55 protein-coding genes and 3 pseudogenes (2 of these 58 cut by a window edge) are annotated in these 57,671 nt (G+C 53.2%); 20 read left to right on the top strand and 38 right to left on the bottom strand.

Annotated elements, in window-relative coordinates:
• Together GS646_RS20720 and GS646_RS20715 are read left to right on the top strand one after the other, a co-directional pair.
• Positions 1 to 578: the 3' portion of a PAS-domain containing protein gene (locus GS646_RS20720; protein WP_171648125.1), read on the top strand. It extends 1,318 nt beyond the left edge of the window; the window shows 578 of its 1,896 coding nt (coding positions 1,319–1,896); its start codon lies beyond the left edge, outside the window; it ends in the stop codon at positions 576 to 578.
• The gene (locus tag GS646_RS20715; RefSeq protein ID WP_171648127.1) at positions 578 to 1,279 is read left to right on the top strand and encodes a response regulator transcription factor; all 702 of its coding nucleotides are present in this window, start codon (positions 578 to 580) and stop codon (positions 1,277 to 1,279) included. Before GS646_RS20720 ends, GS646_RS20715 begins: the two co-directional genes overlap by 1 nt.
• A gap of 96 nt (positions 1,280 to 1,375) precedes the next feature.
• Here the strand turns inward: GS646_RS20715 and GS646_RS20710 are convergent, their stop codons facing one another.
• The gene (locus tag GS646_RS20710) at positions 1,376 to 2,605 is read right to left on the bottom strand and encodes an HlyD family type I secretion periplasmic adaptor subunit (RefSeq protein ID WP_371732119.1); all 1,230 of its coding nucleotides are present in this window, start codon (positions 2,603 to 2,605) and stop codon (positions 1,376 to 1,378) included.
• An 11-nt stretch (positions 2,606 to 2,616) separates the two neighbouring features.
• Here GS646_RS20710 and GS646_RS20705 point away from each other — a divergent pair, with 11 nt between their 5' ends.
• From GS646_RS20705 to GS646_RS20690, 4 genes are all read left to right on the top strand, one after another.
• On the top strand, positions 2,617 to 2,946 hold the full coding sequence (locus GS646_RS20705) for a hypothetical protein (protein ID WP_171187844.1): 330 nt from the start codon (positions 2,617 to 2,619) through the stop codon (positions 2,944 to 2,946).
• Positions 2,947 to 3,105: 159 nt separating this feature from the next.
• Positions 3,106 to 3,324 (top strand): hypothetical protein, encoded by a 219-nt coding sequence (locus GS646_RS20700; protein WP_217352363.1) that lies wholly within the window; start codon positions 3,106 to 3,108, stop codon positions 3,322 to 3,324.
• 418 nt (positions 3,325 to 3,742) lie between these two features.
• Positions 3,743 to 4,033: a dockerin type I domain-containing protein gene (locus GS646_RS20695; protein ID WP_171648131.1), complete on the top strand. Its 291-nt coding sequence runs from the start codon at positions 3,743 to 3,745 to the stop codon at positions 4,031 to 4,033.
• Positions 4,034 to 4,522: 489 nt separating this feature from the next.
• On the top strand, positions 4,523 to 5,278 hold the full coding sequence (locus GS646_RS20690; protein WP_171648133.1) for a TylF/MycF/NovP-related O-methyltransferase: 756 nt from the start codon (positions 4,523 to 4,525) through the stop codon (positions 5,276 to 5,278).
• 54 nt (positions 5,279 to 5,332) lie between these two features.
• Here GS646_RS20690 and GS646_RS20685 read toward each other — a convergent pair whose 3' ends face one another.
• The 3 genes from GS646_RS20685 to GS646_RS20675 all read right to left on the bottom strand — a co-directional run bounded on the left by GS646_RS20685 (position 5,333) and on the right by GS646_RS20675 (position 8,912).
• Entirely contained in the window at positions 5,333 to 6,385 is a 1,053-nt protein-coding gene (locus tag GS646_RS20685; protein WP_216600482.1) for a glycoside hydrolase family 99-like domain-containing protein, read from the bottom strand.
• 353 nt (positions 6,386 to 6,738) lie between these two features.
• A complete protein-coding gene (locus GS646_RS20680; RefSeq protein ID WP_171648135.1) occupies positions 6,739 to 8,004 on the bottom strand; it encodes a glycoside hydrolase family 99-like domain-containing protein in 1,266 nt (421 codons plus the stop codon).
• Positions 8,004 to 8,912: a class I SAM-dependent methyltransferase gene (locus tag GS646_RS20675; protein ID WP_171187854.1), complete on the bottom strand. Its 909-nt coding sequence runs from the start codon at positions 8,910 to 8,912 to the stop codon at positions 8,004 to 8,006. Before GS646_RS20675 ends, GS646_RS20680 begins: the two co-directional genes overlap by 1 nt.
• Before the next feature lie 563 nt (positions 8,913 to 9,475).
• On the opposite strand from GS646_RS20675, the gene GS646_RS20670 reads away from it, so the two are divergent.
• Positions 9,476 to 10,339, top strand: a complete 864-nt coding sequence (locus tag GS646_RS20670) for a glycosyltransferase family 2 protein (RefSeq protein ID WP_174839936.1) — start codon at positions 9,476 to 9,478, stop codon at positions 10,337 to 10,339.
• A gap of 142 nt (positions 10,340 to 10,481) precedes the next feature.
• Here the strand turns inward: GS646_RS20670 and rfbA are convergent, their stop codons facing one another.
• The 5 genes from rfbA to GS646_RS20645 all read right to left on the bottom strand — a co-directional run bounded on the left by rfbA (position 10,482) and on the right by GS646_RS20645 (position 17,201).
• Positions 10,482 to 11,348, bottom strand: coding sequence for a glucose-1-phosphate thymidylyltransferase RfbA (gene rfbA, locus GS646_RS20665; protein ID WP_171187856.1), 867 nt, complete (start codon positions 11,346 to 11,348; stop codon positions 10,482 to 10,484).
• A gap of 18 nt (positions 11,349 to 11,366) precedes the next feature.
• Positions 11,367 to 12,230: a dTDP-4-dehydrorhamnose reductase gene (rfbD, locus tag GS646_RS20660; RefSeq protein ID WP_171187858.1), complete on the bottom strand. Its 864-nt coding sequence runs from the start codon at positions 12,228 to 12,230 to the stop codon at positions 11,367 to 11,369.
• A complete protein-coding gene (rfbB, locus tag GS646_RS20655; protein ID WP_171187860.1) occupies positions 12,227 to 13,267 on the bottom strand; it encodes a dTDP-glucose 4,6-dehydratase in 1,041 nt (346 codons plus the stop codon). The genes rfbD and rfbB overlap by 4 nt, the downstream gene beginning before the upstream one ends.
• Positions 13,264 to 13,833, bottom strand: coding sequence for a dTDP-4-dehydrorhamnose 3,5-epimerase (rfbC, locus tag GS646_RS20650; RefSeq protein WP_171187862.1), 570 nt, complete (start codon positions 13,831 to 13,833; stop codon positions 13,264 to 13,266). Before rfbC ends, rfbB begins: the two co-directional genes overlap by 4 nt.
• 419 nt (positions 13,834 to 14,252) lie before the next feature.
• A complete protein-coding gene (locus tag GS646_RS20645) occupies positions 14,253 to 17,201 on the bottom strand; it encodes a M10 family metallopeptidase C-terminal domain-containing protein (protein WP_171678535.1) in 2,949 nt (982 codons plus the stop codon).
• A gap of 316 nt (positions 17,202 to 17,517) precedes the next feature.
• Here GS646_RS20645 and GS646_RS20640 point away from each other — a divergent pair, with 316 nt between their 5' ends.
• A complete protein-coding gene (locus GS646_RS20640; RefSeq protein ID WP_171185268.1) occupies positions 17,518 to 17,871 on the top strand; it encodes an NAD(P)-dependent oxidoreductase in 354 nt (117 codons plus the stop codon).
• Between the two features lie 691 nt (positions 17,872 to 18,562).
• Here GS646_RS20640 and GS646_RS20635 read toward each other — a convergent pair.
• The 7 genes from GS646_RS20635 to GS646_RS20605 form a co-directional block, all read right to left on the bottom strand.
• Entirely contained in the window at positions 18,563 to 19,435 is an 873-nt protein-coding gene (locus GS646_RS20635; RefSeq protein WP_171185270.1) for an NAD(P)-dependent oxidoreductase, read from the bottom strand.
• A gap of 14 nt (positions 19,436 to 19,449) precedes the next feature.
• On the bottom strand, positions 19,450 to 20,412 hold the full coding sequence (locus GS646_RS20630; RefSeq protein WP_171185272.1) for a D-glycerate dehydrogenase: 963 nt from the start codon (positions 20,410 to 20,412) through the stop codon (positions 19,450 to 19,452).
• Positions 20,413 to 20,416: 4 nt separating this feature from the next.
• Positions 20,417 to 20,611: a hypothetical protein gene (locus tag GS646_RS20625; protein WP_171185274.1), complete on the bottom strand. Its 195-nt coding sequence runs from the start codon at positions 20,609 to 20,611 to the stop codon at positions 20,417 to 20,419.
• Between the two features lie 4 nt (positions 20,612 to 20,615).
• Positions 20,616 to 21,971, bottom strand: coding sequence for an amidase (locus tag GS646_RS20620; protein WP_171185276.1), 1,356 nt, complete (start codon positions 21,969 to 21,971; stop codon positions 20,616 to 20,618).
• Entirely contained in the window at positions 21,968 to 23,332 is a 1,365-nt protein-coding gene (locus GS646_RS20615; protein ID WP_171185278.1) for a TRAP transporter large permease subunit, read from the bottom strand. The genes GS646_RS20620 and GS646_RS20615 overlap by 4 nt, the downstream gene beginning before the upstream one ends.
• On the bottom strand, positions 23,325 to 23,933 hold the full coding sequence (locus GS646_RS20610) for a TRAP transporter small permease subunit (protein WP_171185280.1): 609 nt from the start codon (positions 23,931 to 23,933) through the stop codon (positions 23,325 to 23,327). The genes GS646_RS20615 and GS646_RS20610 overlap by 8 nt, the downstream gene beginning before the upstream one ends.
• An 81-nt stretch (positions 23,934 to 24,014) precedes the next feature.
• Positions 24,015 to 25,109, bottom strand: a complete 1,095-nt coding sequence (locus tag GS646_RS20605; RefSeq protein ID WP_171185282.1) for a TRAP transporter substrate-binding protein — start codon at positions 25,107 to 25,109, stop codon at positions 24,015 to 24,017.
• 231 nt (positions 25,110 to 25,340) lie between these two features.
• On the opposite strand from GS646_RS20605, the gene GS646_RS20600 reads away from it, so the two are divergent.
• Positions 25,341 to 26,174: an IclR family transcriptional regulator gene (locus tag GS646_RS20600; RefSeq protein WP_171185284.1), complete on the top strand. Its 834-nt coding sequence runs from the start codon at positions 25,341 to 25,343 to the stop codon at positions 26,172 to 26,174.
• A gap of 405 nt (positions 26,175 to 26,579) precedes the next feature.
• On the opposite strand, the gene GS646_RS20595 is transcribed toward GS646_RS20600, so the two are convergent.
• On the bottom strand, positions 26,580 to 27,425 hold the full coding sequence (locus GS646_RS20595) for a LysR family transcriptional regulator (RefSeq protein WP_171185286.1): 846 nt from the start codon (positions 27,423 to 27,425) through the stop codon (positions 26,580 to 26,582).
• Positions 27,426 to 27,511: 86 nt separating this feature from the next.
• Here GS646_RS20595 and GS646_RS20590 point away from each other — a divergent pair, with 86 nt between their 5' ends.
• The 4 genes from GS646_RS20590 to GS646_RS22850 all read left to right on the top strand — a co-directional run bounded on the left by GS646_RS20590 (position 27,512) and on the right by GS646_RS22850 (position 30,931).
• Entirely contained in the window at positions 27,512 to 27,979 is a 468-nt protein-coding gene (locus tag GS646_RS20590) for a cytochrome c (protein WP_171185288.1), read from the top strand.
• A gap of 94 nt (positions 27,980 to 28,073) precedes the next feature.
• Entirely contained in the window at positions 28,074 to 28,901 is an 828-nt protein-coding gene (locus GS646_RS20585; RefSeq protein WP_171185290.1) for a cytochrome c, read from the top strand.
• A gap of 165 nt (positions 28,902 to 29,066) precedes the next feature.
• Positions 29,067 to 29,948: a cation diffusion facilitator family transporter gene (locus GS646_RS20580; RefSeq protein WP_171185292.1), complete on the top strand. Its 882-nt coding sequence runs from the start codon at positions 29,067 to 29,069 to the stop codon at positions 29,946 to 29,948.
• A 146-nt stretch (positions 29,949 to 30,094) separates the two neighbouring features.
• Positions 30,095 to 30,931, top strand: coding sequence for a hypothetical protein (locus GS646_RS22850; protein WP_216600409.1), 837 nt, complete (start codon positions 30,095 to 30,097; stop codon positions 30,929 to 30,931).
• Between the two features lie 74 nt (positions 30,932 to 31,005).
• On the opposite strand, the gene GS646_RS20570 is transcribed toward GS646_RS22850, so the two are convergent.
• From GS646_RS20570 to rsgA, 3 genes are all read right to left on the bottom strand, one after another.
• The gene (locus tag GS646_RS20570) at positions 31,006 to 31,653 is read right to left on the bottom strand and encodes a response regulator transcription factor (RefSeq protein ID WP_171185294.1); all 648 of its coding nucleotides are present in this window, start codon (positions 31,651 to 31,653) and stop codon (positions 31,006 to 31,008) included.
• A complete protein-coding gene (locus GS646_RS20565; RefSeq protein WP_171679263.1) occupies positions 31,650 to 33,053 on the bottom strand; it encodes a sensor histidine kinase in 1,404 nt (467 codons plus the stop codon). The genes GS646_RS20570 and GS646_RS20565 overlap by 4 nt, the downstream gene beginning before the upstream one ends.
• A 212-nt stretch (positions 33,054 to 33,265) precedes the next feature.
• Positions 33,266 to 34,417 (bottom strand): ribosome small subunit-dependent GTPase A, encoded by a 1,152-nt coding sequence (gene rsgA / locus GS646_RS20560; protein ID WP_171185298.1) that lies wholly within the window; start codon positions 34,415 to 34,417, stop codon positions 33,266 to 33,268.
• 548 nt (positions 34,418 to 34,965) lie between these two features.
• Between rsgA and GS646_RS20555 the strand changes: the two genes are divergently transcribed.
• The 4 genes from GS646_RS20555 to GS646_RS20540 all read left to right on the top strand — a co-directional run bounded on the left by GS646_RS20555 (position 34,966) and on the right by GS646_RS20540 (position 40,735).
• Complete coding sequence (locus GS646_RS20555; RefSeq protein WP_171185300.1) at positions 34,966 to 35,709, top strand: Hint domain-containing protein; 744 nt, start codon at positions 34,966 to 34,968, stop codon at positions 35,707 to 35,709.
• Between the two features lie 1,023 nt (positions 35,710 to 36,732).
• On the top strand, positions 36,733 to 38,055 hold the full coding sequence (locus tag GS646_RS20550) for a mechanosensitive ion channel family protein (RefSeq protein ID WP_171185302.1): 1,323 nt from the start codon (positions 36,733 to 36,735) through the stop codon (positions 38,053 to 38,055).
• A complete protein-coding gene (locus tag GS646_RS20545) occupies positions 38,052 to 39,665 on the top strand; it encodes a mechanosensitive ion channel family protein (protein WP_171647072.1) in 1,614 nt (537 codons plus the stop codon). The genes GS646_RS20550 and GS646_RS20545 overlap by 4 nt, the downstream gene beginning before the upstream one ends.
• A 305-nt stretch (positions 39,666 to 39,970) precedes the next feature.
• Entirely contained in the window at positions 39,971 to 40,735 is a 765-nt protein-coding gene (locus GS646_RS20540) for a hypothetical protein (protein WP_174839883.1), read from the top strand.
• Between the two features lie 199 nt (positions 40,736 to 40,934).
• Here the strand turns inward: GS646_RS20540 and GS646_RS23265 are convergent, their stop codons facing one another.
• Entirely contained in the window at positions 40,935 to 43,586 is a 2,652-nt protein-coding gene (locus GS646_RS23265) for an AsmA family protein (protein WP_171647074.1), read from the bottom strand.
• A 98-nt stretch (positions 43,587 to 43,684) separates the two neighbouring features.
• Between GS646_RS23265 and GS646_RS20530 the strand changes: the two genes are divergently transcribed.
• On the top strand, positions 43,685 to 44,011 hold the full coding sequence (locus tag GS646_RS20530) for a pyrroline-5-carboxylate reductase (RefSeq protein WP_171647076.1): 327 nt from the start codon (positions 43,685 to 43,687) through the stop codon (positions 44,009 to 44,011).
• Positions 43,959 to 44,078 (top strand): annotated as a pseudogene (locus tag GS646_RS23260) (hypothetical protein); the annotation flags it as partial. The gene GS646_RS20530 and the pseudogene GS646_RS23260, both read left to right, overlap by 53 nt.
• 90 nt (positions 44,079 to 44,168) lie before the next feature.
• Here the strand turns inward: GS646_RS23260 and GS646_RS23030 are convergent.
• The 10 genes from GS646_RS23030 to GS646_RS20480 are packed head-to-tail and all read right to left on the bottom strand — an operon-like array spanning position 44,169 to position 51,051.
• Positions 44,169 to 44,702 (bottom strand): hypothetical protein, encoded by a 534-nt coding sequence (locus GS646_RS23030; protein ID WP_253746453.1) that lies wholly within the window; start codon positions 44,700 to 44,702, stop codon positions 44,169 to 44,171.
• Positions 44,692 to 45,690 carry a hypothetical protein gene (locus GS646_RS20520; RefSeq protein WP_171647080.1) on the bottom strand — a complete coding sequence of 333 codons (999 nt, stop codon included), beginning with the start codon at positions 45,688 to 45,690 and terminating at the stop codon, positions 44,692 to 44,694. The genes GS646_RS23030 and GS646_RS20520 overlap by 11 nt, the downstream gene beginning before the upstream one ends.
• Positions 45,687 to 46,250, bottom strand: a complete 564-nt coding sequence (locus GS646_RS20515) for a hypothetical protein (RefSeq protein WP_171647082.1) — start codon at positions 46,248 to 46,250, stop codon at positions 45,687 to 45,689. Before GS646_RS20515 ends, GS646_RS20520 begins: the two co-directional genes overlap by 4 nt.
• A 12-nt stretch (positions 46,251 to 46,262) precedes the next feature.
• The gene (locus GS646_RS20510) at positions 46,263 to 46,850 is read right to left on the bottom strand and encodes a hypothetical protein (protein ID WP_171647084.1); all 588 of its coding nucleotides are present in this window, start codon (positions 46,848 to 46,850) and stop codon (positions 46,263 to 46,265) included.
• Between the two features lie 11 nt (positions 46,851 to 46,861).
• A complete protein-coding gene (locus GS646_RS20505) occupies positions 46,862 to 47,929 on the bottom strand; it encodes a polyprenyl synthetase family protein (RefSeq protein WP_171647086.1) in 1,068 nt (355 codons plus the stop codon).
• Complete coding sequence (locus GS646_RS20500) at positions 47,926 to 48,765, bottom strand: class I SAM-dependent methyltransferase (RefSeq protein WP_171647088.1); 840 nt, start codon at positions 48,763 to 48,765, stop codon at positions 47,926 to 47,928. The genes GS646_RS20505 and GS646_RS20500 overlap by 4 nt, the downstream gene beginning before the upstream one ends.
• Positions 48,762 to 49,250, bottom strand: a complete 489-nt coding sequence (locus GS646_RS20495; RefSeq protein WP_171647090.1) for a hypothetical protein — start codon at positions 49,248 to 49,250, stop codon at positions 48,762 to 48,764. Before GS646_RS20495 ends, GS646_RS20500 begins: the two co-directional genes overlap by 4 nt.
• Before the next feature lie 18 nt (positions 49,251 to 49,268).
• Entirely contained in the window at positions 49,269 to 49,898 is a 630-nt protein-coding gene (locus GS646_RS20490; RefSeq protein WP_171647092.1) for a hypothetical protein, read from the bottom strand.
• Between the two features lie 15 nt (positions 49,899 to 49,913).
• Positions 49,914 to 50,624 (bottom strand): hypothetical protein, encoded by a 711-nt coding sequence (locus GS646_RS20485; RefSeq protein WP_171647094.1) that lies wholly within the window; start codon positions 50,622 to 50,624, stop codon positions 49,914 to 49,916.
• Entirely contained in the window at positions 50,617 to 51,051 is a 435-nt protein-coding gene (locus GS646_RS20480) for a hypothetical protein (protein ID WP_171647096.1), read from the bottom strand. Before GS646_RS20480 ends, GS646_RS20485 begins: the two co-directional genes overlap by 8 nt.
• 239 nt (positions 51,052 to 51,290) lie before the next feature.
• Here GS646_RS20480 and GS646_RS20475 point away from each other — a divergent pair.
• Positions 51,291 to 52,019 (top strand): annotated as a pseudogene (locus GS646_RS20475) (IS6 family transposase).
• A gap of 51 nt (positions 52,020 to 52,070) precedes the next feature.
• Here the strand turns inward: GS646_RS20475 and GS646_RS20470 are convergent.
• The 7 genes and pseudogenes from GS646_RS20470 to GS646_RS20445 form a co-directional block, all read right to left on the bottom strand.
• Positions 52,071 to 53,057: a type II secretion system F family protein gene (locus tag GS646_RS20470; RefSeq protein ID WP_171647098.1), complete on the bottom strand. Its 987-nt coding sequence runs from the start codon at positions 53,055 to 53,057 to the stop codon at positions 52,071 to 52,073.
• 16 nt (positions 53,058 to 53,073) lie between these two features.
• The gene (locus GS646_RS20465) at positions 53,074 to 54,042 is read right to left on the bottom strand and encodes a type II secretion system F family protein (protein WP_171647100.1); all 969 of its coding nucleotides are present in this window, start codon (positions 54,040 to 54,042) and stop codon (positions 53,074 to 53,076) included.
• Positions 54,039 to 55,427 (bottom strand): CpaF family protein, encoded by a 1,389-nt coding sequence (locus GS646_RS20460; protein WP_371732118.1) that lies wholly within the window; start codon positions 55,425 to 55,427, stop codon positions 54,039 to 54,041. The genes GS646_RS20465 and GS646_RS20460 overlap by 4 nt, the downstream gene beginning before the upstream one ends.
• Positions 55,428 to 55,439: 12 nt before the next feature.
• A complete protein-coding gene (locus tag GS646_RS20455) occupies positions 55,440 to 56,480 on the bottom strand; it encodes an AAA family ATPase (protein ID WP_171647102.1) in 1,041 nt (346 codons plus the stop codon).
• 185 nt (positions 56,481 to 56,665) lie between these two features.
• Positions 56,666 to 56,992, bottom strand: coding sequence for a hypothetical protein (locus GS646_RS23025; protein ID WP_253746456.1), 327 nt, complete (start codon positions 56,990 to 56,992; stop codon positions 56,666 to 56,668).
• Between the two features lie 135 nt (positions 56,993 to 57,127).
• Positions 57,128 to 57,313: pseudogene (locus tag GS646_RS23255) on the bottom strand (TadE/TadG family type IV pilus assembly protein); the annotation flags it as partial.
• Positions 57,310 to 57,671: the 3' portion of a TadE/TadG family type IV pilus assembly protein gene (locus GS646_RS20445; RefSeq protein WP_171647106.1), read on the bottom strand. The gene runs 136 nt beyond the window's last position; only the last 362 of its 498 coding nucleotides appear in the window; its start codon lies beyond the right edge, outside the window; the stop codon is at positions 57,310 to 57,312. The pseudogene GS646_RS23255 and the gene GS646_RS20445, both read right to left, overlap by 4 nt.

Raw genomic sequence — 57,671 nt, 5'->3', positions numbered from 1 at the left:
GGGTCGAGATTACCGTGTCTGACACCGGCCCTGGATTTTCAGCGGAGGCGTTGGAGAAAGCGCTAAATCCTTTCTTTACAACCAAGGGCAGTGATGGGTCCGGGCTGGGCCTGCCTATGGTTTATGACACCGTAAAACTGACAGGGGGCGATCTGAACCTAAAGAATACCCCGTCCGGAGCATCCGTCGTCCTGCGGTTACCCTACCGACCGGCTCCACCGGCCCGAGGCGGCCTTGTACTGTTGGTGGAAGATAGTGATGAATTGCGCGGTCAGTTTCGCGACATGTTGGTGGAATTGGGTTTGTCCGTAATTGAAGCCAACTCTGTCGATGAAGCGGTGGCGCTGCTTTCCAGCGTCGAAGACATCTCGATGGTCTTGTCCGATATCCGCCTCGAAGGAGGGGCAACGGGGCTGGAGCTAATGGAAAAGATTAAGCCAGGGTTTCCGTGCATCCTAATGACGTCCCTACCCAATTCAGATCTATTGCACCAACAGGCACTCGCTTTAGCACCGGTGTTGCAAAAACCGTTTTCACAGGCGCAATTGTCTGCGCTTATCCAAACCGAGGCAGCCTGATGACGCAACCGCTGGTGACTATTCTCGATGATGAGCCCGAGATACGCCGCATCCTGACGGATGCTTTGGAAGACGCAGGGTTCCGAACGCAAAGTTTCTCTCGCGCGCGGGAATTTGAGGCGGCGCTGAACCGCGTGACGCCAGATGTTTGTCTGGTCGATCTTTCCTTGCCGGACACAGATGGGTTGGCTCTGGTTCACCGCCTTGCATTGGAACAGGGCGCGGCGGTGATTATCATATCCGGTCGTGCACAAGTGCAAGATCGTGTGACGGGGTTAGAGCTTGGTGCTGATGACTACATAACGAAACCGTTTGATCCGGCAGAAGTTGTGGCTCGGATAAGGGCCAGGTTGCGTACCCCGCGCGGCCCAATGTCAAACTCGGATACGGCTGTGTTCAATGGGTGGACAGCGCATTTTGACCGCTATGTACTTGAGGACGGGGCGGGTACAGAAACCCCGTTCAGCCATGCTGAAGGCGAAGTTCTGAGGTTGTTTCTGGAGAGCCCCAAGCGCCTGATCAGTCGGGGGCAAATGCAGGAATCGCTGGGCGGTGCAGCAGGTGACAGCTTTGACCGGGCCATGGATGTTCGGATTTCCAGGCTGCGAACCAAACTTGGTGAAGACCCCAAGAACCCGCGCCTTATCAAAACGATTTATGGTGCTGGATACATCTTTCTGGGCGATGTTGATTGGAAGTAACAGCAGTATTGATCAACTGAGGTTGAGGCTCTCAGCCCCTACGCCGGTCATACTTTCATGCCAAAATCAGGCATATAGCCGCCTTGCTTGATCGGTTTACTCTCTTAGCGCCTGATCCTTGATCTTCACGACAGGCTGCAGAATGTAGTCCAGAACAGATTTGCGACCGGACAGAATGTCCACTTCTGCGATCATGCCTGGAATAATCTCGACCGCAATGCCATTCCCGTCCAACATGGTGTTATTCGTTCGGATTTCTACGACGAATACTTCTTCTTCATTGCGTTCCGATCGCGTGATTGTATCGGCACCAAAGCGTATGATTTCACCATCTAAGGCGCCATATCGGGCAAAGTCATAGGCTGTGATCTTGACTTTCACAGGCTGCCCGGCGCGCATAAATGCGATGTCCTCGGGTTTCACGTATGCCTCAACAAGCAACGTGTCGTCCAGAGGCACGATTTCGACAAGCTCTTCGCCACTTCTTGTATGCCCTCCGATGGTTGTCTGGTGAATGCGGTTAACGATGCCCCGCACCGGAGAGCGGACTTGCGCTCGCATAGCCCTGTCGCGCAAAGCAGGCAGTGCCGGCTGCAAGGCCGCCAATTCAGCCGTGGCAATCGCAAGGTCGGTCAGCGCGGCACTTCGAAACCGGCTACGGGCCGCCTGGATGCGATGATCGATTTCTTCCAGGCCCGTCTTTAGCCTGTTGGTCACTGCTTCGGCTCGCACCTTGCGCCCCTGCCACTCTGCCTCGCTTCGGCGCAAGGCCAGTAAGGTTGTCGCCGGCTCCATCTGGCTTTCGACCAAGGGGGCTATAATCGCACGTTCTTCCTCAAGAACCGTTAGCGTCTCAACGGCTGTGACTTGATCAACCAAGCCTTCTTCGTACTCACGGTGTTTCTGTTGCCGCTGACGTTCCAAAATTGCAATTTCTGCCGCCAACTCGGCTTGCCGGCCCTGATACAGCGCTGTTTCCGAGCGTACGACGCTTGGTGCTCCAGAAATCAGTTTCGCGTCGAAATTCAGCTGTGTTCCGTCTATCTCCGCCTGAAGCCGCCTCGCGCGTGCCATCAACCCGAATGCGCGTTGTTGTTCCTGACTGAGCTTGCTATCGATTTGCGTGGCATCAAGCTCCATAAGCATTGTGTTTTTGTCCACCAGTTGACCTTCGCGCACATGGAGCGCGCGCAGAATTCCGGGTTCGCTTGCATCGATTACTTGGATATCACCGGACGGGACAATTCGACCGTCTACGCGCGTTACATCGTCAAGCTCGGTCAGATGTGCCCAAACCGCGGCAGAGATTAGGCAAGACAGGATCACACAGTGACACCTTGGAAACGCTTGGAATTTCGACGCCAAACGCTGTTGAATCGATAGAGGCTTATGGAAAATCCTGGGTGGTAGTCGCAGGTGCAGGTAGCAACTCTGTTAGCGTGTTGCAATTGGACCAGGACGGGGGCCTGACTGCCACGAACCATGTGCTGGATACGCTCGATACTCGTTTTGCAGCGGTTCAGGACCTGGCGGTGGTGGAAGTCAACGGACGCGTATTTGTTGTTGCTGGAGGGGGTGATGACGGGGTGAGCCTCTTTACGCTGACAACTCACGGCCAGTTGGTTCACCTCGACAGTTTTGAGGACACATTGGCAAGCGGTCTGTAGAACGTCGAATCACTCAGCGCTGCGCATTTTGGGAATGAGCTGCAAATTCTGGTCTCATCGCAACAAGAAGCCGGCGTCACGGTTCATACAGTTCCAAAAGACGATCTGGGCTCAGTGAAGACAGATTTTGCTACCGTGTCCGGGACGGCATCAGGCGGCATGCTCAGCGATAGTATTCTGGATACAACTCTGATTGGAGGGCAAGGGGACGACATTTTGATCGCTGGGGCAGGTGCAACAACAATGTCAGGAGGTGCAGGTTCCGACATTTTTGTGATACAGTCGGGAAGTGGGCTGACCACGATCTCAGATTTCAACCAGGTGTGGATCGGTTGGACATGTTCGACTATCTGCTTTTACGGTCACCTCAACAATTGACTGTAACTAGCACCGCGCAAGGTGCTCGGATCGAATACCGTGATGAAGTGGTTGACGTCCACTCGGCCACTGGTGGGCCGCTGTCGGCTAGCGATGTTTTTGGCACTGGGTTTGAAGGGCCCGATCACATTCCAGTCGATTTCGGGAATTTCGGTGGTTTGACACCTGATAGCTCCGATGGTTTAGCTGGGCCCGTTTCTGTAAACAGCGAAACAGCTAATTCAGGTCTTTCAGATGCAGAGATCAGGTTTACGCCTGACGGTGGTGGTACAGTCTCTCCCACGGCTGATGAGCAAGGTATGTTCCATGTGGACCTCCCAGACGGAACATACCCTGGTAGGTTGGACGTCATCAATATTACTCCACGGCCAGCAACGAAACCGATGCTCTGGACGCATAGAAGGTCCTGCGCATTTCCGTGGGTCTGGACCCAACATGGGGTTCAGCAACGACTGAAAACCTGATTGCCGCCGACGTTAACCAGGACGGGTCCGTCAACGCATTAGATGCGCTTGCGATCCTTCAGGTTGTAGTCGGAGAACCCTCGGCACCCGATCTGCAATGGGTTTTCCTGGATGAAAATTCAGACTTGTCGGGGGTCAGTACAGACAATGTCGACTATGAGGCGGGTGCTCACGTGGTTGCTGTAAATGGGGTAATTGATGCGGATATGACATCTATTTTGCTGGGCTATTTGGAAGCCGCATGAACTGTGCAACGGTCGTTGATAACGTCTTGATCCTGGCATCTCCTGGCTTTGTCCCATGCTCAAGCCTGCTGCGCTGGTGTCAGACAAGCAGGCTTTGGCAACAGCAACCGGTTTCAGGTGCGCAAGTTACCGCGTCATGAAACACCCCCAGAAGATAAGTTCTAATACTCTTGATGGGAGGCTGGTATTGCAAGTACGTCGTCGGACGATCACTGTTGCAACAAAGCAAAAGGGTAGAATTGTCTGGCGTTATTGTCCGCACTTTGCCGGTTGTAATTCCGCGCCTTGATCAAGAAAAGCCGAGTTGGTATCTGTGATTCGTATCGACTGGCTATGTTTTGAACAATTCGGCAAAGTCGAAACCAACTACGAGCAGGAGGTGTAGCGTTCGAAAGAACGTCAAGCGTGGTTCAGCGCTGGAAATATTCATAGTACCCTCAGAAAAACAAGCTCGGGCCCCAGGGCCATCAAATCAAGGTAGTCCCTAAAATGTTCCACGATCTCCGCGAAAAATACTTGACCACGGTCGCTCGTACTCTGGACGGTACGATCTACGAGGACCCGCCAATTTTGATTGGTGATACCAAACCGGACTACAACCCGGTGAACCGTGAACATGGATGGGATTGGCCATCTGTGGCGTTCACAATGGTTGGCAGCAAGCGTCTGGCTAACGTACGCACTTTGGTCGAGTCGGTTATTGGAAACAAAGTTCCGGGAGATTTTGTGGAAACCGGGGTTTGGCGCGGCGGTGCGAGCATTTTTGCCAAAGCTGTACTCTTCGCATACGGCATAAATGATCGTCGCGTAGTTTTGTGCGACTCCTTCCAGGGTCTTCCTGAGCCGAATGAAGATTTGTATCCCCACGACAAGGGGTCGGATTTTCACAAATACGATGCTTTGGCAGTTTCTGCAGATGCGGTCCGTTCCAATTTTGGAAAATTTGATCTTCTGGACGATCAAGTTGTTTTCATCGAAGGCTTTTTCAAAGACACGATGCCTTTGGTCCCAAGCAAGCAAATCGCGGTTCTTAGACTTGATGGTGACATGTATGAATCGACGATAGATCCCTTAAAGCACCTTTTTGGAAAAATCTCGAAAGGTGGTTGGATCATTGTGGATGATTATCACGTCGTTCCCGCCGCCAAGGCGGCCGTGCATGACTATTTCGACGAAATCGGATACACACCCCCAGCAATTCATGAAATCGACGGCGTTGGCGTGTTTTTCCAAAAAACTCGATAGTACAAAAACAAAATGTGATGGGTTCTTTGGTAAAACGCAAAGAACCCAACGAACTTACTGTTTCTTGGGTAACGCATCGTAGGTTGCCTGAAGATAGGCAAACCCATACCGTTGATCCGGTTCAAGATGTGTTCCTTCTGCCCATTCATTCCATGCGTTGATGAAGACGATTTTTTCGTCAGCGCTGTATTTTTCCTGCGTTAGGACCTGATTGCCCAAATGAGCTGTCCAGCGTTTGTAAGCTTCAATCGAAAACCTGCCCATAATGCGCGGCGCATCCTGATTGCGGGCTGTATTGTCCCAGGAAAGCGTTGATGACCGGAACAGCTTATAATCCGGTTCACTCTTGCCAAGTTCTGCGTCAACCACGGCGTCATAGTCCAAAATAGCCCCGGTGAACTCGGGGTTGTAAACGCCCATCTCATCGGTGATGTCGGTGCGCTTCACCTGATGGGGCGGAAACTCCATCGCGGCATCAAAGCCAAGTTCCTGAGGGTCCCCGATGTCAAAGGTCTGGGCTGCTACGAGATAAAGATCAGTCTCGCCCCAGCGTTGCGCCTCTTGACGCCAAGCCTTTGTTGTCTCCTGAATGTCAGGAATAATATTCGCTCGATAAACGATGAACACAGGTCTACCGTCTATCCGGATGTATCGCGGGTCGTCAAAATACTTACGGATGTGACGCAGAAGGTTTAATGAATCTTCTATTGAGTGGTTCTGCGAAATCAGTACATCGTGCTCGCGCCCGTCCCAGCGGCGTGTCCAGTTTTCGTTTGCCCAAGTCAGGCAGAAGGGTATGTCAACATCAGGGGTGTTCAGCATTTTCTCTAACGGATCCTCCATCAGAGTTTTTCCAGCAAACCAGTAATAGTAATAGGAAAAGCCGCCGATCCCGTATGCTTTTGCTATCCGGGCTTGTTCGACCATGATTTCAGGCACTCGCAAGTCGTAATAGCCCAAGTGGATAGGGCAATGCGGTTGGTAGTGGCCCGGAAAGTTCGGGATCGCCTTGCCAACATTGGTCCATTCCGTGAAACCCTTGCCCCACCATTCATCATTTTCCTTGAACGGGTGAAACTGCGGCAAGTAATGTGCAATTGCCCGCACCGCTGGTTCAGCTTTTGGTTGCGGATCGAATGGGACAAACTCATCACCTCGAACGGCACTCTCAAAGCCTTGCCGACCCAGATGCTGATTGTGTGTGGTTGCTCGTCTGGGGTCTCTTTTTTTGGCAGAGTTTCGAAACCTCCGAGCGGTACGTGATGAAAGAGGGGGGCTGAGTTTCGAAGCTGCCGAAAGCACATAGAAAAGCAGGGTATCTTTGATAGGCATAGATATTCTCATACTCAAGCGCTTCGGTGCTTCCGGTCAACAGATGTCTTTCTAAGCTTTGGACTAAACCAACTTAAGCTCACTTAGATGCATCAACACTTAACATGCAAACGACCCACTCTCTGTATTTATTTTGTGTGAGACTTTGCCAGCCATTCTTTAAGCAGCCGACCGCTGACCGTATCACGTAAAAGTCGAAATGCTCGTTTGGGCAGCGACTTGTTCGCACCATACGGTACTGGTTTTGCAGCACCTTTGGTGCTGTCACTCCGCTGCGATTCTTTTGGAACACCAACATGTGTCCAACCCGTCAGCTTGGACCCCAGAAGAGCGGATTGAGTCGCGTCCAAGAACGCGTGCCCAAACTCTCGATCAGGCTCCAGATGGCATCCTTCTGCCCACTCGTTCCAGGCGTTTACGAAGACCAATCTCTCTTGACCCGGAAAGTCCTGAGCTGTTTGCCGCAATGCGCTCGACAACCAGTATTCGTAATTTTCAGGGGTTCCGTTCAACACAACCATCGCGTTTTCCTTGCGCCGGGCTGTATTATCCCATGACGGAAAAACCGAGCGGTAAACGTTGTTTTCCGGCCCATACTTGTGGCCAAGATACTGTTCCGCGATCGTTGAGAAGTCGACGCACAACCCTTCGAATTCTCCGTGCAGGTCCACCTCTGCTGATAAATTCGGCACGTTGATCCCATGCGGTGGGAACTCAACACCGGAATCAAACCCGAACGAGGCGTAATCCCAGTTTCGATGTGTCAGCGCACAGGTGAGGTGAATTTTTGGAATCCCGACAGACGCGCAATAGTCACGCCAAACTTGCACGGACTTGAGAGCATTTTTCAGATGCTGAGGGCGGTACACGATCAGAATGGGCGCACCGTCTATGGTGATGTAGCGTGGGTCGCGAAAGAACGGTTCGATCGATTTGATGAACTCCAGATCATCCTCGGGCGCATACTTTTGTGCGATCAATATCTCATGTTCAGCAGCATCCCAGCGGCGCGTCCAGTTTTCGTTTGCCCAGCACAGGCAAAAGGGCATGTCGCTGTCTGGGTCCGCAAGCATTTCATCGACTGGGCGTTCAAGCAGGCGTTTGCCTGAAAACCAATAGTAATGGTAGCAGAACCCATCAATACCGCTTGCCTTGGCCATTTCGATTTGTTCAAGCCGGGTTTCTCGAACCCGCAGATCATAATAGCCAAGATCGCTCGGGAAGTGCGGCTGGTAATGTCCGGTAAAAAGCGGCTTTGCCTTGGTTACATTTGTCCACTCGGTAAAGCCTTTACCCCACCATTCGTCGTTCTCCGGAATTGGATGAAACTGAGGTAGGTAGTAAGCAATCGTACGGATATTTTCGAATTCACGATTGGCATTTTTAGAGGCCATTACTTCTTCAACCCCAAACGCCGTGCAAGTGACTTCTTTTTCTTTTTGGCCAAAGGGCCGGGTTTGATGATCTCGTTAGAGTTTGCTGCACCGATTGTAGACTGAAGGTCTGAGTCTTCAGACACAGGCAGACCCGCCATCATGTTCGTCCACAAGTCTACTGTCTCTTGATCGGGTCGCTCAACGGGGAGATTCATCAAGTAGAGGTCGTTCTCGGCGCGCTCTTTCGGAACGGATCGGCTGATCACCTGAAAAACGTGGGAAAAGCGGTTCCGCTGCAAGGCGCTTTGCACGTCATTTGGCAGACGGCTCCAACGGTGGCAAAACTCCGTCATTTCCGGGCTTCGCACAACAAACTCGGCCTGTTCGATGCTCATTCCTTGCGAAGCAAGCAGTTGCTGTACGTTTTTTATGCCGAAGAACCGAATATGCGTTCGGTCCAGCAGGCCCCAATCGCGGTACTCAAAGTCTTCGTCAACTAAACATCCAGCGACAGCGGCGTGGCCAACATGCGGCAAAGAAAGGATTACAGATCCGCTGTCGTTCAACAGAGATTTCATGCCTGACAGGACAGACCAGGGATCGTAAACGTGCTCCAAGACATCTGCCGCTATAACATAATCAAACAACCCGTCTTTTTCACGCACCACGTCGCTCCATGCGGCATCGTTTAAGTCCATCGGGTACACTGAACGCGCAAAAGGCTTCAGTTTTTCGATTGCAGTGGGATCGATTTCAAGCGCTACAACGTCACAGTCCAATGTTCCGGAAAGATGCCGTGTGATCGAGCCCGGTCCAGCGCCAATCTCGAGAACCTTTGATCCTGGTTTCACCATTCGTAGCACACGAGCCGGCGCCACATCACTGTTCATGTCAATGTCGTATTCGTAGGTGTGTTTTTCGCTCACAATATTACTTCCGTGACGCTGATATCGATTTACAATATGGCTGCTATATCGTTTGGGTTTATTCGGCAATCCCAGACTCTACAAGTAAGTGTCAGTCTCGATGTGGCACCTCCAGATTGTCTTTGTAGAACCTCCGACACCTTCGCACAGATATTCAGGAACGACAATGTCTGCGCTACAGCATTCCAATGCCACGGGGGTGATCTGCGCGCATTTTTGCCAACAATTACCTCAAGATGGTATGACACACGCAACCTTTCCGCAACGGTAGCAGCAGTCGTAGTGCTCAACATTGCTCAAACCGGGTTCGGCGCACATTTTTGATGCCATTTACCGCTTCACACTGGCGCTCGCGTTTAGCTTATGGATGCGTCCTTTTTCGCCACTAAAACCAAATTGGAACGACGCTTTAGTACAATTTGTATAAGGCGTTATTGTATCAACACGGTTATTTTGTGTTCAGAATAGCGCGTACAAAAAAGTGAAGTTTCAGAAATGGGGTTGACCCGACTGGTGTTTAAGATCACGTACCGCACAGTTTTGATAATAGTTAGCAGGCGCATTTGTCACAGATCACCATCATAAGTGTTTGCTTTAACAGCAGCAGTGTTTTGCATGACATGCTGGGTTCCATCCCGGACGGCGTGAGCACGATATTGGTAGACAACGCCTCAGACGATGTCGAAGCAGTACAGGAGCTGGCCGATGCGCACGGGGCTACATTGCTTAGAAACAAAGAAAACAAGGGGTTTGGTATTGCCTGCAACCTAGGTGCTGAACGTGCGCAATCTGATCTGATTCTGTTTTTGAACCCTGATTCCATACTCTTGGCAGGGGCATTGGACGCCATGCAGGCAGGTGCGGATCGTTACCCCACCGCATCTGCGTTTAATCCGAGGATCCTAAACAAATCCGGAAAACCGAGTTTTCGTCGTTCCAGTGTTATTACGCCACGCAGTGAAGCGCTGCGCACTAAAAAGGTTGACGGTGATCTGGAACTCCCGGTTCTTCTCGGTGCGGCTCTGTTGGTTCGTCGTTCCGCTTTTGAAACTGTTGGGGGGTTTGATCCGGAAATCTTTTTGTACCACGAAGACGATGACATAAGCCTTAGGCTCAAGGCCGTTTGTGGTCCGTTGTACTATCTTCATGATGCGCAAGTTACGCATGTTCAAGGCACTTCTTCGCCCAGCAACGCCGCAGTTGCCGGATTGAAGGGGTTCTTTATGGGGCAATCGCGAGTGTACGTGGCTCGGAAACACAACGTTCCATTTGCTTTCCCCCGAGCGCTTGCAACCGCACTTTTGCAGATGCTGTCGCCGGTCGTGTTGTTTTCAGCCCGAAAGCGTTCAAAACAACGTTCATTTTTGCGCGGAGTCTGGCAGAGCCGAAGCGTTCGCCCGGTTCCTTTCAAGTCCCACTCAGCGTGAAACCGGGCACCAATAACGCATTCGTCTGTTGAAGATAATTCAAGAAGCCCAAAAGAATGCTGTGGACCGCAAACGCAGTCCGACTGGCGAATGCCGAGGCTTTCTGCGTTAACACTCCGATGTCACGTCGGGGATTTCGCTTCTAGTCCATCAATTGTTTCAGATAGACACCATAAGTGGACTTGGCAAACAGTCGCGCGCGTTCTTCAAGCGCTTCATTGTCAATCCAGCCGTTTGCCCATGCGATCTCGTCCAGGCTTCCGGTCTGCATACCTTGACGCGCTTCGATGGTCCGTACGAAATTGCCCGCGTCCAACAATGAGCCATGCGTGCCGGTATCCAGCCACGCAAATCCACGCCCCATGGTCTGTACGTCCAGCAAACCTTCTTGCAAATACATCTCTAGAAGCGATGTAATTTCCAATTCTCCGCGCTCTGAAGGTTGCACTTCATGTGCTCGCGCCGGAGCGTCTCCGTCCAAGAAATAAAGACCAGTTACTGCATAGTTCGATGGCGGAACTTCGGGTTTCTCGATGATCGCACGTGCTTTCGAACCTTCGAAATCCACGACCCCATAACGTTCGGGATCGGCCACGCGATAGGCAAAGACAGTCCCCCCGCGTTTCAATTGGTCCGCTTCCAGAAGAAGGTCGGACAGTCCGTGCCCAAAGAAAATATTGTCGCCCAAAATCAGAGCGGATGGAGCGCCAGCCAGAAAGTCTTCGGTCAGAGTGTAAGCTTGTGCAAGGCCGTCAGGGGACGGCTGAACAATCCAGGTGATCGAAAGCCCGTACTGACTGCCGTCGCCCAACATGCGTTGGAACTGATCCTGATCCTGAGGTGTAGTGATGATCGCAATCTCGCGGATTTGCGCGAGCATCAGAACACTCAGAGGGTAGAAAATCATTGGCTTGTCATAGATCGGCAGCAGTTGCTTGGAAACCGCCATGGTGATCGGATAAAGCCGGGTGCCGGACCCTCCGGCAAGAATAATGCCTTTACGTTGCATGCTCTTTCCTTTCAGGGATCAGCCAGTCGCTGAATTCAGCTCGCGCAAAACGTCGCTCAGACCGGTTTTCCACTCCGGTCTACCAATTCCAAACACAGCGTTCAGGCGATCACAGTTCAAACGCGAATTCAGTGGTCTTGGGGCCGGGGTAGGGTAGTCCGTCGAGGGGATGTCTTCGATCTGAGTTGTCAAGCCCGACTGCACAGTGATTTCGCGTGCGAAGTCCGCCCAGCTGGCATCAGGAGCGCCGGAAAAATGAAATAGCCCGCCTTCAGTACCCGCGTTGCTTTTCGCCATAACAAGAAGAGCATCGGCAATATCAGCTGCGGGTGTTGGTCCGCCGATCTGGTCGGCAACAATTGTCAATCTGTCGCGGGTCTCAGCAAGTCTGAGAATGGTTTTGACAAAATTATTCCCATGGGCCGAAAAAACCCAACTGGTTCGCAGAATGGCGTGCCATCCTCCCGCTTGAGCGATCTGGCGTTCTCCGTCCAACTTAGTTTTGCCGTAAGCGCCTAAAGGTGCTGTTGGGTGATCAGTTGTCCAAGGGGATGTGCCAGATCCTTCGAATACGTAATCCGTTGAGATATGCAGAAAGGGCAGGCCCCGTTCCGTGGCTGCGCGCGCCATTGCTCCGGGCGAGTCTGCGTTAACAAGTTGCGCAAGATCGAGGTCTTCTTCGGCCTTGTCCACTGCTGTGTATGCCGCAGCATTGATAATGACGTCGGCATCAGTGCCTTGGATAGCTTCCGCACATTGCGGAGGGTTCGACAAGTCCGCCTTGGTGCGATCCAGCGCCTCAACCTCTATACCATGGCTGTCTGCGCGGCGGCGTAGTTCGGTCGCCACTTGGCCACTATGGCCGAATATCAGCGCTTTCATTTGCCAGTCCCCAAGCGTTTTCCTACACCGCTGCGTGCTTGCAAAGCGTTCAGCCAGTCTGTGTTGTCCAGATACCATTGCACGGTTTGCTCAAGCCCGGTTTCAGGGGTGTATGACGGGCGCCAGTTCAGTTCCTCGCGGATACGGGCCGGGTCGATGGCATAACGACGATCATGACCCGGGCGATCCGTAACAAACGTGATCAGATCGCTGTAGGGCGCAGAGCCCGGTTTCAGCCGATCCAGGATTTTGCACAGCATCCTGACAAGGTCGAGATTGGTCATCTCGTTTTCGCCGCCGATATTATAGCTGCGACCAAGTTCGCCTTTTTCCAGCACCAGCAACAACGCTTCGGCATGATCCTCGACATGCAGCCAGTCACGAATGTTGTCACCTTTCCCGTAAATCGGGATCGGCTGCCCGGACAAAGCGTTCAGGATGACCACGGGTATCAGCTTTTCCGGGAACTGGAATGGCCCATAATTGTTTGAGCAATTGGTCAGAACCACCGGCAGCCCATAAGTTTCCAGCCAAGCGCGGACCAGATGATCTGACCCTGCTTTCGAAGCAGAATAAGGCGAATTTGGCTGGTATGGGCTGTCCTCAGTGAAAAAACCGGTCGCCCCCAATGACCCGAACACTTCATCCGTTGAAATGTGGTGGAACCTGAAACTTTCTGGTCGCCCTGCGCTCTGCCAATAGGCGCGCGCGGCCTCCAGCAAAACATATGTGCCGGTAAGATTTGTGTCGATAAAAGCCGCAGGACCATCAATCGAACGGTCCACATGGCTTTCTGCAGCCAAATGCATGATCGCATCGGGACGGTGCTTGTCCATAATGGCAGACATCGCCTCGGCGTCCCGAATGTCAGCGTGCTCAAATGCATAGGCCGGAGAATCGGCAACTGAGGCAACATTATCCAGGCATGCAGCATATGTCAGAGCATCGACATTAATGACGGAATGACCATCTGAAACAGCGCGTCGAATAACGGCAGAGCCAATAAAACCGGCGCCACCTGTAACAAGTATTTTCATTGCCCGGCCTCAAACACAAAAGGGGAGTCCAAATCACGAAGGCAAGGGGCAACCTTGTCTTTTTCGGAGAGTTGGGGAGCTGAGCTACTGCTCGGCCAATCTATTCCGACATCGGGATCATTCCACAGAAGAGCACCTTCCGTTTCCGGCGCGTAGGTGTCGGAACACTTGTAAACGATCTCGGTATCCGGCTCCAGGGTCACGAAACCATGTGCAAAACCCGCAGGCACCAACAGCATGCGTCCGTTCTCAAAGCTCAACTCCTCGCCAACCCATTTGCCATAGGTTGGAGACCCTTTTCGTATGTCCACGGCAACGTCGAACAGCCTGCCGCGTCCGCAGCGTACCAGCTTGGCCTGCGCCCGGGGTGGGGCCTGGAAATGCAGCCCTCGTACAGTGTTTACTGCGCTGGAGAGCGAGTGATTGTCCTGAACATACGGTGTGACTATGCCAGCAGCGGCAAAACTGTCTGCATTGTAAGTTTCTTCAAAGAACCCGCGATGATCGCCAAAACGCCTCGGGGTAATCAACTTCACGTCCGGAATGGAAAGCGCGACTATTTCCATCGTTGCTAATTTCTTCTCTTTAAGCGGTTTTTAGTTCCAAGAAGCTATGTCACATATGGTTTGGATTCACCACATCCCATGTTCCAGAATAGGCAATATTTGGCTGTAGAGTCATGTTCCAGAAGACTTATGTTTATGTCTGCCTTGTTGGCGCGGTTGTTTGCTTAGGCCAATGCGGGGTCAAAAACGCGATTGCGCGAGTGTTGGTGGTGGCATGCGATGCCGCCATTTCAAGTTAGAGACGTCAATCTGATCCGGCGCATTTTGCCATAGCAAAGAGATGCGCATTCGGGTGTGAGGATCGCCAAGACGTTTTGACCCAGCGATTCCCACATCTGATGCTATCGCGCATTAAGGGATATCCACACTTCGCGCTATTACCGTGTGTTTGTTCAGTCACTTCCGGGGCCGTGAGGCCCCTAGAGAAGGAAACCATCTTCCTCGAACAAAGTTGCAATCAACGGTTCGACGTCTCTATCTCCTGCGTTCTCTGGAATACTGAACCATTTAAAGTCGACTTGACCGTCGACGCCGGGCAGCATCGAGCCCCCAGCACTGAGCGCTTCCACCAGTGTATAAATATCCTCAGCGTCTGCATCAGCAGTCATTTCGGGTGCAAACTTCAAAAGTTCGGTGGTCTCGTCCCAATCCGTCAGGTCCAAAGCCTGAGCTACAGACGCCAGTTTCGGCTCGACGGACGCTGTCGTTGCCAGCTTAGGCAGCGCCTTTCCGATTGTACCGCTGCCATCGATATCGGCGCCATAGAAGGTTTCGACACTTGAGACGTCGGGGATAATAACGCTTGTCTGAAATTTGCCAGAAGCATCGACGGTCCATTCACCATAGACACCACCGGCACTTTGCCAGAGAACTCTGTAGCCTCCGCCCGATGCTGCTTCGGCCTGAATGGCTTGCCAGCCGGCGATGCTGTTGGGTCCGACCAAAGCGTCGTCAGCATCGGTCAAATCGATGCTTCCACCGATCACATAGACACCACGTGTGGAATACCCAAGTGTGGTGGAGCCATTGGATTCGATATTTGTCGTGAAATGGCCGATTTGACCATCGGAGTTCAGGTCGACACCATAATTTGCTTCAACGTCCCTGACATCATCGATGACACTGCTGCTTTGCAGTCGACCAGAAGCATCGACGGTCCATTCACCATAGACACCACCGGCGCTTTGCCAGAGAACTCTGTAGCCTCCGCCCGATGCTGCTTCGGCCTGAATGGCTTGCCACCCGGCAATGCTGCTGGGTCCGACCAAAGCGTCGTCAGCATCGGTCAAATCGATGCTTCCACCGATCACATAGACACCACGTGTGGAATACCCAAGTGTGGTGGAGCCATTGGATTCAATGTTGGTCGTGAAATGGCCGATTTGACCGTCGGAGTTCAGGTCGACACCATAATTTGCTTCTACGTCCCTGACATCATCGATGACACTGCTGCTTTGCAGTCGACCAGAAGCATCGACGATCCATTCACCATAGACACCACCGGTGCTTTGCCAGAGAACTGTGTAACCTCCGCCTGATGCGGCTTCGGCCTGAATGGCTTGCCACCCGGCAATGCTGTTGGGTCCAACTGTGGTGCCATCACCCAGAGCAAGCTCGATGGTGCCATTTATGAGATACACGTTTTGCGTTGTGGACCCGAGGGTGGTAGATCCATTGGATTCGATATTGGTCGATGTGTGCCCGATCGTACCGTCATTATTCAGATCAGCGTTGTAGAACGTTTCCAAGCTTACAACATTGCCGACAGAGTTGCTGCCTTTGAATTGACCGCTGCTGTCGACGACCCATTCAAGATATGTTCCGTCACTATTCTTCCACAACACACGGTAATCTCCGCCGGATGCTTCGGCCTGAATAGCTTGCCAGCCAGCGAACGAAGCCGCGCCTACTGCTTGGCCATTATAAATCAGCCCCAGATTGGAACCACCCGAATCCACAACGTAAAGGCCCTGTGCTGCGTGCTTTAGCGTGGTGCCCTGGTTGTCGATATCTGTGAGCTGCATTGCGGTTTGGATGCCCGCCCGGGTGTATTGCTGTACCCCATCCAAAAACTGGACTAACTCTACGTCGTTGGCGATTGTGAACGAAACTCGCGATACGACATCGAGAAATTCATAAGTGCTTCCGTTGTCGATAAACAGATATGTGCTGATGGCGCTGACGAACCTGACGGTATCCGTTCCGGTCCCTCCGGTGAATGTGCCGCCGTTACGAGTCACGACGGCCGTGTCGTTACCTTCGTTTCCAAAGACCTGATCGGCCCCGGACCCCATGGCAAGATAAATCGTGTCGTTGCCTAAGCCACCGTAGATCGTGTTGTTGTTGGTTCCATCTGACACCGAGTATATTCTGTCGTGTCCAGCATTCCCCCACAGAGTATTCTGAGCGGTATTCCCTACGATAACATCTGCGCCTGATCCGCCCGACGCATTCTCGATGACAACGCCGTGCGCAATTGTAAAACCACCCCTTACTCCCGTCGCGTGAGAGACGACTCCGCCGCCGGTGTCGCTGTAGTCCAGCGTGGCGGGCCTTAAGTCGATCCAAGAATCCGAGCTGCCAACATGCTGAATGGTGTCATTCCCACCGGTGTCCCAAATTGCCTGGTACCCGGTGCCCGCAAAGTTGGCGTAAGGCAGGACAAAGGTATTGTCCCCGCTGTTGTACGTTGTGTTCGCTCCATACATCGCCTGTAACGCTGCAATATCAAACGCTCCAAGTCCGGTAGAACCTCCATAAGTGGCCGTTAAACGCAGGCCACCGTTCTGAGAGGTCCAGCCGTCATTATATGACATTACGGTGTAGACACCCTGATTGAGGTTTCCGACCCCAAAAGAGTTAAACGCTGAGGTCACGCCGCTCATTATCGTTGTACCCAGGCCGGTATCATGTGGGTGGCCTAACCCCAGTGCGTGGCCCAATTCATGAATAAGGGTAGTAAAGAAGAAGCCACCTGGATCACCGTTACCGCCAAGGCCAGAATTGGCTTGCCAAAATGCGGTGTTGTAAGCGCCCAGCGATGGGCCAAAAAATGGCGTATAATGAAATCCAAGGGTTCGGGAGTCGCCGAAATAAGAACTCGGCGCGATGATTTCCACTATGTCAGCACTTGATACGTTAGTTGTTTCTATAAACGAAATATTCGTTACCGCTTCTATCGCAGCAAGAGCTTCGCGAAACTCGGCTTTATATGCTGACGTCCAGGCTTGCGAACCGAAATCGGCCCCAAACGCATAAGTTATCTGCGTCGCAGTGGACGGATTCCCGTCACCATAGGCAATACTACCCTGTATTGCACTAAGTGGGGAGCTTGAAGGAGGGGGAGTTACAAATGTAGTACCAAGCATTTCACAGCCTTGAATTTCGCTGGGTTTGTTCGCGTTCTAGTTGCTCGACTAAGTTGTCCTAAATGTGGCAAGCCCCGTAAAACACGAAATAAAAGTCAGGAATTCGCCTCAAAGTTTGGCAACGGTTTCCTTGAATTAGGCCACCTTTTTAGCAGGACGCCCGGTGTTACTGAACAGTATTTGTTCACATGCCGCAGTTTTTTTCAGCTTCTGCGGTTTCGTGATGTTACGGCGCGACGAAGCGTAACCGTTTGGAAGGCGTCGTAACACCTTTCGGTCAGCAAATCAGCCATCAACCTTCCCACCGGTTCCGGGGATGGCTGTTGCTCCGGCCAATCTCTACGGCGTCACCAAGTGCTATGGGGAAGCCTTGTGTTCGCTTTATGCGACTCGGCACGGCATATCCTGCGTCTCCTTGAGAATAGTGGCGTTCGAACCTGCGGACGGCCCGCGACTTGAAACACTGCGTGACCTCAGCGCGTGGCTCAGTCATCGTGACGCGACGCATCTAATTGACCAGACGCTTCAAGCCGAAATCAAAGGAAGCTTTATTGCGCACGGCATCTCTAACAATCGATTTAAGCGGCTTGATCTAACCGAAACTTGCAAAGTGCTTGGATACGCACCGCAGGACGACGCGTTTTCGACCTTTCCGATGCCATCCGCTTAAAGCCGACATTCGTGCAATGTGCAGCATCGGTTAAAATGGGCTCGAAGCGGACTTGCGGCGCTGCAGCAGGTCGCGTTCGTACCCAGCCCCGAAAGCAGATATTGAAAAAGTCGAGACAATCTCTCTGTTTCAATGGCATGGTCCAATGCGACGACATTCGATTTTCGGAAGCTGTCGTTTTGCAAAAATCAAGTTGATCGACTGCTCAGAGCCCGAAGTGGCCATTGCTGAGCTTCGGGCCAACGTCCGCTTGTCGGCGGAGGCAGACGCTATTGCATGACCTCTGCTTCAACTGTTCACTGTTGAAAAACTCCGCTACGGCATCTATCGAAACCTTTACTGCCTTGGACTTGTAGTCGGACTCCACATGGGAGATCTCATCAAACGCCCGAACCTCGTGCTCATTCGTTAGTTTTTCGACACACTGAGTTAAGCAGTGGGCTGTGTAGACAATCGTAAAGCAGATACGCCGATCTGATGGCCCGCAAAGGCGCATAGTTGCCAGGGCATCAAGGCCAGCATTGCCTGCACAGTGCCATCCCGCAGATACATCAATCTGTGCAGCTTTGTTGGTGCTACTTCTACATGAACCGTCGCCAGAGGCACTCCCGCCCTGAACCATGCCGAATTAGACAACAAACGCCCAAGTGTGCGAACCCGACTACCTCGACCCGCTTCAATATTTAGTGGTTTAGTCAAGCGCCCTAAGGCGTTTGAGAAGCGAAGAAGTATCCCATCGACCGCCCCCAAGTTTTTGGACATCTTTGTAGAATTGATCAACCAGTGCGGTTACTGGCAGACTTGCGCCGGTTTCGTTGGCTGTATCAAGGCAGATACCCAGATCCTTGCGCATCCAGTCAACTGCAAACCCGTAGTCGAAATGATCTTCGAGCATTGTTTCGTGTCTGTTGTCCATCTGCCAACTACCGGCCGCGCCTTGGCTGATAACTTCTACAACAGAACGTCCATCAAGGCCCGCTTTCTCGGCGAAGTGCAGCGCTTCGCTCAATCCCTGAACCAATCCTGCGATTGCGATTTGGTTGCTCATTTTTGTTAATTGCCCAGCACCGCTCTCGCCGATACGTCGACAGATTTTTGAGTAAACTTGCATGATAGGTTCGGCAGCCTCGTATACGGGCTGATCGCCTCCACACATAATCGAAAGAACGCCGTTTTCTGCCCCGGCCTGACCGCCGGAGATTGGCGCATCCAAAAAACCCAGGCTTTGTTCTTTCGCCGCAGCGTAAAGTTCGCGCGTGACCTTGGCAGAGACAGTTGTGTGGTCGACTAACGTTGCGCTCTGTGACATGCCACCGAATGCGCCGTCTGGCCCAATGCAAACGTTCCGAAGATCATCGTCATTCCCGACGCATGTCATTACGAACTCTGCACCTTCGGCAGCTTCGCGGGGTGTAGCGCGCGTAGAGCCACCATGTTCCGCCACCCACGCATCGGCTTTGGCGATTGTTCGATTGTAAACCGTAACGTCGTGCCCCGCTGCCTTTAGGTGTCCGGCCATTGGGTAACCCATTACGCCTAATCCGAGGAAAGCTAGTTTTGCCATTAAAGTGTCCTCTTCTACAAAAGGTCTCGGGGTGTTTTGCCAGCAAAGAATGCGTCCAAATTATCCAAGGCGCGAAAGCCCATTGCGTCGCGGGTTTTCGTCGTTGCGCTTCCGATATGCGGCAACATGAAGATGTTCTCGTACCCGGCGAACTTTGGGTTACCCCCCGGTTCCGTCTTGAAACAATCTAAGCCCGCAGCGGAAAGCTTTCCGTTTTCGATCGCGTCCAACAGCGCGTCTTCATCTACAAGGGCACCGCGGGCGGAATTCACGAGAATTGCTCCGGTCGGTAGCTCGGACAAACGTTTGGCGTTCATCAGGTCAAGAGTTTCGGGGGTGGCAGGGCAATGAAGTGACAGGAAGTCGGCGGCTGGAAGCAAAGTGTCGATACTTTCGTGGTAAATTGCTCCGTTTTCCTGATCGGCCGACAGGCGGGTGCGATTGAAATAGTGAATTTCCATTTCAAACCCGCGGGCTTTTTTTGCAAATGCCCGACCCACGCGCCCCATCCCGATGATGCCGAGGCGCGCACCTGTGACTTGCTTGCCAACCATGAAAGACGGGCTCCAACTGTCCCAGGTGCCCGACCGCATCAGGCGATCGCCTCGAACCGCGTGTCGCGCCGCTCCGAGCAAGAGCAGCATTGCCAATTCTGCCGTTGCATCAGAAAGAACATCGGGAGTGTTTGTCACCGCAATTCCCTTTGCCGCCAAAGCCGAAAGATCGCAGTGATCAACGCCAACGGAATGGTTAGCAACAATCTTCAAGCGCGGGTCTAGTTGCGACACAACCTCGCTCGAGAAGTGTTCCGAATGGCAGGGCATCATCGCGTCGACCTTTGAACTCATTGCGATGATTTCTTCCGCGGTGCCCGGTGTATCGGCTTCGTTGAGGATTACGTCATAGTCCCGGCGCGCGCGATTGACGGTAGCATCGGATAATCGACGTGGTAGCCAGAGGACTGGTTTATCGCTCATTGGATCAGTCCTTTTTGATTGCGTCTTCCCACAAATTATATAGCGCAAGCGCTATTACGAAGACTGCAATACAAAGGAATGGCAGACCGCCCCAGAACCCGGCAAATCCTGTCGAGATACTGTGCGCGAGACCAAGGACGAAAATCATCATCAGTCCTGTGCCGATTATGCCCATGAGAATGTTTGTCAGACGTGACATACGTTTACTCTCCGTTTTGTTCCTGTGCTCTTAAGCTGCGTTGAACCCAGGATGCCGTGCGTAAAAGTCGGTCATCCTCTTCGATAGCCCCAATTAGCTGGACGCCGATGGGCAGGTCGTTATGTCCGACCAGCAATGGCAGCGTGAGACATGGCAAACCCGCAAGTGTCCAGGTCAGACAGAAAACGGAATCGCCGGTGTTCCCCGCAGTCAGTGGAACAGCTTCGCCTGTTGCAGCCGGGGCCAAGATTGCGTCGAATTCATTGAAATACTCTGCAAAAAAGCCTTGAGCAGATGCCATGACGGACAAGGCATCTTCGTATTGGGCCTCGTTGATATCTGCGCCGCGGTTGATAGCGGATTGCATCTCGGCGCTGATTTCCGACCAATGTGTATTCGATATTTCCATCATATTCTGGCGAATTTCGTAATCATAGATCGTTTTGTGCACGTTGATCAGATCAGCCAGTTGAGGGGATACCGAAAAACGCTCGACCCGGCCGCCTAGGCTGTCAATCACTGCATTCAGGCCATCTCGGGCATCTGCATCGAGGCGGTCGTTGAACGGAAAATCCAGCCAGGCAATATTCGGCTCGACCGGAACTTCCGCCTGAGCGCCGGTCAGCATTTCCGCGCGCGGCCGAGCAAAGCTGGCAGGATCGCTTTGGTCATATCCGGCCACCACGTCTGACAGCAAAGCGATATCCTCAAGCGAGTTGGCAAACCCCCCAACGTGATCCAAAGAAACCGACGTCCTGAAAACCCCGCTGCGCGAGATCATACCACGGGTCGGCTTGAAGCCGTATACGCCGCAGAATGAGGCCGGACGGATGACCGACCCGCCGGTCTGTGTACCAATAGCCAAAGGCACGTGTCTGGCCGCAACGGCTGCGGCCGATCCGCTTGATGACCCCCCGGGTGTTCTATTCGGGTCGAAGGGGTTGGTGGTGTCAGTCGGGTGCATAAAGGCAAACTCGGTTGTCTTGGTCTTGCCCATGATGACAGCGCCAGACTCTCGAAGTAGTTCAACTAGCCTTGCATCTGTTTCAGGTTGTCGACCCGCAAAGATCGGTGTCCCTCGCTGGGTGGGCATATCCTTTGTGTCGACAATGTCCTTCAACGCTACGGGCACACCATGCAGTGGACCAGTCGCCCGGCCTGCCTTCCGGATGCGATCCATCTCGCGCGCCTGATCCAGCGCTAAGCCTGCGCTAAGGTAAGCCCAGGCGCGTATGACACTGTCGGTCTCTTCAATGCGCTTGAGGCAATCTTCAACTAGTGCTTCGGAAGAAAAACGTCCGTCCCGAATGCCCTCGGCAGATTGGATCGCCGAGAACAACGACAGATCATGCTTGGTCATGGCACCCAAACCCCAAACAGGTAGTCAGGCAACCAAAGCGCGATGCCCGGGAACTGGTACATCAGCACCATGCACAGGATCACGATGGCCAGATAGGGCATCAGACCTTTGAAAATCTCCATCAGTTGGATCTGGTTCTTGAGAACCCCTTTTAGGTAGTACGCTGACATGGCCATCGGCGGTGTCAGGAACGAGGTCTGCAAGTTCAGAGCAACCAGCATCGCGAAGAAATACGGGTTGACCCCAAACGTCTCCAGCATAGGCAGAAAGATCGGCACGAAGATGATGAGAATCTCGGACCATTCAAGCGGCCAGCCAAGCAGGAAGATTATCAACTGAGCAAGCACCAGGAACTGCCAGGGTTGCAGGTTCATGCCAACGACCCAATGCTCGATCACGTCATGCCCACCGAGATAGGAAAAGATCGAGGCAAAGGTCCAGGAACCTACGAACAACCAGCACACCATTGCGGTAGCCTTGGCTGTTAGGAAGACGCTTTGCTTGACCTTGTCCCACGTGAGCGACCGATAAAGCATTGCCAGCACTAGCCCGCCCAATGCGCCCATTGCAGCTGCTTCAGCCGGGGTCGCCAATCCTCCAAGGATGGAGCCAAGCACCAGCATGATCAAAACGGTCAGCGGTACGAATGATACCAGCAGATCCATATAGATCTGTCGTTTTGGCGGGATGTCGTCCTCTTGTGGTTTCGGTGCGAGCGATGGATTCAACCAGACACGAACCATCACGTAGACGATATACAACCCCGCCAGCAGCAGCCCGGGAAAAACTGCTGCAGCATACAAACGCAATGGCGAAAGCTCAGCAATCGCGGCATAGACGATCAACATAATCGAAGGCGGGATCAGAATGCCCAAAGTCCCGCCCGCACAGATAACGCCAGAAGCGAAGCTACGTTGATACCCGGCATTTGCCATCGCTGGATAGGCCAGCAGGCCCATCAGGGTAACAACCGCACCAACAATCCCCGACGCCGTCGAAAAAACAGCGCAGGTCAGAAGTGCGGCAATGGCTAGTGACCCGGGTAGGTTTCGGGCAGCCATGTACAGCGAGAAAAACAGACGATCAACGATGTTTGCTCGTTCAACCACGTATCCCATGAATAAGAATAGTGGGATGGCAACAAGCGTGTCGTTCTCCATCACCGAGTAGGTGTTTTGGTTGAGAAGATAGAAGATGTTGTTGTTGAAGATGTCCGCAATGCTCTCCGGCGCGGATTGGTAATAGGCGTAGTACCCAAATGCCACACCCATGGCGAGCAAAGTGAAAGCAATCGGAAAGCCAAGTAGCACCAGCACAATAAAGAGGCTGAGCATCAAGATGGCGACCTGAGGATCAGTCATCGTTGCGGCCTCCTTCTTTGGTGCCCAAGGGCCGGATTTTGTCGATAGTTCCTTCCATCAACATGTCCTCGGTCTCGCGCACGTCATCCAGTCGCTCAAGCCAGACACCATTTCGCATCGCCAACCAGCATCGCGCCATTTCCGCAAGTCCTTGCAACATCAGCAAGAAACCAGCAACTGGGATCAGAGTTTTGAAAAAGTAGATTTGGATTCGGGCAGGACTGTTCCAGCTCACCTCTTCATAGCGCCAACTGTCTTTCGCTATTTCCCATCCGTACCAGAACAACGCAAACATGCCCGGGAAGAAGAAGAGAATGTACAGAACGAAATCGACACGCGCCTGCCAGCGGACAGAGAACAGTCGGTAAAGAACGTCGCCCCTGACATGAGCATCTTGCGCAAGAGCGTATGCCCCGGCCATAAGAAACAAGGCGCCATACATTTGCACCATCATATCGAACGCCCAGACGGTCGGCTTGTTCAGCACATACCGGACGAACACTTCGTAGGACACCGAAAGTGTCAGAATTAGGATGCACCAACCGAAGGCTTTGCCGACCCATTGGCTTAGCCCTTCGATGGCGTGGATTGTCTTGATCAAGGTCAGTTCCTCGCCTGTTCTGCCCGGAGTTTAGGAAGCCGCACAACTGCGCGGCTTCCCGTTTTCAGAAATCGTCAGGCCTCAGCCGAAATAGTGCTTGTAAGCCAGTTTGTAGTCCGGCTGGTTCAGGTTGAGGTAGTTCATCACTGTTTTTGCGTAGGCCTTCTGGCTATCGACAACTTTGGCGAAGAATGGATCTTCATTTGAGATCCTATCGACTACAACGTCCCACGCCTCAAGCTGGGCCTGCATCACACTGTCAGGTGTGCGATACACGTTCACCCCTTGCTCTTCGGCCAGCGTTACCAAATCATCTGCGTAACGCTTTGTGTTGTTCCAATAGAAGTTGGAGTTTTCGGCCTCCGAAGCATATTTCAGGATTGCTTGAAGCTCGGGCGCCAGAGCGTTGAACTTGTCTTTGTTGAAGGTAACCTCGAAGAACTCCTGACTCTGGTGGAAGGATGCCAAGTGATAGTGCTTGGACACATCCTGCATGCCAAAGTCGCGGTCTGATGTCGGGTTGTTGAACTCGGCCGCGTCGATAAGGCCAGATTTCATCGCGGGCTGGATTTCCCCGCCAGGAAGCTGCACAACCGACATACCCATCTCGAGCAGAACATCTGCCGCAAGGCCAACGGTACGATACTTCAAGCCGTTCATTTGATCAGAGCTTGTGATCTCTTCTTTGAACCAGCCCAACGGTTGTGCCGGCATTGGCGAGTTAAAGAAGGACACGACGTTCAATCCGAGGATCCCCATCAACTCGTCAAACAGGTCCTGCCCGCCGCCGTAGTTTACCCAACCCAGGACTTCTTGGCTGGACCATCCAAAACACGGACCGGTCCCAAACAGCGACGCTGTCTTGGATTTGGAGTACCAATACGCTGGTACGTAGTGCGCTGCATCCAGTACGCCGCGATGAACCGCGTCCTGCATTTGGCTAGTTTTCACGACCGAGTTCACAGGCAGTAGCTCGATCGTCAGCTTGCCACCGGACATTTCGTTGACGCGATTTACGTAAGACTGTGCATTTTCAAGAAAGATGCCCCCGCCCCAGGCAGCTTGCATCTTGAGGTTTGTTCCTTCCTGCGCATGGACCGCCGGGGCCGCGAGCGCACCAGCGCCCACAACAGCAGAGCCACGCAGAAAGTTTCTGCGGTTCAAAGATTTTGTCATGTTTCCTCCCTTGACTGCGCCATCTCCGTTTTCTGCTTCGGTGCTGGCGCCAATCCGCTGTTCAGCGAATGGATACAACGATAAATCAGATTCCAAAATTTTCAAAATATTTTGGAATAACCTACTCTTTTCAGTATAAATTTCCACTAAACCACTGAAATACATTGATTAATATTTTTCATTTTTTTACTGTTACTGCCGGGCTAGAGTCTTAAGCTAAGAAACAGGGTATTGGTTTCACTGATTATGAACGAACACAAAACTGCCAATCGTCGAGGACGTCCGCGACGGAAGTCGAATGAAGAGAACATCGGCGCACCACCTGTTGGGGCACTTGATCGCGGTATTCGTGTCTTGATCTACATAGCCGACACACGCTCTGCTACGCTTGCTGAGATTTCAAAGGTTACACACATACCGCCTGCAACGGCGCACAGGCTTCTGACAACACTTCAGCGGCGTGGCATGGTTATTCATGATGTTGAGCAAGGCAAATGGCGTATAGGCCCACAAGCGTATCGCATTGGCAGCACCTTTGAAGAAGGGTCAAACTTGCTGGAAGTTGCACCGCCAGTGATGAGGGTGCTGTCCGAAGAAACTGGAGAGACTGCAAATCTAGCAATCGAGGAAGGTGGGCAATTGCTTTACCTTACCCAAGTCGAATCCGATAATCCGATAAGGGCCTCTTTCAAGAACGGGACAGCGGCTTTTTTTCACACATCCGGTGTGGGTAAAGCCATCATGGCCTTTATGGACAAGGCTGAGTTAGAGAGTCTTTTAACGCCGCTAACACTGGTAAGTCAGACACCAAATTCAATTACTGACATAAAGGAGTTACGGGAAGAGCTCCGTAAATCCAGGAATCGGGGCTGGACGTTGGACGACGAAGAACGCTTCCCAGGAATGCGTTGTATCGCAGCGCCTGTATTCGACTCTTTGGGAAAGGTTGTGGCTGGCGTTTCGATCTCGGGACCAATTACAAGATTTCCAGACAGTAAGCTCGAAACTCTGGCGGCATCGGTTGTCAAGGCAGCGACGGATATCTCAGAAAGACTGCAAAGCTAGTCTTTGGGTGGTTAACTTCCCGCTAATGAGCATCCCTTTTTTAGGTGTCTGCATTGAGCCCAATTTGTCCGACGCCAAACGGCGCACGAGTTTCCGGTACTGGGCATCTAATTGATGGTCAGGCGACAAGTCCCAGCTCATTGTCGGTGGCTGTCGCTACATACTTTTCCTTTGGGGGCATGGGTCTCGATTGCCAAGGCGGTTCGAAGGTGAAACTTGAAACGCTGCGAAAGTCAGGCAGGGCGCCGTTTCCGGCCCCGAGCGCTTAGTCGTAGTAGAGTTTGACGATTTCTTCTTCGGGCACCTGCGCAGTTGAGGGATGCTCCAATGCGAACGTTTCCGACTGGGCATTGCAAATTTGGAAACTCAAAAATTTAAGAACTCGAAAATCTCAGTTGCACAATATCACTTAGCCAGCGCTTCCGATATGCGTTCGACTAGTGCCTTCTGAACTACAGCAAACCTTGGAGTTTGCGAGATTTCTTCTAACGTTGCGACCCACAGCGGAACCTCGATCTTAGGATTCACGTCCTGTGACCGTTTAAGGCGGGTATCCACGTCGCCAAAAAATGACGGCAGAAAGGTTTTACCAGCTCCCGACGCAGCCATCTGTTGTAGCACCAGAAAACTGTCCGCTCCGTTGGTCATTTCGTCGGCGCTCACATTCGCCTTCAGCCATTTGGCAGGAAGTGAACGGCTTAACGCCCCATCAAGCCTCATCCATTTGCGATTTGGGAAACCATCGTCAAAGACACCAAAGGACAGCGTTCCTGCACGCTCCCCGATTAGCCCTTCCCCGAGCTTTATCGAAGGGCGCACAGCAATGTCTGCTGTCAGTCGGGAAAGATCATGGTGGCTGTTCTGGCTTAGCAGAGTCAGGTTCAAACCTGGGTAAAGGCGTGAGATTTCGTTCAGTATTCTAGGGAGAACAATCTGACAAAGACTATCAGTCGATGTAATGCGCACGTGACCCGTTGGGGAACGATTTGCTCCGACAACCGCTCGCTCCACCGACAGCACAGCGTCTTCGACGCTTTCCATGGCCGAAAAGATCGCACTGGCTTCGGGGAGAATGGAGTATCCTGACGGGCTTTTTTGAAAAATCCGGCAGCCATTGCGCTCTTCGAATGCGGCCACTCTGCGCAAGACTGTGGCATGCGTGACGCCCATGGCCGTCGCCGCCGCGTTCAACGAACCGTATTTGCTTACGGCTAGCGCGTATCGAATATCATCCCAGTTTTCGTTGTTCATAAATTAACATGTGACGACCAATAACAAACAATTACAAGAAAATTCGTTCAAGCTAACATTCGGAGCATTGAACAGGGAGACACATCATGATGAAGCAGTTCTCAATCTTCGCAGCGGGTCTTTTGTCATTGACCGCAATTGGCACAGCCATCGCCCACGAAAGTGAAAACCCGGCTGTGAAAGCTCGAACCTCAATCATGCAGCTCTATGCCTTCAATCTTGGTACGCTTGGCGGCATGGCCAAAGGCGAGGTGGATTATGACGCCGAGGCCGCAACACGGGCTGCAAACAACCTTGTTGTACTAACGCAGATCGACCAATCCGCAATGTGGCCAAAGGGATCTGACAATGTTTCCGATCCGTCCTCCCGAGCGCTACCTGCGATCTGGGAAAACTTCCCTGACGTTGGTGCGAAAGGGCAGGCCATGGCAGACGCCGCTGTTGCGATGCAGGCTGCGGCTGGCCAAGATGTTGATGCCCTGAAAGCGGCTATGGGCGATCTGGGTGGAAGCTGTTCGGCATGTCACAAAGCGTACAGAGCACCGAAAGACTAAATGGTAGAAAGCTGTGAAGCGGTTTTTCCTTTTCACTGCTTTCGTTGCACTTTTGGTTGGGTTGGCCGGTTTGGTGCTGACCCGACCACAAAGAATGGATCGATCTCAACTTGACGGTTTGAACCCAGATCTCGCCAGAGGTGAAATCGTTTTCCACGCCGCAGGATGCGCATCCTGTCATTCAGCGCCGGACGCGGTTGGTGAAGAAAAGCTTAGGCTCTCCGGTGGTCGCCGGTTTGAGACGGAGTTTGGCACGTTCATCGCCCCCAACATTTCCAGTCACCCACAAGTCGGTATTGGGTCCTGGTCAGCCATGGATCTGGCCAACGCCTTGATCCATGGGACCGGAGCCGAAGGGCAGCACTATTTTCCAGCGTTTCCCTACACATCTTACGCCAACATGTCAGCGGATGACATCGTTTCGCTTCACGCATTCCTCAGCACTCTGCCACCAGCCACAACTGCAAGCGTTCCGCATGAGGTTCACTTTCCCTTCAACATTCGACGCGGACTGGGGGGATGGAAGCTTTTGTTCATGTCGCCAGGCTGGGTAGTCGAAGGTGATCTGACCAACCAACAAAGGCAAGGCCGGTATCTGGTGGAGGCGTTGGGTCACTGCGCCGAATGCCACACGCCGCGAAATGGCTTAGGTGGTCTGAAACGAGACCTTTGGCTGACAGGTGCACCAAATCCAAACGGGAAAGGTCGAATCCCAGGCCTCACCTCAGACCAGCTTGATTGGTCCGAGGCTGACATCGCCGAGTACCTGAAATCCGGTTTCACGCCGGATTATGACAGCGCAGGTGGTGAGATGGTGGACGTCATCGAAAACACATCGCGTCTCACGGATGAGGATCGTCTGGCGATTGCTGCCTATCTCAAAGCTGTTCCTGTTTCGTCAACGGGGTTTCCATCCGAGTAACAGTCGTTTGGTGCCATGCTGCGGGGACCAGATGCTGTTGCCGATCGCCAGTTGGAAGCTGTGAGGCCTATTCCCTTTTCACCAAACACCTGTTTTACGTTTTTAACATCGGAGCTCACCAATCCCCCGAGTTTCTGTTCATGATTGACTGAGGGTCGCGGCCAAATGACACAAAAAATCGCTCTTTGGTCCATTCCGATATCCATTGCGGTACTGGCCCTAAAACTGTTGGCTTGGTGGCTGACAGGCTCGGTGGCGCTATTGTCGGACGCGATGGAATCTACCGTAAATGTTGTTGCGGCACTGCTGGCGTATTTTGCGGTTCGGATTGCCAACATACCCCCTGACGAAAACCACCCCTTTGGTCACAAAAAAGCTGAGTATCTTTCCGCCGTCGCTGAGGGCGTACTGATTGTGCTGGCGGCGATCTTGATCATCAGAGAAGCTGTGATGGCGCTCCCAAACCCGCATCTTGAGGACGCGCCAGTTCTTGGAATCGCCGTCAATGTCATTGCAACGGGCGTCAATGGCGCATGGGCCTACCTATTGCTCAAAACCGGCAGGCACGAGGGTTCGCCTGCATTAGAGGCAAGCGCCCGGCACATTTTCACAGATGTCATGACCTCAGTTGGTGTCATCGCAGGTCTGATACTGGCGCTTGCCACCGGCTGGTTGATCCTCGACCCGATCCTGGCAATTCTTGTTGCGCTGAACATCTTGTGGGAGGGCTGGAAAGTTATTCGGTCGTCCGTCGATGGCCTGATGGATGTGACACTTTCGGACCATGACTTGCAGACTGTTTCCAACGCAATCGAAGCAAATCTCGGCGCCGCCTTAGAGTACCACGACCTCAAAGGGCGCAGATCCGCAAATGTCATCTTCGTGGAGTTTCACCTTGTTGTGGACGGCACCATGCCAGTCAGTGCAGCGCACGATATATGCAATGACATCGAGGAAGAATTGGATCGTTTGTATCCGGGTTCGGTCTTTGTCATTCACCTCGAACCTGATGACGAGTTGAAGGGTGACGGGGTTAGTTCCCACTGAACTGATCAAATGGCTCAGCGAAACTCTCTAGGATTGACTGATCAGACTAAGACGTTCGGCTTGAAATTCGTCAGACCTAAGCCCGATGTGGGAAAGCCGAACCAGAAGTAACCTGTCTTCAATGTCACGAAGCGTGATGATCAGAATTGGAGGCGAAAATGAAAATTCAAAGAAAGCTGGGTCAACTTCTTAGTACAGCGGCGTTGGCTTCGTTGATTGCGGCGACGCCTTATGTGCCAGCGTTTGATGCCGATGGTCGCCTACACTTTGAACCGTCATATGCCTTTGCCAAAAGCGGCAGGGGAAGCGACGGGGATGGTCGCGGCGACAGAGATGATGACCGAGACGACAACTCAGGGTCCGGTAGCAGCGGCCGAGACGATGACCGGGATGATGATCGTGATGACGATAGAGATGATGATCGCGACGACGACAGAGATGATGACCGTGATGACAATTCGGGGTCAGGAAAAAGTGGTCGCGACGACGATGATGATGATGACGATGATGACTCCAAACGTTCCAATGAAGGTAGCGGAAAGAAGGATCGGTCTCAAGCAGGGGGCAAACCGTCGGGTTCGGCGGGGATAACGAAGGTCGAAACAAGCGCTAACGGCATTGAAGTGCGTTACGCCGACGGAACCAAGGAAGAGATCGAAAACGGTCGGTATGAGAGAAAGAATGCTCAGAACCGAACTGTTGAGGAGCGCCCCGCGACTGGCGCTGACGTCTCTAGGCTTCGGTCTTTGGCGAATGGTATCTCAATCGACAGCGTGCGTTCCTCTGGGCAAGGCGGCACTGCCGGAAGTCGGCCCACGAAAGTGGAAATCCAAGGCAACAACATCGAAGTTAACTATGCCAATGGTTGGAAGGAAGAGATCGAGTTCGGGCGCTACGAGTTGAAAGACCCGTACAACCGGACTGTTGTTGAGAGAAACGCAACGGCATCTGATCGCCGGAGGCTACAGGCGGTTGCTAACTGAACAGCAACTCCAGTCGAAGATTCGTTGGCGGCTTCTCTTGGTGAGGGCCGCCATCTTCTTGAAAGAAAAAGAAGTTATTCTGCTTTGTTCCATACATCATGGGCGATGATTGCAGCCTCTACCCGATTTCGCGCATGAAGCTTGGACAGGATTGCCGTCATGTAGTGCTTCACGGTCTTTTCCTGAAGGTCTAACTCGTCAGCGATTTCACGATTGCTCAGTCCTTTGGCCACGCGTCGAAGTATTTCTTCCTCACGATGTGTAAGGTCATCGAGAATGCTGCTGTTAACAGACATGCCACTGTCAGCGTTGATTTGAAGCAATACCCGCGAGGCCAAACCCGGAGAAACGAACCCTTCACCTGCGGCGATGCTGCGTAAGGAAGCGGTTAGTTCGCTCGCGGTTACTCCCTTCACAATGTACCCAATCGCGCCCGCCTCCAATGCGTCCGCGACATCGCTGCTGTTCTCTGAGACCGTCAAGATTGCAACGACGGGTGGATTTTCCATTGCCGCAATTTTACGTGTCGCGCTTATCCCGCCACCAGGCATAGAGAGGTCAAGAATAGCTATGTCCGGCTGATGCGTGCCGACCAGCGACACTGCCTCTTCAGCGTTGGACCCAGCGGCCAAAACTTCGAAACCGTCAGCTTCATCCAACGTTCGTTGCAAACCATCCCTGAATATCGGGTGATCATCAGCTATTACGACAGATGTAGTCATGATGCGCCTAACTTTCTGGGAAAGAGTGTCATAGCAATGGTGGTGCCTTCGCCCGGTATCGATGCGACTTCGAACCTGCCACCAATACTCTCGACCCGATCTCGCAAGCCCATAAGCCCCTGGCCACCATCGTCTCGCAACGCGGTTTCTTCTGACCTGTCAAATCCAGGTCCGTCGTCTTTGACCTTCACAACTATGCAGTCGCTCTGCACCTCAGAGATAACAGTGCATTTGGAAGCTGGAGCATATCTCGCGGCATTGGAAAGCGTCTCCTGAAGGAAACGAAAAACGCACAGCTTGTCGGACAATGACAGCTCTGGGGCCTGGCTACCCAGGAATGAAATATCCGGACGCAATGGGCTGTGTTCGGAGTGATCCTCTACGGCTCTCTTCACAACATCGACGAGTGACAGGCTGTCGATGTCCGGGGCGGACAGCCCTCGCGATACAGCACGAATTTCAGCCAGCGATTTTTGCAAAGACTGCTGAATTTCCTCCGCCTCTTTAGGCCTTTCCGAATCTTTGGAAAACGCCGCCTCCAGTCTAAGGGCGGCGAGCGACAGGTATTGCGCAGGGCCATCATGTAGCTCAGCTCCAAGGTTCTTGAGGAACCGATCTGTTTGCGTGGCATATCTCTCTGACGCCTCGACCACACGCAACCGCAGCTGGGCATTTTGCTCAGCCATCCTTTCACTTTCTGTCAGGCGCTGTTTAAGCAGAGTCCCCTGTCGTCGAATTGTTTTGTCACCAATTGCGACGATGGAATACAGAACAATAGTACTTGCCAGAAATGCGGAACCGACGACCAACCAGCTTGTTCGTCTGGCCTTGGCTAAGTCCAACTCAAGCTGATCAGCTCGTTCATAGAACTCCGCAACTGCGATGATTTCGCCGGACCAGAGTTCGCGGATGGGGCTGTAAACTTCAAGTAGTGGTATCCCCAATGCTGCTTCGGCCGCGCTCTCGGCATGATCAAGCTCTTCGAAAGAGCCGGAGATGTCACCGTTCCACGCCCGCCTTAGATCATCCGTTGGATTGAAACGGTTTCCAATGATGTCTGTATCCGAGGCATGCGCAATCACACCGCCTTGCTTCCAGAATTTGTAGGAAACGATACGGTCACGCATTGGCTGGGTCATGAAAATCTCGTCCAACGCCAGGCTCGCTTGGTCTGAGAGGCGGTCGCCATGTGCCAATTCCTGACTGAGTGGGGATACTACGCTTTCCATATATAGCGCGGCAGAGTTGGCGGAGTTTTGCACGACTGCGTTCTGGATTTGATTTGACACCCAGACCCCGACGATTGCGGTAGCAATGCCCATCACTAAAATGCTGGCTGCAAGAAAGACTCGCGACAGCGACCAATTGTCAATCGTCAGGTCAGTTACTTTCTCTCTCATCGTGAAATCGACTATGAACTACAATCTGTTGCCGCACCACAGACCTTGGTCTGACCTGATCTGGCCAAATCTCAGACCCTGAGCTTCCGCCCGGTGGCCAGAGTCAGATATCATCCATCATTTTCAGTCTTTGCAGCATCGGGCAGTGCACGTTACCACTATCACAATTGGCGGTAAGCTCACTCAAGGCACGCTCCAGACGTCTGAGCTCATCAATCTTGCTTCGAACGCTGGCAATGTGTGTCTCGGCCAATTCTTTCACCGACCGGCAGTCTTCGGCACTTCCTTCTGACATCTCTGTGTTTCTTGACGCCGCGAACCATCTTCCCGAACGCCTTGTCCCGCGACCTGCGTTCCGCAAGGCTGGCCGAGTTGAAGGCATCTTCGGCCAAGAGTTTACGCCATCTCCCTAGCCGAACAGCATCGAGGGTACCTTGTTCAACGGCCTTCAATACAGCGCATCCCGGCTCGGTCTCGTGCTGGCAGTCGTTAAAGCGACAACCTGCGGCAAGCTCCTGAATGTCGGCAAAAAGGTCATTGATCCCGTCCGCAGCATCGGTGAGCTGTAGTTCTCGCATGCCGGGGGTGTCGAGGATCAGACAACCATTGGGCATCGCATGAAGCTCGCGCCTCTTTGTTGTATGCCGCCCCTTTGCATCGTCCTCACGAATGGCCTGGGTCTCGATGGATTGGCTTTCGAGCAAGGCATTGGTCAGCGTCGACTTGCCAACGCCGGAGGAGCCCAGAAACGCCACCGTCTTGCCCGACCTGCACCACGAGGAAAGGTGCTTTCGGGGAGCACTTCCGCGGGCGTCGAGTGCGACCACCTCGATCATCTCAGACACAGCGCGGGCCGCGTCGGTATAGCTTTGCGGGTCCGTCGCAAGGTCCGTCTCTGTCACGACGATGACGGGGGTGATCCCGGCCTCAAATGCCAGAGCGGCATAGCGTTCGAGCCGGGCCACTTTGAAGTCCTGATTACAAGACGTGACGATGAAAGCCGTATCAATGTTCGCGGCAATAAGTTGTTCCTGCCGGTCTGTGCCAGGTGCGCGCCGCTTGATTAAGCTTGTGCGCTCAAGAACCCGACTGGATTGTGGGCACGAAGGCTTCAGCATCAACCAGTCACCGACAGTCACATCCGGCCTGGGAGGAAGTATATCATCAACACTGTCACCGAGGACGTGCAGCCCATTGCGATGCACTTCTACGACGCGAGCGGGAGGTGTTGCCGTTAGCTCGTCTACGCTGATCTGTTGGGCGAAAAAGGGTTGCCATCCCAGTGCCTGAAGGGGGTTGAGATTAGTTCGTGCTCCGGCGTCTCGCGCGCGTTGCGGAAGGAAATCTGTGTAGTCCCGTTTCATGGGGTGTCCACTTTCATGTCTCTAGCCCAAGCTATTCTTGAGCGATGATGGTAGGAAACGAATGTGCACATCATGAGGAGCCGTCAGCCTTGAGGCTACGGAGCTGTTTCAATTGTTCGATGTGCACCGGGAGGCGCTCTGCCTCCCTTCCTTACCAGGACATGAAGTCTCCATTTCGGGTAGGAAATATATGGGGTGTGGATACACACAACACAAGTGCCGATGACTGATATGGATCTCTTCTCCGATTATCAGAAGCGGCCATTCGAAGAGACGAAGGAGAAGTCGGTTTTGTCCGCGTAGCGGTCATGCAGACAGAACGCTGCGAACGACCGCTGGGAGCCCAAAGCGGCCGGTGCGAGGCTGAAGACCTAATGTCGCAGTATGCTTCCGATCTGATCCGCGAACTTCCCAAAGAAATATGAGTAGCGGTTGGGCACAAAACAATTCACCGAGCAGAAGTATCGCCGGCCTTCGGAAACTTGATAAGAGAGCTAATAGATATAATATTCAAACACCAATATATCTTGCTGGGTGAGAGCGTTTAATTGGCGTCCTTAGACTTCACATCTTCATTTAGTTACGACGAGGCCGGAAACAGCTCGAACTACAAGCAGGGTTCTTTTGACTCAACCGGCGGAGTTCTCACCGACACCAACGCGAACAATGTCTTCGAGTTCGGGGAACCAATCCTTGAAAACGGAGTTACTATTGGCACTTTTAACGGCACATTCACAAACGGCACTAGCACTTGGATAGTGGTAGAGACCGTTCCAAGTACTGGGCCCAATACGGGTCAATGGAAGGTTTTCACTCCTGAAGGAGTAGTGGACGTTCCGCCGGATACGATCAAGGAAGGCGACCTTGACCGGGGCGATTACATCATTCCGTGCTTTGTATCGGGAACGCTTATTCAGACCGACACAAAAAAACGGCCAATTGAGGTTCTACAACCAGGTGATTTGATCCAAACAATGGATCACGGTCTTCAACCAATTCGATGGATCGGTTCGCGAAAACTCACTGCCGTTGATCTAAGGTTAAATCCGAAACTACGGCCGATTTGTATTCGAGCGGGCGCATTGGGCAAGAACGAACCGTCAAGAGATCCGGTGGTGTCCCCACAGCATCGCATGTTAATTTGTGGATGGCGGGCAGAACTCTTTTTCGGTCAGCAATGTGTTCTTGCAGCAGCAAAGCACCTTGTGAATTGCGATACGATCTATCAGTACCCTGCGGCCGAAGTAGAATACTTTCACATATTTTGTTTGAAGAACACGAGATCATCTTAGCCGAAGACGCGCTTTCGTAGAGTTTCCACCCTGGGCACTACGTGATCAACAGGCTGGAAAAGGACACACGGGACGAGATTTTAGAGGTTTTTCCAGAGTTGCGGATTAAAGTTGGAGATTACGGTCCGATAGCACGGCCATCGCTCAAGCGATTTGAGTGCGCGCTATTACAAGCTGTGAGAAATCTAGGATAGCAACTCTCAAGGAGTCCAACTTGCTTATCGTGACACTAACTGTCTCAGCTGCAACTATAGCTAGAATCATAGCTCTTTGATAATTTGATGCTGTAAAGGCAGCGAGCAAGATTTCAGCCGGAGATCGTCAAGGTAAGCGGCCTCGGGCCCCTCGCAAACTAGTCCCAGTGTGCCGTTTTATGCAGGTGGTTTTGGTAAGCATCATCAGCTTTGTGCGCAAAGCGGTCCCAGTAACAGACCGCAGCGAACGGCTGCTCAGTGCTCAAAGAAGACGGAGTATTTCCCTAAACCGACCTTTTTTCATAACTTTTTCGGGCTAACGTACGCCGTGCGTTGGAACAACAACATCGTTACTGAAGAGTTACTTTTAGAAGATACTGAAAGTAAATACCCCGCGTCGATTGCCCTGGGATGGGTTCAACGCAGGGCTGTAGGAAAGTGCTAGGTAATCAAAACGATGCCCGCACTCACTACGGGAAACATCTCGATATATCGATGCCAGATTTTTTTATGTATCCAATTTGCATATTTGATAGTGCCAACTGTTTTCCAAATCGGAGCGAGCAAAACGACCACCCCTCGAGGTGGTACGTTTGTGTTTGCCTCTTGGCCTTAGGCTTCAAGCTTTCGGCTAACCTACTTAAACTGGCGTGAGCGTTTCCAGCAGAGTACAGATTTCCGGCTGATCCGGGTGAGTGATCAGATCTAGAGTTAGACCCAAACAAAGTGTCTGTTGGTCACAGTGAAACATTCAAACATAAACATAATTCTGGATTTGTTGCGTCTGAGTGTGCTCTCTTCGACTGTTAAATAGGTGGGGGACAGATAGATGAGACGAGCACTGAAAACGTTGACGATTTGGTCATTCCTTTGGTTTGCGGCGTTATCAGGCGCTTTTCCTGCCGGCGCGCAAGAAACTGAGGCGGACCAAGAAGTTTCGGAGGCGGAAAGCGACGATCTTATGGATGCAGTCGTAGATGAGATAATTGCGGCCGACGATCTCGAGATCCTACTTGTTCCCTTAACTGCGGAAGAGCTTTCCCAGATTGCTGGTACTTGGCAGAGTTATGTGCGCTCTCGGCTCGAAGAAGTCGCGCAAGTAAACTTGCAACTTCGATCGGCGAGCGGAACTCTGGAAGACAACTTGCGGTCTCAGTTGTCCTCCTTGAACGACTCTGGATCAGACATTCTCAACAACTATCGCCTGGTGCTCGAGGCATGGACCCTGAAAGGCGCAAAGGCGGAAGATCTGGAACCGCATACTGACTATATTCTTGCATTGAAAACGGGAGCCCTAAAAACAACCGATATTCAAACACTTTTTCAAAACGCTTGGGCGTGGCTGTTTTCATGGGATGGGGGCGTTGGGCTGCTGATGGCTGGTTTGGGCGTTTTGTTGGCGGTTTGGGTCATGATGTTCATTGCTCGAATGGTGCGCCGGGTCACTGAAAGGGGTTTGAACAAAATTCCAACTATCTCCAGAATGCTGAAACGCTTCATTGCCACCACCGTGTACTGGGCCGTCTTCGTCCTTGGCATACTCGTCGTTTTAGCTTTGTTCGGAGTTAACGTTACACCGCTTTTTGCCGTGCTTGGCGGTTTGTCGTTCATCCTAGGTTTCGCATTGCAGGAAACGTTAGGCAACCTCGCAAGCGGTTTGATGATCATGGTTCTCAAGCCATTCGACACTGGCGATTATATTCAGGTTGGCGGCTCCTCGGGATTTGTTGATGAGATGTCCGTGGTTTCAACCAAGATCAGAACATTTGACAATCAGATTATCATAGTACCGAACAGCAAGATTTGGGGGGATGTCATTACTAATGTGAGCGCATCCGAAGAACGTCGGGTGGATCTGGTCTTTGGCATCGCGTATTCGGACAACGCTGCCCAAGCAATTGAAGTCCTTAGGGACTTGGTCGCGCGTCACCAACTTTGTCTGAAAACACCGGAACCAGAAATTTTTGTGGGTGAGTTGGGAGACAACTCGGTCAACATCTTCTGCCGCCCATGGTCAAAGTCCGATGACTATTGGACCGTCTTTTGGGACCTCACTGGTCAAGCAAAAGAGAGGTTTGATGAAGAAGGTATATCTATACCATTCCCGCAACGCGATGTGCACATAATTCCCGTAGAAGGAGCAGAATCATGAGGGCTCTTACGTTATGGCTCCTGCCACTTCTGTTCGCCTGCGGCGTCGCGTTTGCTCAGTCAGAAGAAATTCTCGCACCGGCTGAAGAGAGAGAGGATCCCGAGTTTATTGCGCCAGTGATTGTGGATGGCGAAGAGTTGTTCTTGGTTCGCGGATCAAGTGCGTTGCCCGCTACCGAACGAGCGAGAAAGATCGAGGAACGGATTGCTCAGGTCGCCGATGCTTCGAAGAAGGCTTCGGTTCAGGTTCAGGTTTCGGACGCCGAATTTGGGAAAATGATACGCGTCGACGGGCAAATGGTTACAATAACCACCCAAGCTGACGCCGAGCACGAACAAATGGCTATTGAAGTCTTGGCTGGGCTTCAGGCTGAAGCGATTGAGACTGCGATCCTCCAATACCGAGATGCTCGGTCCAATGAGGGCAGAGTAGATAGTGCGATGGCTGCATTTGCTTGGACGGCAGTCTTTGCCCTCGCTTCGTATGCGTTTTTTGCGAAGCGGCGAAGCCTACTAGAATACATCAGAATAAACTTGGAAAAGAGAGCCGAAGGCGTCGAGGAAGCCACAAAATCGATCTTGAGAAGCAGGGCAATTGCGTCGCTTATCGTCTATTCAATCCACATATTGATGTGGGTCCTGTTTCTGTTCTTTTTCTATTACTACCTTTCATTGGTGCTGCTCTCCTTTGCTGAAACGCAGGGCATAGCCCAGATCCTCTTGAAGTACGTAAGCGAGCCGCTCGTAACTGTTGTTTTGGCAATTGTTGGATACGTCCCCAACTTAGTCATGCTCGCAATCATCGCAGCTGTGACACGGTTGGCAATTCGCGGCCTCGATCTGTTCTTTGAAAACCTCGAGAATGGTGCTTTCGAACTCAAAGACTTTGAAGATCATTGGATCGCTCCTACCAACATGTTGTTCAGAGCGTTGGTCATCGTCATCGCGCTTGTGTTTGCCTACCCCTATATCCCTGGTTCCGATTCCCGGGCTTTTCAGGGCTTGACGATTTTGGCGGGTATTATGGTTTCGCTCGGTTCGAACACCGTTGTTTCAAACATGATGGCCGGCCTGTTTGTTATCTACAGACGCAGTACCAACGTCGGTGACCGCATTCAGGTTGGGGACAAGATCGGAGACGTAACAGAGATCAAGTTAATGGAAACACTGATTAAATCGATAAAGAACGAGATGATAAGCATTCCAAATGCACAGCTACTCAACTCCGAGGTCGTAAACTACTCGCGCAAAGTGGATGGCCGGGGGCTGTTGGTCCACACGACAGTAGGGATCGGATACGAGGAGCCACCAAAGAAAATTAAAGCGATGCTGATAGAAGCTGCTCAGCGAACCCAAGGGTTAAGAAAGAGCCCCGAACCTTTTGTCCTTTGGACGAAGCTAGCTGACTACGCAATCAATTATGAGATCAACGCATATACTTCGCGCGGATCGAGCTTGCCCAAGATTTTGTCGGATTTGCGCGAAAACATTGTCGATGTGTTTAATGAAAACGGAACACAGATAATGACACCGTCCTACATTGCAGACCCGCCGGAACCCAAGGTTTCGACAGAAGAATGGGACGGAAAGCTTGCTCATCAAGATGAATAAACCGCATTCAGCAATTGGCTTTCAATGTCGTTGCTTGAGCTTCGTGTTGCAAAAAACGGTGATTGAGTACGCTTGTACGCTTCGTCCGCACAGCAGCCTTTAAAGGACTTGAACCGCTCGTTCAGGAATGGCAACCCAAAGGGAATCAAGCGTCACGTAGGAAATGTCACATGAAAAACCTTTTTCTAACGTGCTGCTTTGGAGCTATTTCTCTAGGATGCACAGCGTTTTCGTCTGCTGCACAGTCCCGGCTAGATTGGGCGTATCAGATTGACGGGCTTGCTGCATTTCAAGGGGACGCGGATTTGAGCGGCGGTGGCGAGTTCTCTGCAAGTCGATCATTTCTACGTGTCACCGCACTTTACAATCTGGAAGAAGGCAACTCCGTTGGGCTTTCCACCAGCTTTGGCAAGCTGGATTATAACTTCAGCCAACCGAACAACCAGCCTTGGGAAAACATCCGTGACCTTCGCATTGCTGTTCCTGTCCGGTTTCGTGTGGGTGACACTGCTACGGTTTTTGTGTCGCCACAAATCAGGTGGGACTATCAAAGCGGGGCCTCCTCATCTGACGGCAGAACCTATGGTGTTTTTGCTGGTATTGCTTGGCAACTGGGCGAGCGCCTGACGATAGGCCCGGCCTTCGGTGCGTTTTCTCAATTTGACGATGACAGTACTGATTTCTTTCCAGCTTTGCTGATCGACTGGGACATAAATGATCGCTGGAACTTGAACACTGGCTCTGGTGTAGGAGCGACGCAAGGCCCCGGATTGACACTGAGTTACGCGTTGAATGACACGATAGACCTTTCGTTGACCGCGCGATCGGAAAGGATACGATTCAGGTTGGATGGGGATGGCCTTGCCCCGGATGGCGTAGGTGAAGATAAGAGTATCCCTGTAGTTCTTTCTGTTGGGTACAACCCGAATCCTGGGGTTTCATTGAGCGTATTTGCAGGCGCAGAAATTGACGGCCGCCTGACGCTAGATGATGCGAATGGAGCGGAAATTAGCCGTCAGAGCTATGAAACAGCGCCATTGGTCGGGCTGGCGTTTAGGGTAAGGTTCTGATCGCAGCATTGAGCCTGTTTGCCGGATGTGTGCGTAGGTTTTCTCGCGGCTGAGTTCATACTTCTGCTTTGTCCGCAGAGCGGTCATTCAGACGGAACGCAGCGAACGACCGCTCTGAGCCCAAAGCAGAAATTGCTTTTCGGAAGCAAAGTCTGCCTTTCTGAACTCTAGATTTGACTTCAACTGATCGCCTCCGCCACTACTGCAGTTGTAATATATCCGGAACGCAAAGTTTTCTTTTTACCGGCATTTTGTTCGCACCATCCGATCGTTTCAGTCTTTTTGGCCCGTCTTTGACTTTAATCTTCGGTTTGGCTAGCGGGCCCTTCAAGGTCACGGGCCAGGGGCTCTTCGACAGAGGTTCGCCAATCTTACGGGGCTGCAGATTTAGGTCCAAAACCTTGCCCGCAACATCAACACCGCCAAAGACGACAACTTGGACATGGTCTGTCTCCAATGTGGTTTGTTTCGTCGAAATACTCCCATTTGAGATACTAATCGGCGCACGCAAGCATACGATTGGAGCAACCTTTTGCTTCTCTTTGGTAAACACCCAAGGTAGCACCCCTAGCCCTGCCAGATCCAAAAGCTGCGTCTCGATCGAGCCATCACGCATTGAAACTGTGGCATTGCCGTTCATGCTGTTTGCAAAATGCTTCGGTGAATCGGTTCCGCCGGTCACCGAAAAATCTGCATAAATCGTACCGCTCGCACCCTTTTTGAAGTTCAGGTTGTGAAGAATGTCATCCAGCTGCCAACCGCCCGCTTTGCCGGTCAACGTGAGTAGATGCGCGTCGTTTGATAGATCCATCTGCCCGCTGACGTCGAAATGAGCCCCTCCATATTCGAACTTCAAAGGTCCGGCCTTGAGCTCATTTTCGTTGAGCGTCAGTTCGCTCTGCAAACTGCTGATGCCCTTGGCGCCTTCGATGTGCCGAAGGTCAACGTCGACATCCATATCCATACCGGACAAGAGAATTGAACGCCCGATAGGTTTAAGCGTTACATCTCTTAACGCACCTTGGCCGCCCTCTTCTTCTTGCTTAGCTTCTTTCTCTTCCGGCTCTGGGCCGCCAATTTTCCGCAATTGTGCGGCAGCCTGAACAATAGTTCGGATCTGATCTATCTTTATCAGGTCACTCTCAATGGAACCCTGCAGCACCGGGTCGCTTGTTGCATCATCAAGATCGGCCATAATCTGCAAGATAGAGTCGGCGACCTCAACATTAGCACTGGCGTTCCAATCGGTGCCTTCGCTAACGAGGTTGATTTCAAGGCGAGCCTGCCCGGTTTCCACACGTTCAAGTGATAGTGCCTCCAAAAGGTCTGCCCCGGATGGGACTGCGACGTCAATTGCCAAATCCAGGTCCTCGAATTTGAGTACATTTTTGACAGTGCCATGCACTTCAAGGTTCCAGACGTCTGTATCGCTTGTCTTTCCATCCAAATTCGTCAGCGAAAGCTGATTGATGTCGCCGTTCAAATGGAAGTCACCGGAAAACCTGCCAAGCTGGTCGTCTGGTCCCAACAATTCTGGCGAGATCAAACTGCTTGCCGGTATGTCGATTAGGCCTTCTGCTGATATGCCTTGCAACTGAAGCGCGTCATCGACCGAACCGTTCAAAATGATAAACGGGTCGGCTGGTTTCCCAATTCTAAGGTTGATGTTTCCGACTTTTAAGGCGCCTTCTGGTGTTCTGGAAAGCTCGGAGAACTTAATCGGGGGCGGGCCTTCGCCGGACGTGTCCAACGTGAAACCGTTGGTCTTAATAACCATTTGTCGCTGCGGCACCTGCCCAGGCACGCTGTCGATAACCATGTCGACTGCGATAAGTTTAAGATCATATCGCGATGCGGCAGGGGCTGGCTCAGCATCTTCAGGGTACAACCGAATGCGGGTTGTCAACGATACGTCTTCCGGGTTACCCAATTCTCCGATCTGCCCCGTCAGCGAAAGGCTTTGCCCGCCATCTAATTCCGCCAATACAGATAGGTCATCAATCCGTGCTACGCCGTCGACTGATGTGAACGTTGCGCCAATATTCCCTGTACCTTCCAAAACGCGGCTCAGCTTCAGGATATCGAGAAGCTGGCCAAGTTCGGCAACCTCTACGGTCGTTGCCACTTGCAGACCGCTGTCTTGAGGGACTTCCTCGGCGACAATCGAAATCTGTTCGAAGTTCACCGCCAACCGAAACGGGTCCTCCGTGGGGAATGTCGCGTTCAGATCAAACCTCTCTCCGTTCAGCGAACCGGCCCCGACTGCCGTCGCAACATCGGTTTCCGTATCACGCTTTAAGAGCAGCTCAGGAAGCTGAAGGTCCAACTCAAGTCCGTTTAAATCGTTCTGATAAAGAATGGCGATATCAGTCAGATCAATTTTGCGGTCCGTTAGAATTCCGGCCAACAGCGGCGTCGGGGAATTTGCAGGTTTCCCGGCTTCAGCTTCCGTTTGGGAAATGGACTGCCAGTTTCCGGAGCCGTCTTTGTCTGTGATTAGGTTCAGATGAACTCCTGAGAGTGAAAGACCACTCAGTGACAGTTTATTGTTCCAAAGGTCGCGCGCGGAAACTTCAAACTCGATCTCATCGATTGCTGCAAGTTTCACACCAGCATTCGGAGAACCGGGTAATTCCAGCCCTGCCGCTGACACCTGCAATTGCCGGCCGATACCCAGACGCACTTCATCTTCAATTCTAACCTCCTGGCCAAGTTTCTTAGAGATCAGGTTTTCGACGAAAGCAGTCCTGACCGAGGAAAACAACGCAGAAGACAGGAAAAGCCAAGCTGCAAACACAGCGACAAACGCGACAGCGCAACAAATCAAAATACCTTTTGCAACGTATCGCACGTTCTTCTCCTAAAATTCCGATTCATCCAATGGGAAGCCTAGACCATTTAACTACTAAATTAACGGAATATATGGTCGGTAGATGATCTGAAATCTGAATGATCTTGACAGCCATTTCTGGAAGCGGCCCGGCCTATGTGTTCGCGATGACAGAAGCGTTGACAGAAGCAGGAAGAGAATTGGGTTTGACCCAAGAAGTTGCAGCAAAACTGGCAAGAACAATGATCTCTGGGAGCGGTGATCTTCTGCGATCCAGCTCCTTATCACCTGCTAGCCTCCGAAATGAGGTTACGTCCCCAAATGGGACAACAGACGCGGGACTGCAGGAGTTGATGTCACGTGAGAACGGGATGTTCCCGCTCATTCAAAAGACTGCGCAAGCTGCTCACAATCGCAGTATCGAGCTGTCTCAACCCGATCTTTGAGGTCAACGGGGCGCAGGTTGTTCTGGTCACCCAATTCATGGCGGTCGTACTCTTTGCGATCCTGCAGGTGCCGACAACCAATCTCAATGCCGAGCATGAGGCGATCACTAGGTCCGTCGATATGGTCCGCAGAGCTTCCGGCCTGGGTCGGTTTTCTTCACCTCGGTGCCCGCAACAGGCCTTCGCGCTGCAAGAGCGCACGCTCTTTCTCGGCCTGGGCGCGTGCTGCTGCCGCGCGCGCCCGCCGGCTGGCGCGGACCGTTTCCTGCCCGGTTATCTGCAGAAACGCAGCGGCTAAGCGTTGAAGGGCGGGCACCCGCGTGCTGGCGTCTACCAGAACCTCGATGATTGCGCAGATTGCCATCACCTCATCTGCGGTGCCGCGCAGCCGGATTTGATCCTGTGCGATGGCCTCTGAAATCTCCATATACCCCTGCAGCAGCGCCGTGACCGTGATGCGATTGGTGGCGCCATTGGGGGTTTTCAGCTGCGCGGTGCTGGCCCGTATCCTCCGGACCTGCAGCCTGTCCTCGACAAAGCGTACGGTAACACGATCCGCGTCCAACACCATGCGCGACAGCTGCGCACCCGCGAGCTTGCGAATGGCCGCCGCACTATGCGGCTCGGCCTCCTCCAGCGCTGCGTAGAGTGCGACAATCCAGTCGCGCAGGTGGCGGGGCTCACTCGACATATTCGAAAACCCCGCAACCTTCAGCGCGCAACAAGGCGCGGTCGAGACTGGCAACAAGATGGCAACGGCCTGCCAGCTCGTTGATATAGCCGGAGCCGGGGCGCATTGGGTCGGCCAAGAGCAGTTGGGCCACAGTCTCCGCCTCGAAATGCAATTCAAACCTCGCAGTGCGGCTTTCCGCCTGCAATGTCACCCTGCGCGGAAGATCTGGCGCGCGACGATCCGGGTGGATCGCTGCCAGCGCGCCGGGCAACCGCCTTGTCGCACGGGTCGGCACGGTCTCATAACTCAGGTTTATCTGACTTGGCAGGAACGCGTGCACCTTTCTGCCGTGGACCAGAAACACATGCGGAGGCTGGTGGTTGAAATGGGCCTTGTCCGTGCCACGCGCCGCCACCACGGTGATGTCGTCGCTCAGCACCCAGGCGCCCCATTCCCAAGCAACATCCTCGCCCCAGAACCATCGGCCCCAATTGTGGTCGTGATAGCCGCGCGCGTTCTCCAGCGAGACCGCTTTGCCATCGAGGATCAAAGTTCCCGAGATCGAGAGAACAGGCACTGCGCTCCACCCGATCCACCCGCTGCCGAACTGCGCGGTGAGATCCAGCGCACCGGCCGGAAGAACCGGGCGCGCGATCAAATCTGCCTCGAACCCGTCTTCAGGGCGGGCGACCTTCGCGTGCAGCGTTTTGCCATCACGGGTCACGGCCATAGAGATCGTGCTGAGAAACACGGCCTGTGTGTCCACCGCGCTTTCAGCGAATGAGGCGATTTCGATGCCACCGATCCAATCGCCATCCGTCCCGCTCGCCAGCGCCGTGCCGACGGCCCGCCCGCGTGCGTCCCAAGGGGGGCCATGCAGCGACAGGTTGATCAGCACAACGCGCCCCGTGTTAGGCAGAAAGACGTTGAGGTGAAACCAGTCCTTATAAGCTGCCGCCGTCGGATCGCTAAGGGCCGGTGGTCGGAGCGCGTCGAAGGCTGTCACCGCAGTATCGGGCCGCTGTGTACCGCGTCCCCAGGTTCGATGTCGTCTCGTTCCGGCGCGCTGCGGGCCAGCGCTTCGACCGATTGCACGATCTCGCGCGAGTGAATCCAGAGGCCCATCAGCGTGTCGATAAAGGTGATCGCCGGCGGCACGGTCTTGCTTTTGTAAACCTTGTTTTCCAACGGGGCAGGGACGTTGTCGATCGTTTCGGCCAAATCGTCAGCGAGAAGTAGGGCTAGGTCATTGCGGATGTGGTCGAGCACGGGTGCTGCGGGCATGCCTTCGGTCCAGCCGGTGACACGCAGGGCGCTCCACAAAAGCTCGCCGTTATCCTTCACGGCGCTGGTTTCGAGCGCCCGGCGGATGCGGGCACCTTCGGCAGTCTTGGAGATTTCCCGGCCCGCTTCGGCGAGCCCGGCGAGCGTCGATCCTATGACACTGACGCCCGAGGTATAGTGTAAGGTAATCAACCGGCTCGCGAGCGAGGAGAAGAGGCTCGCCGTGGTGCGGCCTGAGTCCTCCGGCGGGTCTATCAGGCGGATGCTGGCACTGTTGGACATCGGCGGGTCTCCTCAGGACGCTTTGGTGGATTTGCGGGCGGCGGTCTTACGCGCGGACGCCTTTTTGGTTGCTGTCTTTGACTTGGCGGCAGCCGGCGTTGTTTTGCGCTTTGCTGCCTGTTTGGCCACGGTCACCTCCAGCGGTACGACGCCATCGCTGCAGCCATAGATCAGCACGGCGCCACGATAGACGCCGAGGGGCATGTCTTTCGGTGCCTCCAGTACCAGCGCGAAGTCCAGCACCTCATCGGTAGCCAGCAGCGCGGTGGGAGGTGTGAAGGCGGTCTGCGCAAACCACGTGGCCCCGGTATCGGAGACCAAAGGTGTGATCATCGGCGTGACCATGGAGTGTACGCGCTGCCGGTTCTCGACGTTGACGCTCGCGTTCGCCTGACCCCCGGGCCGCAGCTTGAGCGCGACACCTGCACCATCCACCTGATGCACGACGGTGCCCGGAGTGACCGGCCCAACGATGCCCTGCAGCTGCCGCAGATACTGCATTGTCGCCTGGCTCAGGCTCTGCTGAAACGCGCTTTGCAGCTTTATCAGCTCCTCGAAAGGGCTCGATGGGGTGCTTGCGTGGTCGTGGTCATGTGACATGGCGGTCCCTCTTACTTCAGTCTTGCAATCACGTATTTCAGCACTTCGCGGAGGAATTGGCGGTGGCGGGTTTCGGGCATGAAACGCAGCCCCTCCGCTTCGAATTTCAGCGCGCGGGTGATGAAATCCTGCGCCAAGTCGCGCCCGTGGTCGATGGAACCGGCCTCATGCATCGCCTGCAGGAGCCAACGTACTTCGTCGGGTTCCTTCTTGGGCCGCGGCTGCGTCAACAGTTTGATCGCGCGGGTGCGTTGGCGTTTGGGGGCGGTGCGTAGAAAATGCAGCAGCATGATCGTGCGCTTGCCCTCGTAAAGATCGCCGCTGATCTCCTTGCCATAGAGCACCTCGTCGGCGGTGAGGTTCAGCAGATCGTCCTGCACCTGAAAGCCGATGCCCGCGAGGTAGCCCAACTCCATCACGTCTATCAGCGCCTCTTCGAGATCGGCCACCATCGACGGACCGGAGCCTGCGACGACGCCCAAGCGCAGAGGCGCGATCATGGTATACCAACAGGTCTTTTTATAGGCCATGCGCAAGTAGTCTTCGCTGTCGAGGTCAAACCGTGCGTTTCGAATCCAATCGAGCTCTATGGCCTGGCCTTCGACGGATTCGCGGCTAAGCCGTTCGAAATCCTTCAAGATACGCATCGCCTTTCGGACACCGAGCTGTTCAACATTGTCGAGCAGAAGCGAGAGGCAGAAGACAAAAGTCGCGTCCCCGGTGTTGATCGCAATCGGCACCCCGTGACGGCGAAAGAGCGTCTCATCCCCGCGCCGGAAGTCCGAAATATCCTCGATATCGTCATGCACCAGAGCGCCGTTGTGAAAGAGCTCAATGGCCGTCGCCGTGTTTTCTGCCTGCGCTTCGGTTCCGCCCATGCCCTGACAAGCAGCGTAGACCAGCGCGGGCCGCAGGCCTTTGCCCACTCGAAACGGATAGTCGCTGATCTGATCGTAGAGCACATCCATCCCCGTCTCGCGCCGGGCATTAAAAAAGCGGGTCATCGCTTTCTCTGTCCGGGTCCGCGCGGTGTTGAGGGCCTGCTCAATAAGGGCCCGGTCGTAGGTATTCTCGTTCAAAGGGGCCTCTGAGCGCAGGCGATGCCGAAGCCGGGTACAAGGTCGATCCAACCGGTGTTTTCAAACCCTGCTGCCTCAAACAGCGCCATGAACTGTTCGGGCGTGTGGAACCCGATCCAGCCCGGATCAGCCCAGAGTGCGAGGCCGGAGGAGCGTTTTACGAACCATTCAGGGCCTGCGTCGATCACTGTGTAGTAGCCACCCGGGCGAAGGGCGCGAAAAATCTCGCGCGTGGCGGCAGGCGGGTCGGGATAGTGGTGATGGGCAAGGCAGGAATAGACGAGATCGAATTGCTCAGTGAAAACCTCGGGCAGATCGCCCACATCAGACTGGAAAAACGACGTATTATCAAATGCTTTAGCGCGGGCCGAGGCATGGGCCGCGTTGACCATTCCTGCGGCCAGATCAATGCCCACAGCTTCGCCCTCAGGCACCATGCGCGACAAGCGGCATAGTTCGCGTCCCGCGCCACAGCCTGCGTCGAGAAGTCGAAAGTCCGGCTTAATCCAGGCCGAGAGCTCCTCGACAGCAGCATTCATGATCGGGGTCGAAAAGGGCCGCACGTAGGCGTCATAAATCTCGCCCATCCGGTCGAACTCAGAGACGAGAGCGTCGTTCTCCGTGGCGCGCCCGAGCAACACTGGCTTGGGGTATTTCCGGGAAAAATGCGGGCCGAGGCCGTTGCGATCAAGCGGTTGAGGCAGGGTGCCCATCGTCGTCCGCTCGACTAGACCTGCGTTGCGCCCATGTTCATAGGGCCGCATCACCAAAGCGGAATAGAGATGCATGGCCTGCACCAGCACGCCTTCGGCCAGGATGCCGCCGGGCGCGCTCATGCCCGTTTCCCCTTCGGTTTGGCCGGCGCCTTCAACCGCCGCAACACGACCGGGATCTCACGGTCGCCAAAGTGGCGCACGCTGACGCTGCCATGAATGTCCTGGTCTAGCTTCATCTTCGACGTGGGTTTGCCCTTGAGCGTAAATACTACGTTCTCCCCATGCGCGACCATCCGGCCCGCCGGTTCGGCGATCACACCAGCCGTGCGCAGGCTTTCCGAGACCTCCGGATCTGCGGCCATCTCCTTCCCAGTGTTGTTGGTGACCGCAAAACTTGCCTCGGCCAGTTTCCCAGCAGGTGCCGCGAGGATCAGTGGCTGGATCGCAGGCGCAGCAGGCCTTGGTACGACGGTAGCGGGCGGGGATTTCTCCAGGCCCTGTTCGGCCAAATCCCGCAGCGCGCCGAGGTAATCCTTGGTGACGTCAAAGAGACCGGAATAATACTTTATATTCAGGCGCATGGCCTGGTTGAAAATATCTTTCATCTGCGAATTCGACATAGGTCACCCTTTGATCCCTATACCCGGCCGCACCGACCGCCCATAGCAGGGTCGCACGCAGTAGAAATGGTCATACCAATGATGCTCGTAGTCCGGCTGGTCAAAAACTTCCACGTGATGACAGCAAGCGCGCTCGGTCTTTCCGACCTCGACGGTCCAGCGCAGGTAATGGCTGTTGCAGCCAACCACCCAGATCAGCGCTTCCAACTCAGCGCAATGCACGCCGTCATCGAGCTTGGTGTCAAACTCGGCTCTTACGGTTCGGCGTTCCTTGGGGCCGAGGCTATAGCTGTTGGGGGTCAGTTTCACGCGCCCTGCATCGGGACCCGCTGCGGCAAGCGTGAAGTTGCGCGGGCGGAAATCGGTGTTGGTGATCCGGATCTCGATCACCCCGGTGCTGCTCGCACAGAGCTCGCAATGATATTCGCCCAGATCTTTCGGCATCCAGCACGGTTCAGGTATGTCGCAACAGTTCAAGGACTGCCCGGATGACAGAGAGGCGAGGAACCGGCGTGCGGTATCCGCTAGGCTATCGACCAACTCGCCAGACAGGTCCATCTGCCGCAACATCATATCCGACATCGTGTCCATACTTTCGCGCATGTCCCGCATCGTCATTTTGTTCTTTTTCATTGGCGATCTCCCTTTCTATTTCGGAGCGGTCAGGGCCAATCGGGCCACAAGGCGCAAGTGTGACATGACAATCGTGGTATGAAACCGCCGTCCTGCGCCCAGCTGAGTAGCCGGGTTCAGCGGCTCGGGCACGGTAAATTCCGCTGTAAGGTCACGGCTTTGACCTGGCGCCAAATCTCCCTTGTCCTTCGATGTCAGCTTCAGCCGCATCAAGCCCAAATAGGATCGACGCAGCCCGAGGATAAATTCGCCAAAGACCTCAAGTGGTGCCTCCGCGTCCGAGGCATAGGCCGCCGAAAACGCACCCGCTAGCCCGTCGGAGGCAAAGAGCCCGCCGACGCCGCCCGTCGGAACTGGCAATGCGACATTGCCGCGGTTAGAGATAGTGAACTGCGCGTTGATCCGCTCTCCCGGTCGTCCGGTTAGGCTGATCGACGCGGGCGAAAGGCGCAGTTTCTTGCGTTCCGGAACGTCGACCGTGACCGGATATTCACCGTTCTCCGTAACCAGTGTCGCTTTGTGGACACCTGGCGGGGCATTCTTGCCGATCCGTGTCGCAATCCGCGTCTGACCTTTGCGCGGCACCAGCCGCGCGCGAAGCTCCGCGCCCATCTCTTTCTTCAAGGCACCGCCGAGCTTCAGCACGCCCGACTGCGCCTCGTCGACCTCAAACGGTGCTATCGCGCGGCCCTTGCGCAGGGTGATGCTCTGGTGCAGATCAGCCATCGTCTTCAATAAGTTCGATGCGGCTCACGTCCGCAGAGATTTCGCGCGCATTGCCGGGTGGGCCACAAATCTCGCAAGGATTGGGCACATAGTCCTCGGTGATTACCTGCGCTTCACCGCAGAGGTTGATGGACAACAACTCGTTCCCGAGGAGCGACAGACCGACCTTGAAGTTCGCGGGCAGATGCGCCCGGATCGCCGGAATTTCTTTGATCCTCAGCGAGAAGTCGATGGGGTCCACGCCCAACTGCACCTTGGGTAGCTCGGTCACCCCGATCTTGATTTCAGGCAATTCCCGGACCCGCAACTCGATGGTCGGCAGTTCGCGTATGCGTGTGGTATTGTTGACAGTGAAATCGCCGTCAATGGTGCTGCCGCCGCTGAGGTTAAGATCAATGTCGAAATCGTCAGGTATGTCCACGCCCATGGCCATCTCCTTCCTGAGGACGGCATGAAAGATTGACGTTACGTTAACAGAAATTTGAGATTCTGCGAAGTCCTGAGAAAAACGTGGTCGAAAGGCGGCCGGACGCCTTAGATCTTTCGCCTGATATCGGGGCGACGTGACGAAAAAATGCGCTTTATCACAAAGCCCTCCAATGTAAGGCAGGTCTTGTCAGAAGAACTTGTCTTGGGGCGGGCAGGGGTGTTGCGTAGCTTTTGCCCATGACCAAACCTGCCTCTTGCAAGTATTTCAAAACAGCCCCGAGATCATCCGCCTTGCAGTGATGCTGTATATCCGTTTCCGGCTCTCGCTTCGGAATGTCGAAGACTGTTGCATGAGCGAAGCATCGACTTGAGACACGAAACTGTCCGGTATTAATGGAGCAGGTTTGGCCCAGTGTTTGCTGCTGAGATAAAGCGGAAGCGTTTTCAGCAGCTGCGCGTATTCTTGAAATGGAAGTGGCACGTGTACGAGGTTTTCGTGAAGGTGAATGTAATAGGCACTACCTCTGGCGGGCCGTCGATCATGAGGGCGAAGTGCTGGAAGCAATCGTTACCAAACGCCGAAACAAGCTGGCGGCATTGAAACTCCTCAAGAAATTGATGAAGCGTCACAGCTCTGCAGAAGAGATAGTTACGGACCGCTTCACGTCGTATTGGGCGGCTCTCAGAAAGCTCGGCGCTACCGAAAAGCAGAAGACGGGCAGGTGGCTCAACAACCGCGTCGAGGATTCACAACTTCCTTTCCGACGACGCGAATGCGCGATGCAGCGTTTCAAACGCATGCGAAGTTTACAGAAATTCGCGTCCGTCCATTCCACCTTATGCAACCACTTCAATCAGAAAAGATCCCTCAACGGCCGAGACTTCTTCAAGCTGACACGCACCGCCGCTCTCGCAGGGTGGCGTCAGATAGGTTCACGGTTTCTGCGGCAAACTGAGACTGGTTAGAATTAGTCTGACGATCCCCTCGGCAAAGCCTCATAATAAGTGCTTTGTTCACTACCCAAACATGTTCACCCAACGGATCAGCATTGGCGCGAGACAAATCAACAACAAAACAGGCATCATACACATGGCCATGACGGCGGACATTTGCACTGGCAGACGGTTTGCCTTTTCTTGAGCACGAAGCTCACGATCTAGCCTCATGTCGGTCGCAAACCTACGCAACGATGCTGAAATGCTGGTCCCATACTGATTGGATTGTAAAAACGCGTTCGCAAATGAATTCAACTCATCGATTCCAACTCGATCTGCCATGTCCAGAAAAGCGGCCTGACGTTCCTTTCCCGCTTGCAGCTCCAGTTGAAGTATAGAAAATTCCTGCGAAATTTCCGGTGCTGCATTTGCCATTTCATGTGACACGCGGATCATCGCTGCATCAAAACCCAGACCGGCCTCTATCGCCACCTGTAGCAGATCAAGCGCATTCGGCAGGCTGTGTTCAATTGCCTGGCGGCGTTTCCTTATGCGGTAGCGCAGCCAGATTGCTGGACCATAAAAGCCCGCCACCATCAGTGCCGTAACGATCTGCAGTGTATTCAGCCATGTAATGCCTTGTATAATGCTTGCGATCCCTATCTGGACTTGAACTTCAATAGGCAAGGCGACGGCTGCTACGAACACTGCTGGTAGGACAAATCCCATGAGCAAACGAAAGGTGTAGTATGAGCGAATGGCGTGCTTTCGTTGAATGCCAGCCTGTCTCAAAAGCTTGCCAATCTTTGAACGTTCGCGTTTCGACGATGGAACGAAAGCTCTCAGCAGTCCGTGTGGGTCGCTATTGTCGCCTTGAATAAGATCGAAATCTTGACCATGCCCATTTGAAACTGACCCTATACGCATTCGCCGCGCCGCCGTGTCGTCGCTAGCTGCCATACCGGACAACCCTACCACGACGAAAAAAATGCTGAGTGCGATTCCGGCTAGCAGGAATATTTGCGGCGGAAACTCTTGGTCGCTCAGAAATTCTTGAATGAAATCCATATCTCCAAAACTCCTTTTAAAACTTGAATTTTACCAAGCGGTTCAAGATGAGCCCTTGGGCGATTGTCAGGCCTAAAATTGCGAAGGCGAAATAGGGAAATAGTGGATCATTTCGGACATCGCCGTAGAAAGTTGGCGTGGAAATTTCGATGGATAAGTAGATGATTGCAGGCAATATAGTCAGAATAAGGCTGCTCAGACGACCTTCGGCAGAAATCGCCTTGATTTTCTTCTGCATAGTGTGCCGGTCTCTGATGGTCTGAGAAAGGATGGACAAGACGCGAGCGAGGTTGCCGCCGGTCCCATGCTGAATGCCAATACTTACGGCAAGATATTTTGCGTCCTCCGTAGCCACACGTTGTGCGAAGTCGTGAAAGGCGGTCGCGACGTCATCGCCAAAATTGATCTGGTCCTTAATGATGCCAAATTCAGTGCCAATTGGATCTGCCAAATCTTTTGCTACGGTTCCAACCGTGACGGCCACGGGATGCCCTACTTTTAGCCCTCGGGCCATCAGATCCAACGCGTCCGGCAATTGTTTTGTTAGCTTCTTCGATCGCGCGTTCTTCATGGTGGTCAACAGAACGAACGGCCCTGCAAAGCCGAGAACTGCGCTCAGAACGAATGCAAGTTCTTGAGCGAGGAACCGGGAGGCGATCGTGAAGGCTATCACGGCTAAGACAACTGCTGCGAGGACGACCCAAATTGGGCTAATCGTTAAGCCAGCTTGAACGAGCAAACGACGAAATCGCACAGTCGGTCCGGCTTTTTCTCCTGCAACCAACATTGCGGGATCTCGGAGTACTTGCAGAACTTGATCCGTTGAGGCTCCATTTTCGATCATCTTCATGCGTCGGTTTCTGGCTTCGCTTTGGGTTTCGTTGCGACGCAGGAGCTGATGCAGACCTTCGTAAGCTGTCAGAATGCCTAAGAAAATCGAAATATAGACTACAATATTCAGTGTGTTCGGTTGCAGGTCAATCATAATGCCGTTGCCCCGTGAATAAACATATCGGTCTCCACATTGACACCGGCGGCAACCAACTGATCGAAACATTTGGGGCGAATGCCAGTAGGTAGGAACTCTCCCAAAACGTCTCCGTTTTCTGATTTTCCACGACGTTTGAAGACAAAGATATCCTGCATGGTAATAGTGTCATCCTCCATCCCTGTGACTTCTGAAATGCTCATGACCCTCCTTGTTCCATCGCTGAGACGGCTCAGTTGCAACACCACCTGAATGGCGGAAGCAATTTGAGACCGAATAGTTTTGACAGGTAAATCCGCTCCCAGCATTGTAACCATCTGCTCGACACGGCTGAGCGCATCACGTGCGGAGTTCGCGTGAACGGTTGTCATCGAACCGTCATGACCAGTGTTCATAGCCTGAAGCATGTCAAAGCATTCGGAACCACGAACCTCTCCAACAATGATGCGGTCTGGCCGCATTCTGAGCGCGTTGCGTACAAGATCTCGTTGAGTGATCACGCCTTGGCCCTCCGAGTTGGGGGGGCGGGTTTCCAGTCGAACTACATGGCTCTGTTGCAGTTGAAGTTCGGCGGCGTCTTCGATTGTCACGATACGTTGTTTGTCGTCGATATAAGAGGACACCGCATTCAACATTGTTGTTTTACCGGACCCGGTGCCACCCGAAATCAAAATATTCAGCCGTGCTTCGACCAGCGCTTCCAGAAGCTTGGCTGCTTGATCATTCATACTCTCTCGCTGAATAAGCTTTTCGATGGTCAAGGGACTGCGCGAGAATTTGCGGATTGAAAGTGCAGGTCCATCTACTGAACACGGACGAATAATGGCGTTAACGCGGCTGCCGTCTTCTAGACGAGCATCGACCCACGGCTGGGATTCATCTATGCGCCGACCCACTTTACTGACAATCTTGTCGATTATCCTCAGTAGGTGGCGTTCATCGCGAAACCGCACGCTCGATTGCTCCAACAGGCCATAGCGTTCCACGTAAACCTGATCATACGAGTTGACCAGAATGTCGTTAACGGTTGGGTCTTCCAGGAGCGGCTCCAATGGGCCCAGCCCCATAACTTCGTGAATTAATTCGTCGACCAGTGAAGTAAAAGCTTCGGACCGCAAATGAAGGTTTTCAGCCTCAATTAGGCCCGTAACTAACGAGGCGATCTGTCGCTTCAATTCGGACCGTTCAACCTTGTCGATAACCGACAGGTTTAGCCGATCAAGAAGTTCACTGTGAAGGCGACTTTTGAGCTCCAGGTGCGCTTGCAGGTCTACGTCCAATGGTTCTGGAGTCACCTTCGGCTTAGGTACTTCGATAGGCTGCTCAAGTACTAAGACATTTGAGCTGGATGCAGCCTTGCGTGATCTAAATTCGTTGAACACGGTGATCTCCTTTTATTTATTTTTTGTTGCCATTTGTCTGACATCCTCAGACATTGCCTCAGCCAATCTTGTCAGGGCTTTTCCGAGGTCAGATCCAGGCTTCATGTCCACAATTGGTCGTCCTAAATCGACGGATTTACGCGCGACCTTTAGGTTCTCTGGCAGCCAGTGTTTCAGTTTAGTTTTCAACACCTTCTCTGCCTCGCGAACGTGCCCCGGTTTGAGCATTGTCTTAGGTTCTCGGTTCACAATTACCTCGACTGGAAGCGAGACATTGGCTTCGCGGTAGAAATCGATCAAACGTCGTGTCTGGCGCACGCAAGGCACAGAGGTATCGGTAACCAAAGCAAGCCGGGTCGCGCGCTTGAAAATGGGTTCGACCCATTCGACCACCGCACATGGCAGATCGATGACAATATAGTCGTAACGGCGCTGAAGGAGATTGAGCATCTCGTCGAGAAGCTTCGTATGAATCGACTGTAGCGGAACCAAAGGAGCAGGCGCGCAAAGCACATCGATGCCAAGTGTATGGGATTGCAGGATCGACGTGAGGAAATGGTCGTCTGGTTCTTCCGAATTCTCTATGAACTGCAAGCACCCTCCGTTGTCTTCCAGATCCAAGAACACGTTCGCGTTGCCGAATTGCAGATCGAGGTCCAAAAGTGCGACACGTTTTTTTTCTGTTTTGCGGAATAAAGATCCTTTGCCGCCAACCAGCGAGCAGGCAAGGTTCACCGCAACAGTCGAAGCACCAATACCACCGCGTGATTTTGCTACAGGGATAACTCGGCCCAAAGCAGATTTGCCATTTGAAGTCAGGAGTTGCGGAAGGGTACGTGGGATGGTTTTTCCATTGACCGCTGCTTTCAATCCCTCACCATCAATCGAGACAGGAAGAACTTCATCGATGCCAATTTTTCGTAACTCTTGGGCTTTTGTGATTGGCAGATCATTCTGCGTAAGCGCAACGAATAGGGTGTCATCATTGCGACGCGTCAGCAATTCCTGAACAGCTTCCAATTCGCCCGAGTCGTCTGGGTCGATTTCGAACAAAACCAGGTCATGCTGAAACGCCAGTTGGTGTGCAGTTCCGTTCAAGCTCTGGAACGAGCCATTCAACTCAGAGACCTTGTGGTTTTCTCCGGCGGGAAACGCGTGAGCGACGGCCTGAGCGATTGTGGCGCTTTCAGATAAAAGCATGACCGAATGCGACTTAAGATTGGAAATACTATTACTCATTACCCTGACTCTCCTAATGCTAGGTCTTCAGCAGGCAGCGAAACGCTGAAATTGGAATAGCCGGCTGTCGAAGAGATTATGCTGTTTGTCGCACCTGCGGCATTGGCCAAAGCGGCAAGTGGCGACACGAACTGAAAATCGTTCAGGTTCAGCTCAACTGTGACCATGGGTGTGTAAGGACCGCCCAAGAAACCCAGATTGGAATTGAAATCATAGGTAAACTGCATTGCGCTGATGGCTGTGCCAGGTGGTAGTAACGGACTGACGCGATCCCAGATTTCCGAGGCAGTGGCATTGGTGGCGTCACCCAAACACGTTGGTGTCATTGGATCGGCGCAAACTCCAAGCGAAGCATTGCAAGGCGTACCAAACCGGGGTTGTAGGGCAGACGTCCCTCGTGTGTGGGTTTGCGGAACACCTGCGCACGCTGGTGGACGTACGACGGCGATACGAGTAGCCAACTGCGCAGCTTTTTGCGCGTTAACTCCACTGTACGAAAGCCGACCAAAGTCCAACAGTGCGAGGAAGAGGAAAGAAAACATCGACACCACCAGAGCAAATTCGACCACAACACCTCCGTGCTGCTCTCGCAGGAATGAGCCTCCTCTATTCCAAATGCGCGCGGAAATATTCTGCAGACGTCTCATTGGCCAAATATCCGTGACGTATCAGCGACATCGGTGGTCACTGAAGTTGCGCCGCTGCCGAAAAGCGCCAGAATGCCACCCAGAGGAAACTGAATGGTGATATTGGCACTCACTTGGCCGACAGGTGCGGGGTTCATTCGATACGTGCCAGACACGCAAGTCAGGCTTGGCGTCACGGAGTTGACCGTTACGCTGGGCGGGAACAGGTTATTGCCGTTGATATCTTGCTCAACGATGCTTTTCAAAGTTGTAGTAAAACCAGCAACAGAGCCGCCAGATGTGCAGATGTCCGAAGGTGTTACTCGGGAAAGGTAACGGCTGGCGTCTCGGACACCGGCAATGACTGATTGGTAAGACC

The sequence above is a fragment of the Ruegeria sp. HKCCD4315 genome (assembly GCF_013112245.1).
GTDB lineage: Bacteria > Pseudomonadota > Alphaproteobacteria > Rhodobacterales > Rhodobacteraceae > Ruegeria.
This window is presented reverse-complemented; position numbering and strand designations above follow the sequence as displayed.

What these genes read in the sequence shown, in the direction of transcription:
- GS646_RS20715 (WP_171648127.1), top strand. Translation starts at nt 578, where the DNA reads ATGACGCAACCGCTGGTGACTATTCTCGATGATGAGCCCGAGATACGC.
- GS646_RS20700 (WP_217352363.1), top strand. Translation starts at nt 3,106, where the DNA reads ATGCTCAGCGATAGTATTCTGGATACAACTCTGATTGGAGGGCAAGGG.
- GS646_RS20690 (WP_171648133.1), top strand. Translation starts at nt 4,523, where the DNA reads ATGTTCCACGATCTCCGCGAAAAATACTTGACCACGGTCGCTCGTACT.
- GS646_RS20680 (WP_171648135.1), bottom strand. Translation starts at nt 8,004, where the DNA reads ATGGCCTCTAAAAATGCCAATCGTGAATTCGAAAATATCCGTACGATT.
- rfbA (WP_171187856.1), bottom strand. Translation starts at nt 11,348, where the DNA reads ATGCAACGTAAAGGCATTATTCTTGCCGGAGGGTCCGGCACCCGGCTT.
- rfbD (WP_171187858.1), bottom strand. Translation starts at nt 12,230, where the DNA reads ATGAAAGCGCTGATATTCGGCCATAGTGGCCAAGTGGCGACCGAACTA.
- rfbB (WP_171187860.1), bottom strand. Translation starts at nt 13,267, where the DNA reads ATGAAAATACTTGTTACAGGTGGCGCCGGTTTTATTGGCTCTGCCGTT.
- rfbC (WP_171187862.1), bottom strand. Translation starts at nt 13,833, where the DNA reads ATGGAAATAGTCGCGCTTTCCATTCCGGACGTGAAGTTGATTACCCCG.
- GS646_RS20645 (WP_171678535.1), bottom strand. Translation starts at nt 17,201, where the DNA reads ATGCTTGGTACTACATTTGTAACTCCCCCTCCTTCAAGCTCCCCACTT.
- GS646_RS20640 (WP_171185268.1), top strand. Translation starts at nt 17,518, where the DNA reads ATGGCTGTTGCTCCGGCCAATCTCTACGGCGTCACCAAGTGCTATGGG.
- GS646_RS20635 (WP_171185270.1), bottom strand. Translation starts at nt 19,435, where the DNA reads ATGGCAAAACTAGCTTTCCTCGGATTAGGCGTAATGGGTTACCCAATG.
- GS646_RS20630 (WP_171185272.1), bottom strand. Translation starts at nt 20,412, where the DNA reads ATGAGCGATAAACCAGTCCTCTGGCTACCACGTCGATTATCCGATGCT.
- GS646_RS20625 (WP_171185274.1), bottom strand. Translation starts at nt 20,611, where the DNA reads ATGTCACGTCTGACAAACATTCTCATGGGCATAATCGGCACAGGACTG.
- GS646_RS20620 (WP_171185276.1), bottom strand. Translation starts at nt 21,971, where the DNA reads ATGACCAAGCATGATCTGTCGTTGTTCTCGGCGATCCAATCTGCCGAG.
- GS646_RS20615 (WP_171185278.1), bottom strand. Translation starts at nt 23,332, where the DNA reads ATGACTGATCCTCAGGTCGCCATCTTGATGCTCAGCCTCTTTATTGTG.
- GS646_RS20605 (WP_171185282.1), bottom strand. Translation starts at nt 25,109, where the DNA reads ATGACAAAATCTTTGAACCGCAGAAACTTTCTGCGTGGCTCTGCTGTT.
- GS646_RS20595 (WP_171185286.1), bottom strand. Translation starts at nt 27,425, where the DNA reads ATGAACAACGAAAACTGGGATGATATTCGATACGCGCTAGCCGTAAGC.
- GS646_RS20590 (WP_171185288.1), top strand. Translation starts at nt 27,512, where the DNA reads ATGATGAAGCAGTTCTCAATCTTCGCAGCGGGTCTTTTGTCATTGACC.
- GS646_RS20585 (WP_171185290.1), top strand. Translation starts at nt 28,074, where the DNA reads ATGGATCGATCTCAACTTGACGGTTTGAACCCAGATCTCGCCAGAGGT.
- GS646_RS20580 (WP_171185292.1), top strand. Translation starts at nt 29,067, where the DNA reads ATGACACAAAAAATCGCTCTTTGGTCCATTCCGATATCCATTGCGGTA.
- GS646_RS20570 (WP_171185294.1), bottom strand. Translation starts at nt 31,653, where the DNA reads ATGACTACATCTGTCGTAATAGCTGATGATCACCCGATATTCAGGGAT.
- GS646_RS20565 (WP_171679263.1), bottom strand. Translation starts at nt 33,053, where the DNA reads ATGAGAGAGAAAGTAACTGACCTGACGATTGACAATTGGTCGCTGTCG.
- rsgA (WP_171185298.1), bottom strand. Translation starts at nt 34,417, where the DNA reads ATGAAACGGGACTACACAGATTTCCTTCCGCAACGCGCGCGAGACGCC.
- GS646_RS20550 (WP_171185302.1), top strand. Translation starts at nt 36,733, where the DNA reads ATGAGACGAGCACTGAAAACGTTGACGATTTGGTCATTCCTTTGGTTT.
- GS646_RS20545 (WP_171647072.1), top strand. Translation starts at nt 38,052, where the DNA reads ATGAGGGCTCTTACGTTATGGCTCCTGCCACTTCTGTTCGCCTGCGGC.
- GS646_RS20530 (WP_171647076.1), top strand. Translation starts at nt 43,685, where the DNA reads ATGATCTTGACAGCCATTTCTGGAAGCGGCCCGGCCTATGTGTTCGCG.
- GS646_RS23030 (WP_253746453.1), bottom strand. Translation starts at nt 44,702, where the DNA reads ATGTCGAGTGAGCCCCGCCACCTGCGCGACTGGATTGTCGCACTCTAC.
- GS646_RS20515 (WP_171647082.1), bottom strand. Translation starts at nt 46,250, where the DNA reads ATGTCCAACAGTGCCAGCATCCGCCTGATAGACCCGCCGGAGGACTCA.
- GS646_RS20510 (WP_171647084.1), bottom strand. Translation starts at nt 46,850, where the DNA reads ATGTCACATGACCACGACCACGCAAGCACCCCATCGAGCCCTTTCGAG.
- GS646_RS20500 (WP_171647088.1), bottom strand. Translation starts at nt 48,765, where the DNA reads ATGAGCGCGCCCGGCGGCATCCTGGCCGAAGGCGTGCTGGTGCAGGCC.
- GS646_RS20495 (WP_171647090.1), bottom strand. Translation starts at nt 49,250, where the DNA reads ATGAAAGATATTTTCAACCAGGCCATGCGCCTGAATATAAAGTATTAT.
- GS646_RS20490 (WP_171647092.1), bottom strand. Translation starts at nt 49,898, where the DNA reads ATGAAAAAGAACAAAATGACGATGCGGGACATGCGCGAAAGTATGGAC.
- GS646_RS20485 (WP_171647094.1), bottom strand. Translation starts at nt 50,624, where the DNA reads ATGGCTGATCTGCACCAGAGCATCACCCTGCGCAAGGGCCGCGCGATA.
- GS646_RS20480 (WP_171647096.1), bottom strand. Translation starts at nt 51,051, where the DNA reads ATGGGCGTGGACATACCTGACGATTTCGACATTGATCTTAACCTCAGC.
- GS646_RS20470 (WP_171647098.1), bottom strand. Translation starts at nt 53,057, where the DNA reads ATGGATTTCATTCAAGAATTTCTGAGCGACCAAGAGTTTCCGCCGCAA.
- GS646_RS20465 (WP_171647100.1), bottom strand. Translation starts at nt 54,042, where the DNA reads ATGATTGACCTGCAACCGAACACACTGAATATTGTAGTCTATATTTCG.
- GS646_RS23025 (WP_253746456.1), bottom strand. Translation starts at nt 56,992, where the DNA reads ATGACACCAACGTGTTTGGGTGACGCCACCAATGCCACTGCCTCGGAA.